The following is a 57,323-nucleotide window of genomic DNA, read 5'->3' on the forward strand; positions in this document are numbered from 1 at the left end:
CATCGAGGGACTGCTCCAGCGAGGCGAGCCGGCGCCCGACCGTGGCCTGATCCACTGCCAGTACGCGAGCCGCACCGCGCAAGGTCTGTTCACGGCACAGGGCAAGAAATACGCGGGCGTCGTCCCAGTTCATCGCAGGCTCTCTCTGATGCATTTTTGCATTGGTGAACGTTAATAACGCTGCGTTATTTCTTCAGTCAAGCCTACTATGATCGTGCCATCTCATTCGATGGCGTCCGCCGGACGCTCAGGGGACGATCATGAACAGCCACACACAGGGCTCGCTGTGGATGCCGATCTGGGCTGGCCTGTGCGCCAGCCTGGTGGGCATCGGCCTGGCCCGCTTCGCCTACACCCCGTTGATCCCATCGCTGATCGAGGCGCAGTGGTTTTCTGCCTCGGCAGTGGTCTACCTGGGCGCCGCCAACCTGGCCGGCTATCTCGTCGGTGCGCTGATCGGCCGGCCGCTGGCCGCGCGTTACTCAAGCGCCGGCGTATTGCGGGCGATGATGCTACTGGTCAGCCTGGCGTTTCTCGCCTGCGCCTGGCCGCTGTCGGTGGCCTGGTTCTTCTCCTGGCGTTTGCTCTCGGGCATCGCCGGTGGCGTGATCATGGTGCTGGCCGCCAGCAGCATCCTGCCGCATGTCGCAGCAGGTCGACGTGGGCTGGCCAGCGGCGCGATCTTCCTCGGTCTGGGCCTGGGCATCGCCGGCTCCGGCACACTGGTGCCGGTATTGCTGGCTCAAGGCCTGGCAATCACCTGGATCGGCCTGGCCGTTGTCGCCCTGCTGCTGACGTTGAGCAGTTGGCGCGGCTGGCCAGACGACCTCGCCCATGCTCCACAACCCGCCGCCCCGCATGCGCCAGCGCAGAGCGCAGGTGGAGTGCGTTTGCTGTTCGCGCAGTACGCGCTGATGGCGACCAGCCTGGTGGCGCCGATGATGTTTCTGGTTGACTACATCAGTCGTGGCCTGGGCGCAGGGAGCCACAGCAGTGCGTTGATCTGGACGCTGTATGGCGTCGGTGCCATCGTCGGCCCGGTGGTATACGGCTACCTGGCCGACCACCTGGGTGCCCGCGCCGCGATACGCCTGGTCCTGCTGATACAGGCCATGGCCCTTGCCGTACTGGTGGAAAGTCGTGACCTGCATGTGCTTGGCGCCGCCGTGCTGGTGATCGGCTCCTTCCCACCCGGCATCGTGCCGCTGGCGTTGGCGCGCGTGCATCAACTGGTGGAGGGCCATGCCCGCCAGAACGCCACCTGGAGCCGCGCTACCATCTCCTTCGCCACCTTCCAGGCGCTGGCCGGCTATGCCTATTCGGCGCTGTTCTCCGCCAGTCAGGAGGACTATCGCCTGCTGTTCACGGTCGCGATTGGCGCAGTGCTGCTGGCCTTGCTGCTAGAACTACCGGCACTGCTGGGCAGCCGCAATGCAACACGTCAGCGGGCCGGGATGAGTGGTTAGCGACTGGCCCTGAGCGATACAGGGCCGAGAGAGCAAACGAGGGGCGCTCAGCGTGAGGCGTTTTTCTTCTGCAGGATCAGCGACGCTTCGTTATAGGCACTCTGGAAGGCGTCGCTGCCGATCCAGGCGATCGCGGCGTCTTCGTCCTCATCGTGGAAGATGCCACGGTAGACGATCAGCAGGCCCATCATGAAATCGGTCGCAGCCTCTTCCGACTCCTCGGCGACCACCAGTTCCAGCACCGGGTATTGCAGGAATATCAGGCACAGAGCGAGCAGGCTGATGCCCTCGCCGGCTTTCATCGCCTGGAACAGGTCATCGAAGTGCGCGGGGTCGAAGCCGTTTTCCTCGATGTCCTTGAAATCGAAGGTACTCAGGTCGAGCTCGACATCATCGAACGGCTCATTGATCAGCGGGTTGGCGAGAATCGGGTGGACGACATTGGCCTGCGCCTTGGGCTTGCCCATGCGGTTCTGCTTGGCCTTGGTCTTGGCCCGTTGGGCGCGCTTCTTCTGTTTGTCTGGGGAGGCCATGGGGCGTTCCTCGTTCGGTACAGCCATGTGCATGGCGCGGAAAGTTCAGGCGCCATTGTATTCAGTCTTGGTCATGGCCTGCGGCTGAATTTGCAGACGCAGAGTCATGCATTGAAGAACGGGCTTGCTTCTTCGACTTCCACCTGTTTTCTTCGGGATGCATGGATGACGAGAGCCTGACCATGACGGACCGCGAACAACTTCATCGGGATGGCTATGCGTTGCTACGCCAGGCGGTTCCTGTAGGGTGGCTGGATCGGTTGTGCAGCGTGTTCGATGCAGGCATCACCCCCTCGGATCAGTGGCCGGTACCGCGCGGCGCCGATTGGCATCACTCACTGCTGGATGACGATGCCATGATTCAGGCCGTGTGCCGCCTGCCGCAACTGCTGGCAGTGGTCGGCGAGTTGATCGGCGAACGTTTCTTCCTCGCTCAGGTGGAGGGCCGCGAGCCACTGGCTGGAGGCGGTCATCAGCGCCTGCATCGCGATCTGTCGGCGCAGCGCCCCGGCGATATCGCCAACGCCATGGTCTACTTCTATGACTATGGCCCGGGCAACGGCGCCACCCGCATCGTCCCGAACAGCCATCGCCCACAACCGGGCGAACCACCAATTGATTTCAACGACGAGTCCCGCTCAGCGCAGCTTGCGGGTGCGGCCGGCGATATCCTGGTGTTCGATGTGGACCTGGTGCACGCCGGCAGCCTGAACCGGCTCGGCATGCGGCGCCGCTCGATCCTGATCAGCTACTTCGCCGAACCACTGTACGTGTCCTATCTGCAGACACGCAGCCTACGGGGGATTCGCATGGACGCGAGCGAGCGCTTCGAACCTGCGGATTTTGCCTTGAGGCAGGTGTGAGCAAAGCGATTACCCGTGTCAGCAGGCAACACTGGCGTCTCTCGCCGGCGGCAAACCGAATAGCCGACGATACTCCCGGCTGAACTGCGACACACTTTCGTAACCCACCGCGAACGCCGCACTGCTGGCGGTGGCGCCCTCCCCTGTCATCAAACGACGCGCCTCGATCAAGCGCAGCTGCTTTTGAAATTGCAGCGGCGTCAGCGACGTCTGCTTGCGAAAGTGCTGATGAAAGGATGAGGTGCTCATGCCCGCCACGGACGCCAGGTGCTCCACCGGCAGCGGCCGGGTGAACTCGGTGCGCAGCACCTTCACTGCCCGCGCGATGCGTTGCGCATGGCCGTCCGGCCAGCCCAGGCGGCTAATTGCCGAGCCGTGACGCCCGGCCAACAACCAATAGTGCAGTTCACGCACCAGCGAGGCATGCAGTACCGCTGCCGAAGCCGGGCGTTCCAGTAGACGCATCAGGCGCAGCGCAGCTTCGGCTACTTCGCTGTCGGTCGGCTCGATCTTTATCGGCGCCTCGTCCGCAATCGGAGTCGCCTTCATCTCCTCCATCAACTCGGTGAGCAGTGCAGGATCGAGGTCGATCACCAGCGAGATGTACGGGACATCGGGACTCGCTTCGATGATCTGACTGACTGTCGGTACATCGGCCGTGATCAACAACGAATCACCCGCGCTGAAGGTGAACGTGCGAGCCCCCATCATGACCTGCTTGCCGCCCTGCAGCACCAGGCAGGCAAGCGGCCGGGTAATCGCGTAATCCAGCCCGCTGGGCTGAAGCGTACGGATGATGGTCAGGCCTGGAATGGGCGTTTGGGCAAGGCCATTGGCATCGGCATGTTGATCCAGATAGCCGCGAACGACCTCCAGCAGCGTTGTGCTCATCAGTGGTTCCTGAGGCGGGTCATGGGCACGTTATTCACCCTTGGAGAAATAGGCAAAAAGCGTCGAGGTTTCGGTAAGGACGGGGTTACCCCACGGCTCACACAATGAAAGCCCCTTCACCAAACAGAGGTTTTTACCATGACCAAGATCGCCATCGTAACTGGCTCCAGCCGTGGCCTCGGCCGTAATACCGCCCTGAATATCGCTCGCCAGGGTAGCGATGTCGTCGTCACCTATCACAGCCAGGCCGATGCCGCGCTGGCCGTGGTCGCCGAAGTCGAAGCACTGGGGCGCAAAGCCGTCGCGCTGCAACTCGATGCCGGCAATGTCACCACCTTCCCTGCCTTCGTGGAGCGACTGCGCCAGGCGCTACGCGACACCTGGCAGCGCGACAGTTTCGATCATCTGGTCAACAACGCCGGGCACGGGGACATGGCTTCGATTGCCGAGACGTCCGAGGCGCAGTTCGACGCACTGGTGAACGTACACTTCAAAGGGGTGTTCTTCCTCACCCAGGCACTGCTGCCGCTGATGGCCGATGGCGCTCGTATCGTCAATATCTCTTCTGGGCTGACACGCATCGCCTACCCGGGCTTTGCGGCCTACTCGGCCGTCAAGGGGGCGGTAGAGGTGCTGAGCGTCTACCTGGCCAAGGAGCTGGGCAGCCGGGGTATCGCAGTCAATACCGTGGCACCCGGCGCGATAGAGACGGACTTTCTCGGCGGCGCCGTACGCGACATGCCGGACCTGAACAAGGTGTTCGCGGACATGACGGCGCTTGGCCGGGTGGGCGTGCCGGACGATATCGGCCCGATGATCGCCAGCCTGCTCGATGAGGAGAATCGCTGGGTCAACGCTCAACGCATCGAGGTATCCGGCGGTCAGACGATCTAAGCGTTGAACGGCACGAAGACGAAACTCATGCAGGCGTGGACAGCCGCGCCTGCATGGCTCCGACCTCTGCGCAGACAGGGCTGCGCCAACAGATGGCGCAGACACATGGCCTGAACTGAAGGTTAAAGTTAGGCTTAACCTGATCACCTGTCGCAGAGAACAGCACGGACATGAAAATCGGCGAACTGGCGCAGCGCACCGGCCTTGCAGCCTCGCGCATCCGCTTCTACGAAAGCATCGGCCTGCTCAAGCTGGTGGAGCGCCAGGCCAACGGCTATCGCAGCTACCCGGAACAAGCCGTGATGGTGCTCAACCTTATCACCACGGCCCAGCAAGCCGGCTTCAGCCTGGACGAGTTGCGCACGCTGCTGCCGCAGGATCTGACGCAATGGCAACACGGCAAGCTGCTCGACACCCTGCAAGCAAAAGTGAAAGACATCGAGGCACTGGAACAGCGCCTGGCCCAGAGCAAGACGCACCTGCTGGCTCTGATCGACGAAATTGAAAGCAAACCGGACGACCTCGACTGCGCCGCCAACGCCAAACGAGTGCTGTCGAAGATGAACCTGGGCGAGCCGAGCGAGACACCCAAGCGCGCCGGCAAGAACAGCAAGCGCGCACAAGGGGTCACTTCGTAGGGCGCGCCACGCGCACCGCCGAAAGGCCGGTACGCTGCGTCAGCCTGCACCAGGTTTATCGCACCCTGACCACCACCTTGCCCTTCGCTCGACCACTGTCGACATAGGCCAACGCCTCGTCGGTGGCCTCGAACGGGAAGACCTTGTCGACCACCGGACGAATCACGCCGCTGTCGATCAACTCAGCCAACCTGGCCAACTGCTCGCCACTGCCGCGCATGAACAGAAAGGCATAGCTGACCCGGCGCTGTGCAGCCCGCTTGCGAATCTTGCGACTGAGCAGCCCCACGATCAGTTGCAGCAGCTTGGGCATGCCGGCGCTCCTGGCGAACGCGGGGTCAGGCGGGCCGGACAGCGTGATCAGCTGGCCACCGGGCCTGAGCACACTCACGGACTGTGCCAGTTCCTCGTCGCCCAGGCTGTGCAGCACCAGGTCGTAGTCACGCAGCGTCTTGGCGAAATCGTCCTTCTTGTAGTCGATGACGAGATCCGCACCGAGGCTTTTCACCAGCGCGACATTGGCGCTGCTGGTGGTAGCCGCGACATATGCGCCCAGGTGCTTGGCCAGCTGGATCGCCAGCGTGCCGACACCGCCAGAGCCAGCATGGATGAAGACTTTCTGCCCTTTGCGCAGTTGGCCCTTCTCCACCAGCGCCTGCCATGCGGTCAGGCCGACCAGGGGGATCGAGGCGGCCTCCTCCATGCTCAAACTGGCCGGTTTCAAGGCGAGGTTGGATTCAGCCACTGCGATGAACTCGGCGAAGGTGCCGATGCGACGGGTATCTGTGCGGGCATAGACCTCATCACCCGGCTTGAAGCCCTGCACCTTGGCGCCAACCTGCGTCACCACCCCGGCCAGATCGTTGCCCAGTACTAATGGCAGGCGCAGCGGCAGGATCCGCTTGAGCGCACCGCTGCGAATTTTCAGGTCCAGCGGATTGATGCTGGCTGCGTGAATCTGCACCAGCACGTCCTGCTCGCCCAGAGTCGGCTCCGGCACGTCGACCAGTCGCACGGGCTCCTGCTTTGAATATCGTTCGATGACAAAGGCTTTCATTGAAATCACCTGGGTTCATTGCGTGAACGGTGGCGCAGAACAACGCCACCGAATGATCGGACGCGGCCGAGCTCAGCGAATCCCCTGAGCCCTGAGCGCAGCCGGCACGAACTCCGACTTGCTCGCCTTGAAACCGAAGGTGATGGGCTGCGCGCTGTTGTAGGTCAGGCCGAACACCAGATAGCGACCGTTGCTGAAGTCGTAGATGGCCTCCCCCGCGTACCAGGGCGTGTCGGCGTAGTCGTACTGCACGTGGAAGCCTTCGGAGAATCGCCACAGCACACCACGGCTGTCGTAGTGCTCGGCCAGGGCGATCTGCCAGGTGTCCTCATCGACATAGAACACGCGCTTGGCGTAGATATGGCGCGTGCCCGGCTTGAGGGTGCCGACCACCTTCCACACGCGGTGCTTCTCGTAGCGCAGGTAGTTCGGATTGAGGTGACCCTTCTCGATCAGTTTGGCCGAGGTCAACTCACGACTGGTCAGACGGTAGTTGTTGTAGGGGATGTAGATTTCCTGCTTGCCTTCGAGCTTCCAGTCGTAGCGATCCGGCGAGCCGGTGTACATGTCGTAGTTGTCGGAGGTACGCAGGCCATCGGCAGCGGTGCCGGGGCCGTCATAGGCGACCTGCGGGGCTCGCCGCACACGACGCTGTCCGGCGTTGTAGAGCCAGGCCAGGCGCGGTTCCTTGACCTGATCAATGGTTTCCTGGACCAGCAGGATATTGCCTGCCAGGCGCGCCGGCGCGGTCACCTTCTGTGTCGAGAAGATCATGATGTTGGCGTCGCTGAGCGGGTCGAAACCGTTGAGGTTTTCCGGCCAGGCCGCGCGGTCTTCGAGCTGGACTTCACTGAAGGAACCGCTCGGCTGAGTGATTACCTGAGTATGGGTGCGCAGCAGGCTTCCGCCACGATAGCGCATGAAGTGATTCCACAGTACCTCCACCCCGCTCTTGGGATGGATGAAGGGGTAATAGCCCTGATAATCGAGCACGCCATTGCCGCCGGGCACCAACCTGGCCGTATCCGCATTCTTTTACGCAGCCGCGTAAACGTGCTCGGGATACTTGGCGGTGCGCCGGGTCTCGTAGACGTCCAGGCGATAGCCCTCCGGATTGCGGCGCAGCTGTTCGATCTGCCCCGGGGTGAGGTTGTCCCGGTAGGTCTCGAGGTTGCTGGCGTCGATGGAGAACTTCACCGGGTCATCGGCGAACGGATCGACGAACTGCTTGCCGATATCGCTCCAGGTCACGCCGCGGTTGAAGCCACCGGTCCAGGCCGGAATGGAACCGTCGGCATTAGCGCCTGCCTCAGCGCCCAGCGGCGTGAACGTGTCTGCTAACGCGAGGTTGGCAGTGACAGCCATGGTGGCCAACAACATCGATGTCACGATGTGCTTAGTCATGAGCCTGCCCTGCCTGCGCCAGTTTGTTCTCGACCAGATCCAACCCCCGGCGAGCCTGGCTGGAACCCAGCGCTTGCGCCTGAAGGAACCAGCTGTGGGCGTATTCCAGCGCTGCCACAGCCTGGCTTTCCTCACTGGCGCGAGCCAAGTAGCAATTGCCTACAGCGACCGCGAGATCCGCCGTGATCAGGCGGTCTTCCAGTTCATTGGTGACGCAGTTGCCGTGGGGTTCGGCCTGCACAGTAGCGACGACGAAAAAAGCCGTCGCAGTCAGAAGCTGCTTGATCATGGGATAGACCTCGGTAGGACACTCGATGACAGGTTCTATTACAGAACCATGCAGTGAGAAATTAGGTGCTATCATGAAACCTGTCAACCGCTTTATTGTCGGCAGCTGCGAACTGCCCCTAACCGGAGACCCCTACGTGGAACGAGTTACCTTCGAGGATCGCAACTGTTCGGTGGCCCGCTCGGTGGATGTCCTGGGCGACTGGTGGAACCTGCTGATCATCCGCGAGCTGCTCTGGGGCGCGACCAAGTTCGATGAATTCCAGCGCAACCTGGAGATTTCCAAGGGCATCCTGTCCAAGCGCCTGAAGCTGCTGCAGGACTACGGCATCGTGGTGAAACACGCCGTTGGCAGCGGCACCGAATACGCCTTGACCGAGAAAGGCCGAGCGCTGCACGTGATCATCATCGCCATGCTGCAGTGGGGAGATACGTGGAACCCGCTGGCCGAGGGCGCGCCGCTGATCCCCGTCAACCGCAAGACCGGAGCGCCGCTGGCCCCGGTACAACTGGCCGATATCAACGGCGAGCCACTCGAACTGAAAGACCTCGGCCTGGTCGTCGGCCCAGGTGCGGATGAGACGACACGTGAGCGCCTGGACAAGCTGCGCCAGGCCGCTCAGCAGAAGGCAGCGGCCAGCCGCTGATCAGCTCAACCCCGGTGCGATCATCTGCACACGAGCGCTCCACTCGGAAAAGCGCAGGCTGACGAAAGCCAGCAACAGAAACAGCAGAGAGGCGATCTGATGCAGCAATAGGGCTCTGCATGAAGCCCCCAGAGATGCACAAAAACGCCCGACCTGGTGATGAGGTCGGGCGCCGGGTCAGGCAACGGGGATGGGGTTGTCGATGATCGACTGGTTGAACTGGTTCACCAGCGCGTGCTCGTTCGGCCCGACATTGGCGCGCAGAGCCGTGATGCCGTCGACGATTACCTCGGTGGTCGCTGTCTCCAGCTTGGCCAGGGTCTCGGCGATGAAGGCATCCAGCGGCATGGCGCGCGGGTCGCCACTCTTGTGGATCAGATCGGTGTCGACCCATGGCGGCGCGATCTCCAGCACCTTGACGCTGGTGTCACGTAGCATGAAGCGCTGCGACAGGCTGTAGGAATGGATGGCCGCCTTGGTCGCCGAGTACAGCGCGGTGACCGCAATCGGGATGAACGCCAGCACCGAGCTGTTGTTGATGACGGTGGCATCCGGCTGGCGCTTGAGGTGCTCGACGAAGGCCGCGCTGACCCGCACCGGGCCGAGCAGGTTGGTGGTCACCAAGCCGACTGCCTTCGCGTCGTCGAGGTCGCCCGAGGCGGCATCGTCGAACGGCATGATGCCGGCGTTGTTGATCACCACGTTGAGATCCGGGTGACGCTCGATCACCTGCTGCGCCACCTGCTTGATCTGCTGCGCATCGTTGATATCCAGCACCACGGTGTCGATGCCTGGGTTGGCGCGGGCGATCTCGTCGAGCAGCGCCTGGCGGCGGCCGGCGATGATCACCTTGTTGCCGCGTTGATGGAAGGCTTCGGCCAGGCCGCGACCGATGCCCGAGGTGCCGCCAGTGATGAAGATGGTATTGCCGCTGAGTTTCATGGTGCTGCTCCTGTCATGAGGGGTCGATCAACACTGGGCGCTGTAGCGCGGCGCAGGCTGGTTGGTGGAAAGCTGGTTGAACATGGCCTTGCGCGCCGCCTCGTAGGTCTGCCATTGGCTGGCGTCGTGCAGCGAGGGAATGGAGATCAGTTCGCCGTTATCGAAGTCGATCAGCGCGGCGTCGACCAGAGCACTGGCCGGCATCACAATGGCCGGGTCGAGGTGTTCCAGCGGCAGGCCGCCGTTGTCCCAGAACTCGGTGGCGGTGGCGCCCGGCAGTACTGCCTGGATGCGCACGCCCTTGTCGGCCAGCTCGTGGTGCAGCGACTGGCTGAAGGCGGTGACGAAGGCCTTGCTGCCGCCGTACACGCCGTTGAGCACTTCTGGGGCGATGCTGACGATGGACGAGATGTTGATGATGGCGCCGTTGCCGCGCTCGACGAAGCCGGGGATAGCCGCGTAGCTCAGGCGCATCAGCGCGGTCACGTTGAGGTCGATCATCCGCGTCATCAGGCCGACATCGCTATCGAGCAGCGGCGTGTGGGTGCCGATGCCGGCGTTGTTGACCAGCAGGGTGATGCTCGCGTCCTGCTTGAGTTTGGCCTCGACGGTGGCCAGGCTGGCGGCGTCGCCCAGGTCGGCCTGCAGCACCTCGACCACGCGCTGGGTGTCGTCGGTGATGCGGCGAGCAAGGTCGTTGAGGCGTTCACGGTTGCGGGCGACCAGTATCAGGTCGTAGCCGCGCTGGGCCAGGCGCTCGGCATACAGGGCGCCGATACCCGAGGATGCGCCAGTGACCAGTGCGGTGCCTTTCGATGCGGTGTTCATGGTGTGTCTCCAAGTACGGTGGGCTTGGGACACATGATGGCGAGGATGGGCAAAGACCTAAATGACGTATACAGTCATGTTTTAGGACACGCCTGATACGAGACCCACCATGCACAGAATCGGCTACCTGCTCTCCGACGACTTCCAGGTGCTGTCGCTGGCCACCCAGACCGTCTTCGAGTACGCCAACGTCGTTGCCGAGACGCCCTTCTATTCCATCGAATTCTTCTCCGTGGCGGGCGGCATCGTGCGCTCGTCCCTGGGCTTGGGTATCGAAACCCGCGCGCTGAACAACCCCAGCCTGGCCGACACCTGGATGATCGCCGGGGTCAACAAGCCGTTGGAAACGCCACCGAGTGAGGCCGCCCTGACTTTCGTGCTCCAGGCCGGACAGCAGGCACGCCGCGTCGCCGGCATCTGCACCGGCGGGTTCGTGCTGGCCCAGGCCGGCCTGCTCGATGGCCGCCGCGCGACCACCCACTGGGCCTACGGCGCCGCCCTGCAAAGGCTGTATCCGCAGATCAGCGTCGAGGACGATCGCATCTTCATCATCGATGGCAACGTATGGACGTCTGCCGGCATGACCGCTGGCCTGGATCTGGCACTCGGCATGGTGGAAAAGGATCTCGGCCCTGAAGTGGCGCGCTCGGTGGCGCACAAACTGGTTATGCACCAGCGCCGCTCGGGCGGACAGTCGCAACACTCGGAGATGCTCACTCTCGCGCCGAAATCCGACCGTATCCAGAACGCGCTGAACTACGCCCGGCAGAACCTGCACAAGTCGCTTAGCGTCGAGGAACTGGCCGAAGCCGTGCACCTCAGCCCACGCCAGTTCACCCGTGTGTTTACCGCTGAGACCGGGCAATCTCCGGCCAAGGCCATCGAGCGCCTGCGTCTGGAAGCGGCGCGGGTAATGATCGAACAGAGCCGCCATTCGCTGGACGTGATCGCCAAGGAAACCGGCTTTCGCGATCGCCGCCATATGCGCGAGGTGTTCATTCGCGGCTTCGGCATCCCGCCCCAGGCGATACGCCGCGATGTGCGTGGCGTGAAGGCCTGAGCGAAGCACACGAACAGCCATTGACATTAAAGTGAACTTTAAAGTTAAGGTCGCTGCACCTTCAGTCGAGAAAGCGCCCATGAACCTGTTCGATCCCCTTGCCCTGCCCAACGGCTCGACCATTCCCAACCGCATCGCCAAGGCGGCCATGGAAGAGAACATGGCGGATGCCGACCACGCACCGTCCGAGCACCTGATTCGCCTCTACCAGGCCTGGGCCGACGGTGGCGCGGGTCTGCTGATCAGCGGCAACGTGATGGTCGACAGCCGCGCCATGACCGGCCCCGGCGGCGTGGTACTGGACGACGACGCGCAACTGGCCCGCTTCGAGCGTTGGGCACGCGTCGGCCGCGCCAAGGGCGCGCAATTCTGGCTGCAGATCAACCATCCCGGCCGGCAGATGCAAGCCAACCTGGGCCAGCCGACCTGGGCGCCTTCGGCCGTAGCACTGGAGCTGGGCAATCTGTCCAAGCGTTTCGCCACGCCGCAGGAAATGACTCCGGCGGTTATTGAAGAAGTGATCGAACGCTTCGCTCGCACCGCGCAGTTGGGCGAGCAGGCCGGCTTTACCGGGGTGGAAATCCACGCTGCGCATGGCTATCTGCTCAGCCAATTCCTCTCGCCACTAAGCAACCAGCGCAACGATGAATGGGGCGGCACATTGGAAAACCGCGCACGCCTGCTGCTGGAGATCGTCAAGGCAGTGCGTGCAGTGGTGTCGCCGAGCTTCGCCGTGGCGGTCAAGCTCAACTCGGCGGACTTCCAGCGCGGCGGCTTCAGCGCCGAGGACGCGCAGCAGGTGGTACGCCTGCTCGACGGCCTGGGGGTGGATCTGGTCGAGTTGTCCGGCGGTAGCTACGAGGCGCCAGCCATGCAGGGCCAGGCTCGCGACGGCCGCACCTTGGCGCGCGAAGCCTACTTTCTGGAATTCGCCCGTGAGATTCGCGCCGTGGCGAGCATGCCGATCATGGTCACCGGTGGCATCCGCCGTGCACCGGTTGCACAGCAGGTGATGGATAGCGGCATCGAGATGGTCGGCATCGGCACGGCTCTGGCAATCGCCCCGAACCTGCCACGCGACTGGCAGCTCGGCCTTGGCAGTGCCCCTCAGTTGCCGCCAATCACCTGGAATAACAAGGTACTGGCCTCGCTGGCGAACATGGCAGTGGTCAAGTACCAGTTGCACCAGCTTAGCCAGGGCCGGGACTCCCAGCCCGGCGTATCCCCACTGTGGGCACTGGTGACGCAGCAGGTGAAAGACATCTTCCGCACTCGCCAATATCGGCGCTGGATGGCGCGGCGACAGGCGAGCTGAAGGACAACCGAGCAGTACGTCTATTCAGGTTTCTGGCAAACGACCTCGACGTTGATACCGTCGGGGTCGAAGACATAAGCGGCGTAGTAATGATCGTGATAGCGGTGCCTGATGCCAGGTACACCGTTATCACGACCACCTGCCCTCAGCGCCTCGCGATGAAAGGCATCGACCAGTGCTCGCTCGTCGACCTTAAAAGCGATGTGGCTGCCTTTGCCTGGCTCTTCCTTATCGTGAAGCCAGAGGCAAGGGTAGCCATCCACACCGAGCCCATGCCTGGTTCCACCGGTGCGAGTGCGTTCGGGGCCTACGGTGATGATTCTCTTCATACCTAAGGGAGCCAGGGCAAGTTCGTAGAATCGACAGGACGCCGCAGCATCCCTCACGGCGAGTTCGACATGGTCAAGAATGCTCATCGATACGTCCTCCTTCATGGATTTTCTAGCGCCGCTCGATCCCAGCGATCATTTGTGCGCCTCTCTCGATCAATGCCCGTGTTGCCAACTCTTGTAGACGAACTCCAGGCTATAGCCATCCAGATCACGGACATTGGCGGCGTAGTAGCGAGGGTCGTAGTGCAGTCGAGCACCAGGCGCGCCGGCGTCCTTGGCGCCTGCGGCCAACGCGGCAGCGTATGCAGCATCGACAGCATCCCGGCTATCAGCAACGAAACCGACATGCACGGCCCGGTTGTCGACCGCGCCCTCGCGCAGCCAGAAAAACATTCGCCCATCTGCACCGAAGCCCTTGAGATCAGGATGCCCAGACGGGCCGCTCTTACCGTCGTAATCGAGCCGGTTACGGATACCGAGCGGAGCCAGTACCTGTGAGTAGAACCACACCGCGGCATCGACGTCCTTCACCGAAAGAAAAATATGATCGAGCATTTCGCCACTCCGTTCAGATGATGTAACCGCCAGCCACTTCGATGGACTGGCCATTGATCCAAGCGCCGTCGGCTGTCAGCAACATGGCGATAACACGTGCGACCTCCTCAGGTTCGCCGATGCGTCCCAGGGCTGTCTGACCCGCGAGCAAGGCCTCGAACTCTGCGTTCATTCCACCGCCCAATTCAGTACGCACAGGCCCCGGGGAAACGGCGTTGACGCGAATGCGGCGTTCACCGAACTCTTTGGCCATATAGCGCGTGAGCACCTCCAGCCCTGCCTTGAAGGCGGCATAAGGCGCGACGCCTACTGTCGCCACGCGGGTGGTTGCACTGGTGACGTTGACGATGCTTGCCCCCTCCTGCAGCAAAGGCAGCAGGGTTTGCGTCAAGAAAAATGGTCCCTTCAGATGCACGTTCAGCAGGCCGTCGAATTGCGCCTGGGTGACGCTCTCGATAGGGTTGAACAGTCCATAGCCGGCGTTGTTGACCAACCCCACCAGTTCACCTGCTTGAAACTTGCGGGCCAGGACACCCACCACCTCATCGCGAAATGCCTGAAAGCTGTCCATCGCACTGACGTCGAGTTTCAACGCCACAGCGCTGCCACCTTCAGCCTGTATCTGCTCAACAACATCGGCAGCACGCTGTGGGTGTCCGTTGTAAGTCAGGATCACACCCAGGCCGCGACGGGCGCATTCGATTGCCGTGCTGGCACCGATGCCTCGACTTCCACCTGTAATGACGACTGTGTTCATCTCGATAGCTCCCTCGTTTGGATGCGCAAACGATAGGGAACTGGCTCGGATAGCACCCAACCATTACTGGCAGATTCCAGCCTATTTCTGCTTTTGTCTTGTGAATACAATCAAGCCAGGCTCAAATGGCGGCATGAATGATCAGCTCGAAGAACTACGCCAACTTACCGCTCACGCCGAGAATCGACGCACTGATACGGGTATTCCGCGCGTAGCCATGGTTCAGGGCGAAATACCCGAGCACCAGTTGGCAGCGGTCTACGACCCCATGGTCAACCTGATACTGCGCGGCAGCAAGTCGATATCCATTGGCGGCAAGACGCTGCACTACGACCCCGCTACCTATTTTGTGATGTCTGTAGACCTACCCGCTGCGGGGCGCGTACATGCCGATGAATCCGGCGCGCCTTATCTGGCAGTCGCCCTGTCACTCGATGCCAAGGTCATTGCCGACCTGCTGTACGATCTGCCTGATCCTCTCAGGCGAGACCAGGAGCACAAGGCCTTCTCCGTTGCCAAGGTAACCCGCGAATTACTGGACGCCTGGGTGCGCATGCTGCGTCTGATGCAACGTCCAGAAGAAATCGCTGCACTCGCCCCAGCCTACGAACGCGAGATTCTCTATCGCGTGCTGCAGGGACCGATGGGCTGGATGTTGCACGACATCGTCTCTCCCGATAGCGCACTGGCTCGGATCAATACGGCGATTCAGCGAATCCGCCAGGACTACGCCCAGCCGCTGCGTATACACGAACTGGCCGCACGCTCCGCCATGAGCGTGTCGGCCTTCCACCGACACTTCAAAAGCGTCACTGCGCTCAGCCCACTGCAATACCAAAAGCAGATCCGCCTGCTGCAAGCACGCACACTCCTGCTTACAGCTGGTCGTAGCGTGACCGCCGCAGCGCATGAGGTGGGCTACGAGAGCCCGACCCAATTTGGCCGGGAATACACCCGCGAGTTCGGCGTATCACCGGGCAGGGATACGGCAAGAATTGTCCAGCAGATGAAAACGGACTAATCACTTGCTGGCCTGGCGACTGCACAAACGCGGCCTGGCGAGTTCAAAACTCCAGCACCTCACCATCCTGCGGTATCAGCAACTCGACCTGCGCACGGGCAGCGGCCTCGGCCAAGCCCACACGGCTGACCGGGCAGTGGCTGATGGCTTCCAGGTGATTGGCAATGACTACCTTGCCACTCAAGCGGGCGAACTCGATCACCTCGTCGACACCCATGATGATGTCGCTACCCAGGTCGAAACGCGCCCCACCTGCCGGTACCACGCTGATGGCTGGACGGTGCTCGCGTACACAGGCGCGCACCTCGTCGGTGAGCAGGGTATCGCCGGCCAGATAAAGGCTTGGCTCGCCCGGTATCTCGATCAGAAAACCCACACCGTGCTCCATCAGGCGCCCCACCAGACCCCGGCCATGGGTGCAGCGGATGGTGCGGATAAGCCCGCCGAGAAACGGACCGGGGAATTCATGTTCCGGCAATAGCGGCCGGACGTTCAGGCCGCGCTGCGCCAGGTAGTCCACATCATGTGGCGTGCAGATCACCGGAATCTTGCGTTCGCGCAGCCATCTCACGCCTGCACGATCCAGATGATCGAAATGGCCTTTCTGGCAATGAGTGATCAGGCAGTGGGTGACCGACTCCAAGTCGGTGCGAGCACTGACTGGCAGCTCGACCAGCGGATTACGCTGACGGGCGCCGAACAACCGCAGCGGTGGCAAGGCGCCTTGGCGAGCCAACATGGGGTCGACCAGAACGCGGTGCTGGCCGAACTCGACGATGATGGTGGCGTTACGCAGCTGCTGAATCTTCATGAAAAGCCCTCGAGTTCTGAGGGGCCCATGCTGCCTATCCGGCTTCAGGGCAATAATGGCAGTATTGGACATCTTCGATTCATTTCAGGCCATCCACTCATGCGCGTTGGTTTGCTGCTGTATCCCGATTGCATGCCGGCCGGGCTGTTCGCCTTCGCCGACCTGCTGCACGCGGCCAATCGCCGAAGTGGACGACAACTGTTCGAGGCTCGCTATATCGCCCAGCGTGCCGGGCCAGTGGCATGCGCCCATGGGATGAGCCTGCAGGCGAGCGCCGCGCTCGATCCGCGTGAATTCGATGCTTTGCTGATTCCGGGCTTCTGGGCCGAGTCGGCGGAGCAGGCAGAGGCAGCACTGGCTGACAATGTCGCGCTGATCAAAGCGCTGTCGTCCGTCGGTAAACGCGTGCAGCTATGGAGTTACTGCACCGGCGTTGGCCTGCTTGCGGCCAGCGGCCGCTTGAACGGCCAGGCGGCAACGGTGACTTGGTGGCTGGCGGATGCGATGCGTGAACGCTTCGCGCGGGTGCGCTGGCAGAGCGAGAGCAGTTGCGTGTTCGCCGTGGGCGTAGCCACTGCATCCGGAGTGAACGGCTACTTGCCCATCGCTCAGGGGGTGATCGAGCGACACCTCAGTGAGCAGTCCTTCAGGGACATCAGTCAGCTTATGGTGCTGCCCCGTCCGGCCGTCCCGCACAGTGCGTTTCAGGGCGCCAGCCTGATGCAGCAGCCCGTGGGCCTATTACGCCGCCTGCATGCACTGATCGAGCAAACGCCTGCCGAGCAACTGACGGTGCAGGCGCTGGCCGACAAACTGGCGATGTCCGAACGCACCCTGGCGCGCAAGGTAAGCGCGCAAACCGGTGAGCCAGTGGCGAGCTATGCGCGGCGCATCAAGCTCTACCAACTCAGCGAACGCCTGGCCATGACCTCGTCGCCGCTAAGTACCTTGAGCGCTGAATTGGGTTTCAGTAGCCCGGCCAATCTGCGGCGTATGTTCAAGGCCCTGACCGGGCTGACACCTGCGCAATATCGCCAGCAGTATGGGCGTCAGTAATTCAGGGTGACCGGAACCAGTGTTTTCGGTGCCAGATCACCGCCAAATATTTCAAGATAATTCAAAACGTCCCAGAGAGGAAACGACCAAACGAAAATTACGCCGTTCGTTGCATTAAAGGAACAGTCCTTTGCAAAATTCCCGGTTTAATAAGCTTGCTAACGAGGCGTATAAACGAACTGCGACATTTAGCCGCATTCGTATTACGAGGAGACAAGCATGAACGTGATCGTGCACGAACGTGACAGCGAACATCTTTCCCGTGAAGCCCGTGCCATGGGGTTGGTGGCCTGGGATGTGATTCAGAATGGAGAGCTGGTCGGTATCTTCCCGTCCCAGGACGAAGCCGATGCCTACCGCAAAGTACTTGAAGACGCACAACCGCAAGGATAAGCACAGGCTGCTGCCGTTTCCTGCGAAACGGCAGCAGCTTGCGACGAGGTCGTTCCGCTCCCCGAGCGACTCCTGGCGACAGTGGCGCCGGCGACATCTTTCGATGATCTGACATAAAGGTAATCGAGACGACCGCCACTCTGGCGCAGCTGGGCTAATCTCACCTCCGGGAAAGGGGATTTCCGGGGTGCAGTGATGTATGAAAATCGATTCGATCCCACGCCCGTGGTTCTGATCGTCGACGATCAACCCACCGACGTCAGGATTTTGCAGGAGGCCGTTGGCGAGCTGGCACAGGTGCATATTGCCAACGATGGTCGCATGGCGCTGGAAGTGGCGCGGTTCTGCAGGCCCGACGTGGTACTGCTAGATATCGAGATGCCTGGCATGAGCGGCTTCGAGCTATGCCGCCTGATCAAGGCCGACGCCAAGCTGTGCGATGCAGCGATTCTTTTCGTGAGCGCCCATACGCAGACGGAGAACGAAATCCAGGCGCTGGATCAAGGCGGCATCGATTTCATCCAGAAGCCGCTGAGCATCCCAGTAGCCCGAGCCCACGTCCGCGCCCACCTCAATCTGCGCACCGAGGCCAAGCGTCTGGCCTACTTCGATGCACTGACCGGCCTGCCCAATCGCATGCTGTTGCGTGATCGGGCCGAGCAGATGCTGCAGAAGGCCCGGCGCAACGGTGCCAGTCTCGCCCTGCTGTTGCTCGACCTGGACAATTTCAAGGGCATCAACGACTCATTGGGACACTCCGTGGGCGACCTTATCCTCAAGGAAGTCGGCCGACGGCTGAATGACACGTCACGCCAGGTGGACACCGTCAGCCGCCAGGGTGGGGATGAATTCGTGATTCTGGTGAACGATGTACAGCGCTCCGAGACCATCAGTGACTATGTCGAGCGTCTGCTGCAGATCATCGCCTTGCCCATGAGCATCGCCGGCAATCGCTACGATGTCACCGCCTGTGTCGGCATCAGCGTATTCCCTGTCGATGGCACGGACCTCGAAGCCCTCTATCGTCAGGCCGATGCCGCGATGTACCAGGCCAAGCAGGAAGGCCGAAATCGCTACCGCTTCTTTTCCCACAGCATCGAAAGCCAGGCTCGAGCCCGCCACCTGCTGGAGAGCCATATGCGCAGCGCCCTTGAGTCGGGCGTCTTCGAGGTGTTCTACCAACTGCGCTTCGACGTCCGTGACGAGCGCAGCTGCGGCATGGAGGCGCTGATTCGCTGGCGCCGAGACGAGGGTGAGTTGATCTCGCCAGCGGCGTTCATCCCGTTGGCCGAAGAGACCGGGCTGATCGTGCCGATCGGCAAGCAGGTGCTGCACAAGGCCTGCAGCGACGCCAAGCAGTTGCTCGACATGGGCCAGCGTCTCTGCGTCGGCGTCAATATCTCGATGGTGCAATTTCGCGAAGAATCCTTCCTCGACATGATCAAGAAGGTGCTCCATGACACGGGGCTGCCGCCCGAACTGCTCGAACTGGAAATCACCGAGGGCGTGCTCGCACGCGACGTCGAGCAAGCACGCCGGCTACTTGAGGCCTTGAAAGAAATGGGCGTACGCATCGCCATCGACGATTTCGGTACCGGCTATTCGAGCCTTTCCTACTTGAAGAAGTTACCCATCGACGTGCTTAAGATCGATCAGAGCTTCGTTCGGGACATGCTCACTGACCACAGTGACGCGGCCATCATCGAAGCCATCGTGCGCATGGGCCAGGCTCTGGGTCTGGAGTTGGTGGCCGAAGGAGTGGAAAGCGAAAAGCAGTCAAGACAGTTGCTCGCCTTGGGCTGCGAGTTGATGCAGGGCTTTCATTACTGTCGACCCATGCCTTTCGAGCAGTTGTGTACCTTCATGGGTCTGACAACTGTCTGCGAGCACCAATGAGCCAAAGGAAACCAACGTTGTGCGGCTGATCGTCCTGTTAACGTTCGCGGCCAGCATGACCGCCACCTTACTGACTACCGTCGTGTTGCAGCAAAGCAACCAGCAAAAGGTGGACCAAGCGCTGGTCGAGGCTACCGAACGAGCCGCGGACACAGTGCTCCAGCGCATCGAGCTGTACCAGTACGGCCTACGCGGTGCACGCGGTGCCGTGCTGGCGAGTGGCGAGCACGGCATCACCCGCGAGGGCTTTCGCATCTACAGCCTGACGCGTGATGTCGACCTCGAATTCCCGGGCGCGCGTGGCTTCGGCTTCATTCGCCGGGTGCCCGAGCAGCAGCAGGACAGCTTCCTCGCCCTAGCTCGCGCCGACGGAATGCCAGACTTCCAGATCCGCCAGTTCATCCCTCACGATGGCGAGCGATTCGTCATCCAGTACATCGAACCAGTGGAGAGAAACCGGCAGGCCGTAGGGCTCGACATCGCCTCGGAATACAACCGCAGTAGCGCCGCGATGGCCGCCATGGCCAGTGGCGAAGTGCGGATATCTGGGCCTATCACCCTGGTTCAGGCCACCGGTAGCCCGTTGCAGTCCTTCCTGATCCTGTTGCCCATCTATCGCGGTGCGGTCACGCCCAGCACGGTAGAGGAGCGCATGGCTCAGGGTATTGGTTGGAGTTACGCGCCCCTGCTCACAGAGGAGGTTATGCAGGGCCTGCACCTCGACCGGGACGGTCTGCACCTGCAGTTGAGCGATATCACCGATGCTACGCAACCGCAGGATTTCTTCGGCTACCACGCGCAATCAGAATTCACGGATGAAATCGCCAGTCACGCGCTCACGCGGGAGGTGTTCGGACGACGCTGGCAGATTGAGTTGCATGCGCAGGATGAGTTCATCAATCAACTCAACCTGCTTTCCCCACAAATGGCAGCACTGACCGGAACCCTGCTCAGCCTGCTGTTGGCAGTGCTGATGAGCGTGATTCAGGTGAGCCGTCAGCGCCACCGACAAATCCTCACGGAGCAAGCACGCTCGGCGGCTATCGTGGAAAGCTCGAGCGACGGCATCATCGGCCAGGATCTCGACGGAAGAGTGCTGAGCTGGAACCGTGGCGCCGAGCGTATCTTTGGCTACAGCGCAGCGGAAATCCTGGGTAAAAACCTGCTCGGGCTGACTATTCCAGAGAATCTGCGCCACGAAGAGCAGAGGTCGTTGCAGTACATCGCCGCGCAGCGGGAAGTGGAAAACTTCGACACTCAGCGTAGTCGCAAAGATGGTCAACTGGTCGACGTGTCCATCTCGATATCCCCGTTGTTCGACGGTACCGGCAACCTGATCGGTCTGTCGAAGACCGTGCGCGACATTTCTGCACAGAAGGCCGCCGAAGCCCGCATTCTTGAACTCAACGCCAACCTTGAAGAGCAGGTCAGCGAACGAACCCAGGAACTGCGCAAGCTCAATCTTCTGCTCAACAACGTGCTGCAGTCAGCGTCGGAGGTGTCCATCATCGCCACCGATCTCGAGGGGGTCATCCGCGTGTTCAATCGTGGCGCCGAGCGCCTGCTGGGCTATGACGCCAAGGAAGTCGTAGGCCTGCAGACCCCCGCCATGTTCCACCTGCCCGAAGAGATTCAGGCATACAGCGAGGAGCTCAGCCAGGAGTACGCTGAGCCGATCACCGGCTTCCGCGTGTTTGTGCACAAGTCGGAACTGGAACAAGCGGATAGCCGTGAATGGACCTACGTACGTAAGGATGGCTCACTGCGTTCGGTGACCCTGCTGGTTAACGCCATGCGCGATGAGAATGGGAATGTCGCCGGCTACCTTGGGATCGCCCTGGATCTCTCCAAGGAAGTTCGCCTGCGCCGCGAGGCCCTGGCCGCCCATGACCAGGTTTCGATGGCGGCGCGGGTGGCAGAGCTGGGGATCTGGTCCTGGACCCCCGTCGACAACCTACTGCATTGGAACGAGCGGATGTTCGAGCTTTACGACTATCCGCTCGAATGGCGTGAACAAGGGCTGGAGTACCGCCTTTGGCACGACCGCATTCACCCTGAAGACCAAACGGCCACCGAGGCGAATCTGCGCGACCTGATCGCCGGCAGGGGCACGTTCGACCGCGTCTTCCGCATCGTCAGGCCCAATGGCCAGGTGCTGTACATCCAGCCCGGGGCACACGTCGAGCGCGACCAGCAGGGCAATCCGGTGAAAATCACCGGGATCAACCGCGATATCACCGCGCAACTGCAGCTCGAAGCCGACCTGCGCCATGCCAAGGAACAAGCCGACGCCGCCAGCGCGGCCAAGAGTGCCTTCCTGGCCAACATGAGCCACGAAATTCGCACACCGATGAATGCCGTGCTGGGCATGCTGCAGCTGGTACAGGCCACCGAACTCAATGCGCGCCAGCTCGACTATGTACTCAAGGCGCAAAGCGCCGCGCACGCCCTGCTAGGCCTGCTCAACGACATTCTCGATTACTCGAAGATCGAGGCCGGCAAACTACAGCTGGACCTGCACGACCTCGAACTGGAGCCCATGCTGCGTAATCTGGCCGTGGTACTGGCGGGCAACCAGGGCGACAAGGATATCGAGGTCATGTTCGACGTCGATACCGCCCTGCCCTCGGTGCTACTGGGCGACAGCCTGCGTCTGCAGCAGGTGCTGATCAACCTGGCCGGCAACGCCCTGAAATTCAGCCACAGCGGCCAGGTGATAGTTAGCCTGCACCAGCTGCAGCGTATAGCCGATCAGGTCAAGCTGCGCGTCGCCGTGAGTGACACCGGTATCGGTATCAGCGAGGACCAGTTGCAACGTATTTTCGACGGTTTCACCCAAGCGGAAGCCTCTACCACCCGCCGTTACGGCGGCACCGGGCTGGGCCTGGTGATATGCAAACGACTGGTGGAACTGATGGGCGGCACCCTGCACGTGGAAAGCGAGCTCGGCGTCGGCAGTCGCTTCTGGTTCGACCTCGAGCTGGGCGTGCGCGACGGCACCGACGCGCTGAGGTACGCGCGTGACGAGCAACAGCAACTACGCCTGCTGATCGTCGACGACAATATGATCGCGCGGAAATTGCTGCAGCAGACAATCTTCGACCTGGGCTGGCATGCCGAAACCGCGGACAGCGGCGACGACGCTCTGCTGCGTGTGCAGCAGGCACAGCAACCCTACGACATCGTCCTGCTGGACTGGCGGATGCCGGGGATGGACGGCCTGGAAGTCGCACAGCGGATACGCGAGAGCGCCACGCCGCATCGCCCGCCGCCGACGGTGATCATGATCACCGCCCACGGCCGCGAGGTGTTGGCCGATCGCTACGGCGAGGCCGACGCCCCGTTTGCCGGTTTCCTCACCAAGCCGGTCACGCCGCGCCAGTTGGTGGCCTGCATCCTCCAGGCGCGCCATGGCCTTAGCGACGAAACGCAGGTGCCGGGCTACAAACTGGGACAGCGTCTGCTGGGTTTGCGCTTGCTGGTGGTCGAGGACAACGCGCTCAACCGCCAGGTCGCGAGCGAACTGCTGGCAGGCGAAGGCGCTGACGTCAGCCTCGCTGAAGGCGGACTGGAAGGTGTGCAACTGGCGCAAACCGCACAGCCGCCCTTCGACGCCATCCTGATGGACATCCAGATGCCGGATATCGACGGTCTGGAGGCTACTCGGCGTATTCGTCTGCAGCCAACGCACCAGACGCAACCCATCATCGCCATGACCGCCAACGCCTCCAACACCGACCGTGATCAGTGCCTGGCGGCCGGCATGAATGATCATGTCGGTAAACCGATCGACATCGAAAAGCTGGTGGCGGTGATTCGCCAATGGTGCGGCCTGGAAACTACACAACCCAGCACCATCGCGGTGGACGAGCCAATCGAGGATCAAACCGCCATTCTCAGGCGGTTCGGCGGAAACCTGACGCTGTTGCGCTCAATGCTGGAGATCTTTCCTGCCGATCTGCATCAGCAACTGGATCAGTTGCGGGGGCATCAGCAGCACGGTGATACCAACGCCATGCTCAGGAGCCTACATAGCCTCAAGGGCAGTTCCGGGACCATCGGCGCCAAGCAGCTCTCGATGCACTTCGCCGACTTGGAAAAGCAGATCGCCGAGGATGCCAGGCCATTTCATGAGGACGGCGCCTGGCTGGATGAAGCACGTCAGCAACTGCGCGACAGTTGCGAGCGTCTGCAGACGATGTTCGCCGTCGCCACGTCCACCGCCATGACGCAGCAGACCGTTACTGTTGCAGCCGCTGACTTGCAGTGGACGACGGCCCTGCAAGCGCTTAACGTGCAACTGCAGGAGGGCAACCTGAATGCCCTCGAATCAGTGCAAAACCTGGCTACGCAGATACCGGACACGCTACGCAGTGACTTCGAGGCTATCCGTCAGGCGATCGACGCACTGGACTTCCAGCGCGCGCAGTACTTGCTTCATGTATTACACCAATCGCTAGAGGGGGATTGATTTGGAGCGACTGAAACCCTACCTGCACAAACGTCCTAAACTGCTGATCGTCGACGATCAGCCGTTGAACATCCGATTGCTGCACGAGTTGTTTCGCAACGATTGTGACGTGTACATGGCCACCAGCGGGGAACAGGCACTGGCGATGAGCAGTGACCTCCTCCCGGACCTGATCCTGCTCGATGTGATCATGGCCGACATGGACGGCCATGAAGTCTGTAGACGCCTGAAAGCGACGGCAGAGACCAGCGAGATTCCTATAATCTTCGTCACCGGCAAGGATCATGAGGACGACGAAACCATTGGTTTCGAGCTGGGCGCAGTGGACTACATCCGCAAGCCCTTCCATTCGGTGGTGGTGCGCGCCCGCGTGATGAATCACCTTAAACTGAAATTGCAGAGTGACTTGCTGCGCGAGATGGCCATGCTCGATGGCCTGACCGGTATCCCAAACCGGCGCAGTTTCGACGAACGCTTCGAGTCGATCCGTGCACACGCCTTGCGCGCGCAGCGCCCACTGTCACTGCTGATGATCGACGTCGACTACTTCAAGAAGTACAACGACCTCTACGGTCATATGCGTGGCGACCAGTGTCTGCGCGACGTCGCTCAGGCCCTGAATGGCAACTTACGCCGCCCTCACGACCTGGTCGGACGCTTCGGCGGCGAGGAGTTCGCCGTACTGCTGCCCGATACCGATGAAGCCGGTGCTCTGACCGTAGCCGAGCAGTTGCACTCAGCCATTGCACGTCTCGATATCGAACACCGTGCCTCAGACGTAGCCGACAGAGTCAGCCTGTCCATCGGCGCCGCGACCCGTCTGCCGACCTCGACGGCCAGCCTGGAGCAGCATCTGCAATGGGCCGACGAACAGCTCTATCGCGCCAAGAGCGAAGGTCGCAATCGCACCTGCATCCAGAGCTACGGGGCCTAACAAGCCTAGAGATCCAGCTGCAATGGCTCGCCCTGCGCCGGCACCGCGCAGCAGATCAGCACACCATCGCCTTCCGGCAACTCGGCTGGCGGGTTCGGATAATGCACCTGGCCGCTGATCAGTCGCGTCTTGCAGGTGCCGCAAGAACCACCACGGCAGCTGAACTCTGGCGTCAGGCCCCGGCTTTCTGCCAGTTCCAGCAGGCTGCCACCCTCCGGCATCCAGCGTGCTTCCTTGGCCGAAGTGGTGAAGTACACCGGCACCGGCTCGGTTGCCGCTGGCGGCTGCACGAAAGCAGTCACCTGCCCGTCCGTACGACGCGTCAGGGTCGAGGGGCCGAACGCCTCGGCATGGATGCGCGCATCGGCGACGTTCAGATCGCGCAAGCCATCGTAGATCGCCTGGGTAAAGGCGGCCGGGCCGCACAGGTAGAAATCGTAATCGTCGAACGACAGCGCCGCCTTGATCTGCTCCATCTCGATGCGTCCATGCTGCTCATAGTCGCGTCCGAGCACTGCGTTCTGCTCCGGTGCACTGAGGGCACGATGCACGCGCAGCAGGCCATCAGCACGTTGCACCAACTCGCGCAGCTCGACCTGGAACGGCAGGTCGCTCAGCGTCCGTGCCCCCTGGAAGAAATGGATGCGCTTGCCCTGCCCCAGCGCCACCTGCTCGCGCAGCATCGACAGCAGCGGCGTGATACCGACACCGGCACCGATCAGCACCAGCGGCCGATGAGTGTCACTGTTGAGAGTGAAGCTGCCCAGTGGCGGACGCACTTCCAGCACATCACCAACCTGAAGCTGTTCGTGCAGGTGCCGCGAGACCACCCCCTGCGCCTTGACGCTGATGCGCAACTGACCGTCCGATGGAGCACTCGACAGGCTGTAGGTACGCAGCAGGGTTTCACCCGTAACAGTGGTGATGCGAATGGGCAGGTGCTGACCGGCGGCGAAGCGCGGTGCAACGCCCTGCTCCGGCGCCAGCACGAACGAGCGGATATCGGCGCTCTCCTGCTGCTGATGCTGCACGCGCCAGCGCTGCCACTGGTTGCGCTGCTCACGCTCGCGCAGGCGCGCATCGGTTTCTGCCCAGGTGCCGGTCATCAGGCTGGTCGGTGCATATTCCTCGAAGGCCCAACGCAATGAGGTCGAGGACGGACGCAGCACCACCTGCTCGACGTCGAGGGTCCATAGCCGTTCGGCCCCCTCGAAGAGGTTGATCAGCGGGCTGTCGAGAAGGATTTCGGCGCGTCCGCCCAGTTGCAGCACGTCACCCGTGGCGAAGTCGACGAACAGCAGGCCGGCGCGCGGATTGACGGTGAGATTGCCCAGCGTGTTGAAGAACAGGTTGCCGGCGTAGTCGGGAATGGTCAGGCGATTGCCCTCTACCCGCACGAAGCCAGCGCGACCGCCCCGGTGCGAGACGTCCACCGAGCGGCGGCCATCGTCATGCTCGACATAACTGGCGACGAAGAAGGTGTCAGCGCTACGGATCATCTCGGCAGTACGCGCATCCAGTTCGGTCGCCTCCAGACGTTCGACGCCCCGCTCGGGTACGCGGCGGTAATGGCGCAGCTGGATGTACTGCGGGCAATTGCCGAAGGAATGCTCCACGGTGATGTCCAGACGCTGTGCCGATGCCTGATGAATATGCCCGTTGATGCGATTGCGCCGCCGCGAATGCAGCTCGATGCCAAGCAGGCCAATGGCTTCTCCGCTGACCAGGCCGGCGGTGGCCGGATCGAGCGGATCGAGCGCCATGGCGGCCAAGTCGAACGACAGCTGACGTGGATCGGACGAGGTGACGAAACCCTCCTCGCCCTCGATCAACGTGGCCCAGGGCTGGCCTGCGCCATCCACAGCACCCGCGATCATGAACGGCAACTGATGGTAGAACTCGCGATGCTGATCCGGCATGTAGTCACGGATCACCTTCTGCCCGAGCACTTCCATGCGTTCGCCGACGCCGACCTTTTCCTGCAGTTGCTTTTCACCGGCATGCCAGGGCGAGTGCCGATGGCTGGGGAGCTGTTGCATGTTCTGTCCTCCACGCAAGAAGCTGCCGAGTGATCCCGGCAGCTATCGGCGACTCAGGCTTGCAAGCCGGCGGCGGTACGCGGCATCGGTACGAAACCCGGCAGTGCCTCGATGCGTGCCAGCCAGGCGCGGATGTTCGGATAGGGTTCCAGCGAGACGTTGCCCTCCGGCGCGTGGGCAATGTAGGAGTAGTTGGCGACATCGGCGATGCTCGGCTTGTCGCCGGTGAGGAATGGGGTTTCGCCCAGCTCGCCTTCCATCACGGTGAACAGCGCATGGGCGCGATTGATCACTTCTTCGGTGTTGAACGAGGCGCCGAATACGGTGACGAGGCGCGCAGCTGCGGGGCCGAACGCTACCAAACCGGCGGCCACCGACAACCAGCGCTGCACGCGGGCGGCAGCAGCCGGCTCCTGCGGCAGCCAGTCGTCGTTGCCGTAACGTTTGGCCAGGTAGACGAGGATGGCGTTGGAATCGCTGACGATGGTGCCGCCGTCATCGATGGCCGGTACCTGGCCGAAGGGGTTGAGGGCAAGGAACTCGGGGGTCTTGTGCTCGCCCTTGGCCAGGTCGACGAAGATCAGCTCGGTGGGCAATTGCAGCAGCGAGAGCATCAGCTCGGCACGGTGGGCATGGCCGGAGCGCGGGAAGTTGTACAGCTTGATGGCGGGACGGGACATGGCGATGACTCCTTCGAGCATGATTGGATAAGGTCACCGCGAGACGACTGGCCTTCGCGACGATGGGACCATGTTGGCCTCATCCAATCTCGATAAGAATCACCACAAAGAACAATCCACTATTTCACTTTCTGCAATTTTCTCACGTCAGGCCTGAAACGCCGGATGAGCACGCAGGCGCGGCACGGCAAAGTCGAGGAAGCTACGTACCCGTCCCGCCGCCCGGCGTCCTTCGCGGTAATACAGCTGCACCGGCAAAGGCGCTGCGGCGAAGCTTTCCAGCACCGCCTGCAACTGCCCACTCTGCAACTCCTGATAGGCCTCATAGCTCAGGCAGCGGGTCAGGCCAAAACCGGCGAGCGCTGCGCGGATCGCAGCCTGCGGCGTGCTGCAGGTCAATCGCGGCGCGAGCTTCACCGCACCGTCCGCAAAACGCCATTCCCCCGCATGACCGGTCGAAGAGCGGCCAATGGTGCGGTGCACATGCAGGGCTTGCGGACTTGCGGGCCAGCCCCAGCGCTGCAGATAGTCAGGTGTCGCACAGACCAGCGGTCGCGCCCATCCCAGCGGCACGGCAAAGCCGGACGAACTGGGCAAATGGCCGACCACCACGGCCAGGTCGATGCCCTCCTCCAGCAACCTGGGCGGCTCCTCGCGCGCCAAGGTAGCCAGGCTCACCTCGGGAAATGCCTCCAGGTAGTCGACTGCGATGGGGGTCAGCACCTGATGCGTCATCAATAGCGGCAGGGCCAGGTTCAGTTGTCCGACGGGGCTGGCATGCAGGCCGGCCACCGAGCGCTCGGCCTCCTCAACCCGCTGCAGGATGCGCTGACAGCTATCGGCGAAAGTCGCACCCGCCGCGCTCAGGCTCACACCGCGTGGCCCGCGCAGTAGCAAGGTGCTGTCCAGACGACTTTCCAGCGCAGCTACGGTACGCATCACCGTGGCCTGCGACAGCTGCAACTGGCGAGCAGCAGCGGCCAGGCTGCCCGCCTGGGCCACGACGAGGAAGACCTGCATCTCGCGGTGATGACTCATGACACAGGCGCGGCTCCGGCCGCGCGCAGCGCTGGATCGGCGCGAAAACTGGCGGCGCAGTGGTCGACGAACGTACGCACCTTGGCCGACACCTGGCGGCCGCCCTGGTGAATGATGTGTACCGGCAAGGCGGGTGGCTCGAACGCTTCGAGTACCAGTTCGATCTCGCCGCGCGCCACCGCAGCGGCCACCTGGTAGGACAGCACGCGGGTATAACCCCAGCCCAACCGCGCTACACTGATCGCCGCCTGGTTGGAGCTGACAGTGAAGCGCGGCTGCGGCATGAAGCCGAACGGACCGTCGGCGCCGACGAACTGCCAGTGCGACAGCAGGGTGCTGGCGCTGGACATGACGATGGGCGAATCGCGCAGCTCATCCGGGTGGCGCGGACGCCCGACGCGGTCGAGAAAATCTGGTGAGGCGCACACCACCGGGCGAATCTGCCCGACCTGCAATGCAGGGTGATCGCCCTCGGGCAGCGAGCCGATGCGCACGGCCACGTCGATGCCCTCCTCCATCATGTTCACCACGCGGTCGACCAGCAGCGCATTGACCTCCACATCCGGGTGGGTGTCGAGGTACTGGGCGATGCGTGGAATCAGGAACAGCTCACCGAACATCACCGGCGCCGTCACGGTGAGTCGTCCACGCGGGCGCACACTGCCACCAGCGGCCAGTTCCTCGGCTTCTTCCAGCTCCAGCAGGATGCGTCGACAGTCCTCGACATAACGCTGGCCGGCCTCGGTCAAACGCAGGCTGCGCGTGCTGCGCGCCAGCAACAGCGTGCCGAGGCGCGCTTCCAGCGCCGCGACGGCGCGGGTCACGCTAGGCGGCGAAATGCCCAGCAGCTTGGCGCCACCGGCGAAGCTTTCGGCCTCGGTCACTGCCAGCAGCACCCTCATTTCCTGAAACCGATCCATCGTCACCGCCTGGTTTTCTGTTACACCGACGCAGCGTACCTCATGACGAGGCCACGTCCGGACTCAGCGCCGGCTCAAGGCCAGACGCGCGGCGAAGAGGACGAAGATAAGCCCCGTGCTGCGATCCATCCATTTGATCACCGCCGTACGCCGCAGCCAGTGGCCGAGCGGCTGGGTAGCGCCGATCAGCAAAAGCGCCCAGACCAGGCTGAGCGCCACATGGATGCCCACCAGACCGAATGTCCAGGCGATCAGCGGCTGCCCCTGCGGAATGAACTGCGGCAGAAAAGACACGTAGAAAATCCCTACCTTGGGGTTGAGCACATTACCCAGCAGGCCGCGCAGGAACCAGTTGGCACCGGACTGGCCGCCGGCCTGCGCCGGAGCCAATGAGGTGCGCGGGCGCAGCAGCATGTTCAGCCCGAGCCAGGCCAGATACGCCGCACCGCAATACTTGAGGAGGTTGTAGCCGAATTCGGACACCGCCAGCAGCGCGCCTAAGCCGAAGGCCACCGCGGCGCCCCAGAGCAGGCAACCGGCATTGATGCCCAGCGCCGCACGAAACGCCTGCTGCCGGCCCTCGACCGCAGCGGTGCGCAACACCAGCGCCGTGTCGATCCCCGGCGTCAGGGTCAGCAGCGTGGCCGCCAGGGTGAAGGCGATCAGGTTTTCGGCATAGGGCATCGGCAGGCGCTCCGTCCACTGGGCAGAGCGCGAGTATAAACAGCGCATCGTTCAAACCGTAGGGTGCGCCGTGCGCACCGCCAACAACCGGGAAACAACCCGGTGCGCACAGCGCACCCTACGTTTATCCGCGATACGCCTCGAACAGCCCCGTAGCACCCATGCCGCCACCGACGCACATGGTGACGATGCCGTAGCGCAGTTCGCGGCGCTGCAGCTCACGCACCAGGTGGCCGACCTGGCGCGAGCCGGTCATGCCGAACGGGTGGCCGATGGAGATGGAACCGCCGTTGACGTTGTACTTCTCGTTGTCGATCCCGAGCGTATCGCGGCAGTACAGACACTGCGAAGCGAACGCCTCGTTGAGCTCCCACAGGTCGATGTCGGCCACACTCAGGCCCTTGGCCTTGAGCAGCTTGGGCACCGAGAACACCGGGCCGATGCCCATCTCGTCCGGCTCGCAACCGGCCACGGTAAAGCCGCGGAAATAGGCCCTGGGCTTGAGGCCCAGCTCCAGCGCCTTTTCCAGACTCATCATCAGGGTCATGGAGGCACCGTCGGACAGTTGCGAGGCGTTGCCGGCTGTCACGCTGCCAGCCGGGTCGAACGCCGGTTGCAGCTTGGCCAGGGATTCGATGGTGGTGTCCGGGCGGTTGCAGTCATCCGCCTCGACCACGCCGTCGACGATCTTCTTCTCGCCGGTGGCCTTGTCTTCGACCTGATACTTCACCGTCATCGGCACGATTTCGTCGGCGAACAGGCCTTCGGCCTGAGCCCGCGCGGTGCGCTGCTGGCTCTGCAGGGCATAGGCATCCTGGGCTTCGCGGGTGATGCCGTAGCGGTTGGCGACGATCTCGGCAGTCTTGCCCATGGGGTAATAAATGCCCGGATTGTCCTTTTGCAGCAGCGGGTTGAACAGGTTGTCCATGTTCATGCTTTTCAGGGTCATGGTGATGGACTCGACACCGCCGGCAACGATGATGTCGCTGCAGCCGGATGCCACCTGGTTGGCGGCGATGGCGATGGCCTGCAGGCCCGAGGAGCAGAAGCGGTTGAGGGTCATGCCAGCCACCGGATTGCCGAGGCGCGAGAGCACGGCGACGTTGCGGCCGATGTTCATGCCCTGCGCGCCCTCGTTGGAGCCAGCGCCGACGATGCAGTCATCGACCAGCTTCGGGTCGATGCCGTTGCGCACCAGCAACGCATCGACGCAGTGAGCGGCCATGTCGTCCGGCCGGGTCATATTGAACTTGCCGCGGAAGGACTTGGCCAGGCCAGTCCGGACGCTATCGACGATCACCACTTCACGCATGACGCACCTCGTTGTTATTGGATGGCGAATGGCGTGAAGATAAATCCAGCCGATCCCCGGGCGCGACCATCATTGATCTGGCGTATACGGGGCGATGTCGGGGCGGTGCCCGGATGCAATCCGGGGGCCATCGGGAACGAAACAAAAGCATCGCGGCTAAAGCCCCTCCCACGGCTCCCCTGTAACCTGTGGGAGCGGCTGGGCGGCATTCCGCTTTAGCCGCGACAAGACATCAATCCCTGGCAAACGCCGCCTCGATGGCCTCGTTGATGGTACGCAGCACCTTGACCCGGGCGAAGCGCTTGTCATTGGCCTCGATCAGCGTCCAGGGGGCGATCTCGGTGCTGGTGCGGTCGACCATGTCGCCCACCGCATCGGCGTAGTCGTCCCACTTGTCACGGTTGCGCCAATCTTCTTCGGTGATCTTGAAGCGCTTGAACGGGATCTCCTCGCGCTCATTGAAGCGCTCCAACTGCGTCTGCTGGTCGATGGCCAGCCAGAACTTCACCAGGATCACTCCAGCATTGGCCAGTTGCTCCTCGAAATCGTTGATCTCGCCGTAGGCGCGCAGCCAGTCGGCCTGGCTGCAGAAGCCTTCGACCCGCTCCACCAGCACACGGCCATACCAGCTGCGGTCGAAGATGGTGAACTTGCCGCGCGCCGGAATGTGCCGCCAGAAGCGCCATAGATAGGGCTGAGCGCGCTCTTCCTCGGTCGGCGCCGCCACGGGCACGATGCGGTACTGACGCGGGTCGAGGGCACCTGTCACACGACGGATGGCGCCGCCCTTGCCGGCGGCATCGTTACCTTCGAATGCCGCGATCAGCGCGTGCTTGCGCATGCGTTTGTCGCGCATCAGCCCGGACAGACGCGCCTGCTCGGTGGCCAGTTGTTCCTTGTAGTCGTCCTTGCTCAGGGCCTGGGTCATATCCAGGCTGGCCAGCAAGCCACGATTGTCCAGGCTGGAAACCAGCGGCGCGGCATGCGGCTGCAGCTGGGCGCGTTGCGGATTGGCCAATGCCGCCTGCAAGCCTTCGAGCAGAATGCGCCCGACGGTGAGGCTGCGGTAATAGTGATCGACGCCCTCGACCACGTACCAGGGCGCGTAATCGCGGCTGGTGCGGCGCAGCACGCGCTCGCCATAGCGCACGAACTTGTCGTAGGTCTTCGACTGCTGCCAGTCCAGCGGGCTGATGCGCCAGCTGTGCAGCGGGTCGTCCTTGAGTGCTTCCAGTCGCGCCTTCATGTGCTGCTTGGACAGGTGAAACCAGAATTTGAAGATCAGCGCGCCCTCGTCGCAGAGCATGCGCTCCAGGCGCTCGGCGCCATCGATGGCCTGGTCCAGCACCGCGTCCTTGAACTTGCCGTGCACCCTGCCCTGCAGCATCTGGCTGTACCAGTTGCCGAAGAACACGCCCATGCGTCCCTTGGGCGGCAGTTGGCGCCAGTAACGCCAGGCCGGCGGACGCGCCAGCTCTTCGTCGGTCTGAATGTCGAAGGTGCTGACCTGGATCAGTCGCGGGTCCATCCACTCGTTGAGCAGTTTCACCGTCTCGCCCTTGCCGGCGCCCTCGACGCCGTTGATCAGCACGATCACCGGGAAACGCGCCTGCTGCTTGAGCTCGTACTGCGCCTCAAGCAGCGCCTCGCGCAGCGCCGGCTCTTCGGCCTCGAACGTGGCCTTGTCGATACTGCGGCCGATTTCGGCGGACTCGAACATAAAGCAACCTCCCTGGAATGATCCTCACAGCCTAACGGAACATCCAATGCTTTGCCCGCTGACACCAGCGCCACCGCACCTGTGCACGGTAGAATCACCGCACGATCCAGCGGAACCCAGCCATGTCAGACACCCATCACGCCCAGCTCGACTGGGACGAGCGCGGCCAACCTCTGTCGCGCAGCTACGGCGACATCTATTTCTCCCAGGAAAATGGCCTGGAAGAGACACGTTACGTCTTCCTCGCCAACAACGATCTGGCAGCACGTTTCGCCGCTCTCGCCGACGGCGAATGCCTGAACATCGGCGAGACGGGTTTCGGCACCGGGCTGAATTTTCTCTGCGCCTGGCAGTTGTTCGAGCAACAGGCTCCCGCTGGCGCGCGCCTGCACTTCGTCAGTGTCGAAAAATATCCGCTGCATCACGACGACCTGCAGCGCGCAATGGCCCTGTGGCCAGAGCTGGCACCGTTCAGCGCAGAACTGCTGACTCAATACCGCGCCATTCACCCCGGGTTCCAGCGCCTGCTGTTGGCCGGTGGTCGGGTGGTGCTGACGCTGTTGATCGGCGACGTGATGGAGCAATTGCCGCAACTGGATGCGCGCATCGACGCCTGGTTTCTCGACGGTTTCAACCCGGCGAAGAACCCTGAGATGTGGACGCCCGAGCTGTTCGCCGAACTGGCGCGACTGTCTACTGCGGGAACAACGCTGGGCACCTTTACCAGCGCTGGCGTGGTGCGCCGGGCGCTGAACGCTGCCGGCTTCCAGATGCGCCGTGTGCCCGGCCTGGGCAAGAAATGGGAGGTGCTCAAGGGCCACTTCATCGGCAACCCGCAAGGCGAGGGCAAACCCTGGTTCGCCCGCCCCGCCCGCCCCGCGCCGGAAAAACACGCGGTGGTGATCGGTGCAGGTCTGGCCGGCTGCGCCACTGCCGCCAGCCTGGCTGCGCGCGGCTGGCGAGTGAGCATGCTGGAGCGCCACGCGGCGGTTGCCTGCGAGGCCTCGGGCAACCCGCAGGGCGTGCTCTACCTCAAGCTCTCGGCCCATGGCACCACGCTGTCACGGTTGATCGTCGCTGGCTTCGGCCATACCCGCCGGCTGCTCGAACGCCTGCAGCGCGGTGCCGACTGGGACGCTTGCGGCGTGCTGCAGCTGGCCTTCGATGACAAGGAAGCCGCGCGCCAGGGCAAGCTGGCCGCCGCCTTCCCTGCCGATCTCCTGCATTCCGTGGGGCGCGAGCAGGCCGAAGCGCTGGCCGGCATTGGTCTGCCGGCTGGCGGTCTGTTCTACCCCGACGCCGGCTGGGTACACCCACCGGCGCTGTGCCGGCAACTGGTGCAACACCCATTGATCGAACTGCGCCCCTACCAGGAGGCGCTGAGTCTGAGCCGGCAGGATGACCGCTGGCGCGTCGACGGGCCGAGCGGCACGCTGGTCGAAGCACCGGTGCTGGTATTGGCCTGCGCCGCCGAGATTGGCCGCCTGCTGCCAGAGGCGAATCTGCCACTCAAGCGCATCCGTGGGCAGATCAGCCGCCTGCCGGCCAACTCGCTCAGCAGTCAATTGCGCACCGTGGTCTGCGCCGAAGGCTACGTCGCCCCACCGCGCGAAGGCGAGCACACCCTGGGCGCCAGCTTCGACTTCCACAGCGACGACCTCACGCCCAGCATCGCCGAGCACGCTGGCAACCTGGAACTGCTGCGCGAGATTTCCGCGGATCTCGCCGAGCGCCTGGATGCACAGGCACTCGATCCGGCGACGCTGGAAGGCCGCGCCGCGTTCCGCTGCACCAGCCCAGACTACCTGCCGATAGTCGGGCCGCTGGCTGATGCCGAAGCCTTTACCGAAACCTATGCGGTACTGGCCAAGGACGCCCGCCAGGTGCCGGATGCGCCCTGTCCCTGGCTGCACGGCCTGTACATCAACAGCGGCCACGGCTCACGCGGGCTGATCACCGCGCCACTGTCGGGCGAGCTGATCGCTGCCTGGCTGGAAGGCGAACCGCTACCAGTGCCGCGCGAGGTGGCTGAGGCCAGCCACCCCAATCGCTTTATGCTGCGCAAGCTGATTCGCGGGAGCTGATCGACGGTGTGCACGGTGCACACTACCGGGTTGGCCGCGCTTATGCTCTGGCCTCAGCAAGCACCGGTTTGGGTTTGCGAAACACCAGCACGTTGCCCAGCATCACCAGGCCCAGGCCGAGCAGCGCCGGGGTCGTCCATTGGTAGCCCTCAAGGAACACCGAGATGTTCAGCGCCACTACCGGGAACAGCACCGTGCAATAGGCCGCGCGCTCCGGGCCCATGCGTCCGACCAGGGTCAGGTAGGCAGTGAAGCCGATCACCGAGCCGGGAATCGCCAGGTACAGCAGCGAGCCGACGTAGCGCGCGTTCCACTCGAAGGCGAACGGCGTACCGCTGACCAGGCAGATGCCCACCAGCATCAGCGCGCCATAGAGCATGCCCCAGGCGTTGGTGGTCAGCGGTTTGAGGCCGGCCTTCTGCTGCAAGCTGGAGAGCATGTTGCCAGCCGAGAAGAACAAGGTGCCGAGCACTGCCAGACCGATACCAATCAGGCTCTCGCGGCTGGCTTCGTGCCCGGCCAGCTCCGGCCAGAACAGCAAGCCAAGGCCGACCAGCCCCAGCGCGCCACCGAGCAACACGTTGGCGGCGATGCGCTGCTTGAAGAACAACCGTGCATTGATCGCGTTCCACAGCGTGGCAGTGGAGAAGATCACCGCGATCAGGCCACTGGGTATCCACTGGCTGGCGGTGTAGAAGCACAGAAAGTTGAGGCAGAACAGGCACAGCCCCTGCACCAGGCAAATGCCCTGGCCACGGCGATCCAGCGGCTGCAGGCGGCCGCTGAACCAGAGCATGGCGAACAGCACTGCTGAGGCCAGGGCGAAGCGATAGGCGATGGAGGCGGCGACGGCCACCTCGCCCATCTGCAATTTGATGGCGATCCAGGTCGTGCCCCAGATCAGTACGGTCAGCAGGTAAAGCGACAGGTTCATCGAGAATCTCCCAAGACTGAGCACAGTCTGGAAGCGATACGCGCCAGGCGCTTGCACAAAGTTGCGCATTTATCGCTGCGCCATCACTGCCTGCCATCGCGCTGCAGGCTTTATCATGCGGACTTTATCTGTCAGGTAATTCTCACCGCATGCTTTCCGCCGTCGCGCGCTACAAACAACTGCTGTCCAGCGCCCTAGCCCGCTACTTCCCCCGCACCACCGCCTATCTGCGTGCCGAGCGCGAAGCCGCGCAACCGCGCAAGCCCATACGCAAGCAGAGCAAGAAGAAGTCCGCCGGCAACAAGAAAGCCGGCACTCGCAAGGCCGCCAGCGGCAAGCCTGGCCCCGCCGGCATCTACCCCGCCACTCGGCTGAAGATCGAAGACCCCCAGGTGCAGGCCATGCGCGAGCGCGTGGCCCAGGCGGTGAGTGCCGGGCTGATCGGCACACCGTCGGACGAACAATGGGCGATGATCCTCTGCCGCGCCCCGCTGGCGCGCATCTTCGCTGGCGCCGGCTCGGGTAAGTCGAGCACGCTGGTACTGCGTGTGGTGTTCCTGCTCTGCCACCTGGAGGTCGAGCCGAAACGCCTAACGGTGATCTCCTTCACCAACGCCTCCTGCCACGAGCTGCGCGAGCGACTGCAACGCCTGCTCGACTTCTGGCACTACCCGCACGATGCGCGCCAGTGCGTGCGCACCTTCCACGCTGCCATGGCCACGCTGGCCAAGGAAAGCCTGGGCAACCCGCGTTGGTTCGAGCAAATGGACGAGCCCAGCGACGAACCGGACAACCCGCTCACCGGCGCTCGTCTGCGCCACGCGCAACAACGCCTACTCAAGCAGGCTTACCAGAATGCCTACACCGAAGACGCGCGCTTTCGCGCCCTGACTCATCGCCTGCTCAAACTGCCGGCACCCGAAGAGCCGCCACAGGGCAAGCCCAAGGCGCCACTAGACGCCTGCAAACTGCCGGGTGAGTTCACCGCCCTGCCGCTGTTCGAGCTGCTGCACGGGCAGATCGACTTCGCCGAGAGCCTGGGTATTCGTCTCGAGCGCCTGGACGTGAAAGCTCTGGGCTGCGCACCGCGCGAGCGTGATTTCATCGAGGCCATGCAGCGCTTTCACCAGCACTTCAGCGCGCTGCTACAGAGCCAGGGTTTGATCAGTTTCAACGGCGCCTTCGCGCAACTGAGCGAGCAACTGAGCAGCGACGGCGGCAAATCCGGCCCCGCCCTGCTCGCCCTGAGCCACTTGCTGATCGACGAATTCCAGGACATCTCGCCGCAGATCGTGCTGTGGCTGCAGGCCGTGCATCGCCGCCTGCACGCGGCGGGCGAACGCATCAGCCTGATGGCCATCGGCGACGACTGGCAATCGATCTACGGCTGGCGCGGCAGCTCGCCAGAGCTGTTCATCGACTTCGACCGCCACTTCCCCAGCCGTGGACGCGGCAAAAGCACCACCCTGCTGCTAGGCACCAACTACCGCAGCATCGAGCCGGTGATCCGAGACGGCGAGAGGGTGCTGGCCGAGGTGCACAGCAAGCAGGCCAAGACCTGCGTCGCGGCCAAGGCCATGCAACCGGGCGACCATGGCGTCAGGCTGATCCAGCGCTTCGACCTGGCCAGCGGCCTGCCGGCGCTGCTCAAGGAAATCACCGCGCAGTGCCAGCACGTCAGCCAGCGCCCCAACGCGGATCGCACCGCTGTGCTGCTGCTCAGCCGGCGCAACGAGCCGCTGCAACAGGTGCGCGCACAGTTGGACAAATCGCTGCCGGTCAGGGCCATGACCATCCATCGCGCCAAGGGTCTGCAGGCTGAAGTGGCGATCATCCTCGACGACTGCCTGCCGACGGATAAGCACCCACTGCGCAACGCGCTCTACGCCCAATGCGGTTTCTTCGCCGGCAGCTACGACCAGGCCATGCAGGACGAAGCCCGGCGCCTGGCCTACGTGGCCATCACCCGTGGCGTAAGCCGGGTGCTGTGGTACACGCGCAAGGCCCAGGGCGCCACGCAGTGCTTGGCAGCAAGCCGACCTATCGCGCAAGCTTCAGGCTGATCTGCACTTCAGGCGTTCCCATGGACAAACTGCTGGCTCTGCGCACCTTCGTCGCCACCGTTCGCTGCGGTGGTTTTTCCGCTGCGGCGCGGCTGTTGGGCCTGGCCACCTCGTCGGTGACCCGTGCGGTCAACGCCCTGGAGCAAGAGCTGGGCTGCGTGCTGCTAAACCGCAATACGCGGCAGATCAGCGTCAGTGAGGCCGGACGCGAGTATTTCGAACGCGCCCTGGCCATCCTCGACGCACTCGACGAGGCCGATGCCGCCGTGATCGACAACGGCGAAGAGGTGCGTGGTCGTCTGGCGGTAAGCGTGCCGGTGGAGTTCGCTCGGCGCATCATCGCCCCACGCCTGGGCGAACTGCTGGAGCGCCACCCGCAACTGGAGCTGACCCTGCGCGTGACCGACGAAGTGGTCGACCTGCTTAGCGAACGGGTCGACCTGGCGCTGCGCCTGGGTTCTTCCATCGTCAGCGACGAAGTCGTCAGCCAGCGTGTCGGCAGCTTTCGCCGCTGGCTGGTAGCGAGTCCACATTATCTGGCACGCACCTCGCCCATCGAACATCCGGACGCACTGCAGGCGCACGCCTGCCTGCAGTACGACTACGGCAGCCCGGCGAACTACTGGCGCTTCGAGCAGGAGGGAACGACCGTGCAGGTGCCGGTCAGCGGGCGCCTGCGCAGCAACAACGCCGATATATTGCGTCAGGCCGCGCTGGATGGTCAGGGCATCGCGCTGCTGTCGGACTGGCTGGTACGCGACGATGTGGACAGTGGCAAGCTGCAACGCCTGCTGCCCGACTACGAAGTCGCACCCGGCCCGCACGAAGGCACTATTCACCTGCTTTACCTGCCGAACCATCGGGGTTCGAAGCGCATCGCCGCGTTCAGCGAGTTTCTCCAGGGATTGCTGCAAGGCTGAGAGCTTTTGCATGGCGCGCAACGCAGCGTTGCCGGCTCGACGGATTCTCCGCCAGGCCTTACCTGCCTAACCTTGCGCCTGTCGTTTCCTCTCATCGAGATTCATCATGACTAGCCAGACCTCCTCGCTCACCAGCGAGTCGCCAGCCCTGCCGCAGGCACTGGTGCTGCTGTTCGCCCTGTGCTGCGGCGCCATCGTCGCCAACCTCTATTACGCCCAGCCGATCATCGAGCTGATCGCCCCGGATGTCGGCCTTAGCGCAGAGCGCGCCAGCTTGATCGTCTCGCTGACGCAAATCGGTTACGCGCTCGGCCTGTTATTCCTGGTACCGCTGGCCGACCTGCTGGAAAGCCGTCGGCTGATGCTGATCACCACCGCGGCCGCGCTTCTCTGCCTGTTGGCGGCGGCCTTCGCGAGTCAGCCGGATGTGTTTCTTGGCCTGGCGCTATTGATCGGGCTCAGTTCGGTTTCGGTACAGATGCTGATTCCCCTGGCGGCCAACCTGGCGCCGGAGGCCAGCCGTGGCCGTGTGGTGGGTAACATCATGAGCGGCCTGCTGCTGGGCATCCTGCTGGCTAGGCCGCTGGCCAGCCTGGTAGCCGGTGAATTCGGTTGGCGCGCGGTCTACCTGATGGCAGCCGGCCTGATGCTGGTGATTACCCTGGTGATCGCTACCACCATCCCGCGTCACGCCCCCAGCCACCGCGCCAGCTACGGGCAACTGCTGGCCTCGCTCGTCCACCTGCTGCGCCGCTACCCGACACTGCGCCGCCGCGCGCTTTATCAGGGCCTGATGTTCGCCAGCTTCAGCCTGTTCTGGACAGTGGCGCCGTTGGAGCTGTCGCGCCACCTCGGTTTGAGCCAGCAGGACATCGCCCTGTTCGCCCTTGCCGGCGCCATCGGCGCAGTGGCTGCCCCCATCGCCGGGCGCCTGGCCGATGCCGGCCATACCTGGCGCGCCAGCCTGATGGCACTGATCCTCGCGCCATTGGCCTTTGCTCCCAATTTGCTGAGCGCCGGGGTGGGCTGGATCGGCCTGGTCGTCACCGCCATCGTGCTGGATTTCGCGGTGCAGATGAGCATGGTGCTCGGCCAACGCAGCATCTACGCCCTGGAGCCGCAGAGCCGCGCGCGGCTCAATGCGCTGTACATGACCAGCATCTTCGTCGGTGGCGCCATCGGCTCGGCACTGGCCAGCCCGGTCTACGAGCGCTTCGGTTGGTCAGGCACGGCGTTGCTGGCGGCAGGCCTGCCGCTGCTCGCGCTGCTGGCATTCATCGGCAAGGAGAAGTGAAGACGCCGGCACAGTATAAAAATCGTAGGCAACAAAAAACCCGCCGAAGCGGGTTTCCTCCCAACCATCCGACATCCTGTCGGTAGCCAATCCTGGCCTGGTCATCTTCCTTGATCCTCAGCGCTCCATCGCTGCAGGGGATGTGTGTAGATTACTGCTCGGACCGACGGGGCAAAAGCGACGCTTACCGCCACGGCGTGTAAGACATTCGCTATATGTAGCCAGATCAACGACCGATCATACGGGCCAACACGTCTTCACCGCCCTGCCGGCGATGGACGAAGGCCATCGCCGCATGACCAATCACCATGAACAACAACAGCCAGCCCAGGTTGCCGTGCAGCAAGCTGGCGGGCGCGATCATCCACTCGATCTTGCCGTCACTGAAGCCCGGCATGATGGTCATACCGAAGGCGACGAACTCCCGGCCCGAGCCGTACTGGCGCAACAGCGCGATAAAGGGGATCACGAACAGCAGACCGTACAATGCCAGATGGCCGAAACGTGCCAGCGTGCTGACTGGCGCAGGCCGACGACTGCTGCTGTACAGCGCCCAGAGCAGGCGCAGCACCACCAGCACCATGAGCAGCAGTCCCGTCGCCTTGTGCGTGCCCCAGAGGAATTTATCCAGGGCGCTGTCTTCTATCAGGGTGTGCGCCAGCACGGTCAGGAATTGCCAGCCCAGCACTACCGCCATCCCCCAGTGCAGCCAGCGTGTAACAGCGCCGTAGCGCTGCGCGGAATCATGCAGATTCGACATGGTGCTTCCTCTCCAATGTCATGATGAAATCTATGCGGCCTCATGCCGCCACCCGAGCCAAAGACCCGTTCCAGAGCCAATGGTGCCGCGCCAGCAGGCGTCTTGATCAGAAGAGATGTTAGCAGGGATGTCAGAAAGGCATCACCGCAGGCTCCAGACGAGACTGGAGCCTGCGGTGATGATCAGGCGTCGCGCAACGCCTCGCGCCAGGCGTGATATTGCGGTTCCTGCCAGATGCGCGCATGCAGGCGCGCCATGCCGTCAGGATCGTTGAGCAGACGCCAGCGGGTTGCCTCGACCTTGCCCTCAGGCCCGGCGCTGAGAATTTCCTCGATACGCGCTTCGCGCAGCGCTTCGGCGGCAGGCACCACCTTGGCATGGCGGGCGCGGGCCATGGCGCAGACCAGGGCGTTGTACAGCGGATCGACCACGGCACGCAGGAAGCCCTTGCGCAGCGCACGCGAACTGTTCAGTTGCTCGTACTCGGAGGTGTTGCTCAGCTCCACTGGCACCTTGTGCTCCTCCGGTATCAGAAACAGCTTGCTGCGCCGCGCTGCCAGTCCTGGCGCAGTACGACTGGTCAGCACCGACACCACAGGCGACAGCACCAGCGACACCACGATAGGCGCCAGCCACCAGAGGAAGTCCGGGTTGAGCCAGGCCACCAGTGCCGTCCAGCTGATACCGATCAGCACCTGGGTACCGTGACGACGGAACGCTTCGCTCCAGGGGGTCGAGTCGTCCACACGCTGCGGCGAGTTCCACTGCACCGACCAACCGAGAAAAGCAGCGGTGACGAACAGGCTGTGGAACAGCATGCGCACAGGTGCGAGCAGCACCGAGCAGGAGGCCTCCAGGAGCATCGACAGCAGCACCCGCGTACGACCACCGTAGGCTTCCGCGCCCTTGATCCAGATCAGCAGCACACTGAGCAGCTTGGGCAGGAAAAGCAGCGTCATGGTCGCCGAGAACAGCGCCACGGCCTCTTCGGGTTGCCAGCGCGGCCACAACGGGTAGAGCTGGTTGGGCTGCAGGAAGTACTCCGGCACCATCAGCGTATGGATCGCCAGCAGACAGGTCGACAGCACCAGGAACAACAGCCACAGCGGCGCCGACAAGTAGGACATGACGCCGGTGAGGAACACCACGCGATGCACGGCGTGCATGCCACGCACCAGGAACAGCCGGAAGTTCATCAGGTTGCCGTGGCACCAGCGGCGATCGCGCTTGAGCTCGTCGAGCAGGTTCGGTGGCAGCTCTTCATAACTGCCCGGCAGGTCGTAGGCGATCCATACCCCCCAACCGGCACGGCGCATCAACGCGGCTTCGACGAAGTCGTGAGAGAGAATCGCGCCAGCGAAAGAACCAGTGCCCGGCAAGGGCGCCAAAGCGCAGTGCTCGATGAAGGGTTTGACCCGAATGATCGCGTTGTGGCCCCAGTAGTGCGATTCACCCAGCTGCCAGAAGTTGAGCCCTGCGGTGAACAGCGGCCCGTAGACGCTGGTGGCGAACTGCTGCAGGCGCGCATACAGGGTGTCCATGCCCGATGCCTTGGGTGCGGTCTGGATGATGCCCGCTCCGGGGTTGGCCTCCATCAGGCGCACCAGGCGGGTCAGGCAATCGCCGCTCATCACGCTGTCGGCATCGAGCACTACCATGTAGCGGTAGTTGCTGCCCCAGCGCCGGCAGAAGTCGTCGATGTTGCCGCTCTTGCGCTTCACCCGACGCCGACGGCGGCGGTAGAAGATATGGCCGAAGCCTTCCACTTCACGGCACAACTCCATCCAGGCCTGTTGTTCGGCCACGCAGATATCCGGGTCGTTGCTGTCGCTGAGAACGAAGAAGTCGAAATGATCGAGTTGCCCGGTAGCCTTGAGCGATTCGAACGTCGCGCGCAGGCCGGCGAACACGCGCGGCACGTGTTCGTTGGCAATCGGCATCACCAGCGCGGTACGCGCCCGTGGCGAGATCGGCTCATCACCGCAGCTGCTCGCGGAGATGCTATAGCGATCACGCCCCTTGAGCAGTTGGAGGAAGCCCATCAGCGCGGTCCAGAACCCCATCGACACCCAGCAGAACAGCAGGGCGAACAGTGCCAGGATACTGGTCTGCACCACATAGGGCAGGATCTGCCGCGCTGACTCGCGCAGCGGCTGGTCGAACACCAGGCCAAGATCGACCAGCGACCAGCCCTGATAAGGCAGCACCGACTTCATGTACCAGGTGGCGACCACCGTCTGCGTGATCATCAGCACCAGCAGCGCGGTTCGGCGCACCGCCGCAACATGCCGCCAACGTTCTTCGGCGAAGTCTTCGCTCTCACGCGTACGCGGCCGCGGCGCAGGTTTCTCGCCTCTAAGACGGCGCCAGCCACGATCCAGGATATTGGTCTGCCACGGCTCCGGCACCATACGCGTGCGCGTGATCGGTGGCGTCGAGTCGATGGTCGGACGCCCCTGGTGATCCTGCACGATGCGGCAGCCACGCTCGAGCGCATCCGGCCAGCCCAATGCCAGGCGGGCTGGCACCGAGTCGAGCATCTCGCGGGTTTCCTCCTGGGGCTCGGTCGCTAGCTGATCGTCCTCGTGCAGGGCGCGATGCAGTGTCGCAAGATCGCCGCCCTCCTCTTCGACGCGATCAGCCAAGGCCTGCTGCCGCTCATGATCGAGCGGCAGTTCTCCCAGATACTCCTGGATTTGCGTAGGGTCTAGAGTGTTATTCATGGGAAGGCAGCTGATAGCTCCAGGTTTCCGACAAGGGCTTGCCGTCCTCGACCAGGGCAGCGCGCATCTCCACCGGCTGCGCCGGGTTCTTGACCTTGATCCGCAGGGTCAAACGCCAGCCCTTGCTGACCGGGTTGTAACGCAGGCTGTCTTCCAGCAGTTCGGCGTTGCCATCGACACTGACCTGCACACTCGGCGCCGCATCAGGCGAACGCTTGGCCAATTCCTCACCAACGAAATCAACCACCAGCGCGGTACTGCCATCGGCCTGACGAATCAGGTTGGCCTGCTTGATATCACCCTCCGACAGCCGGGTCTGGCTGACCATGGCCAGTTGTGGATCGTGCAGTTTGGCGTCGTCACGGCTGAAGTGTAGGCGATAGGCCACATCCAGCGACTCGCCCGGTGCCGGCAGCTTCTCGGGGCGCCAAAGGGCGACGATGTTGTCGTTGGTTTCATCCGGCGTGGGGATCTCCACCAGCTCGACATGACCCGTGCCCCAGTCACCGACGGTTTCCACCCAGCCGCTCGGGCGCAGCTCGTAGCGGTCGTCGAGATCCTGATACTGGTTGAAGTCGCGACCACGCTGCATCAGGCCGAAGCCACGTGGGTTGTCGATACGATAGCTGCTGACGTTGAGACGCTGCGGGTTGTTCAGCGGACGCCAGATCCACTCGCCATTGCCGGCATGGATGGCCAGACCATCGGAGTCATGCAGTTGCGGGCGGTAATTCGGGCGCGGCCAGGGCTGGTTGGCACCGAACAGGTACATGCTGGTCAGCGGCGCGATGCCGAGCTTTTCGACGTTCTCACGCAGGTAGACCTTCGATTGCACCTCGAGCACGCTCTCGCGCCCCGGTTTGATTTCCATGCGGTAAGCGCCGGTGGCGCGCGGCGAGTCGAGCAGTGCGTAGATCACCAGGCTGCGGCGATCGTGCTGCGGCTTCTCAATCCAGAACTCGCTGAAACGCGGGAACTCTTCGCCCGATGGCAGCGCGGTGTCGATAGCCAGACCGCGCGCGGAAAGACCGAACACCTGCCCTTTGCCGACGATGCGGAAGTAGCTGGCGCCCAGCACGCTCATCACCTCATCGTGCCGACCGTTGGTGTTGATCTCGTTGATCACCTTGAAGCCGGCAAAACCGAGATCCTTGAGGTCATCCGGGTTCAGATTGAGATCGCCGAAGTCGAACATCGACGGGTCGTACTTGATTTCCTGGGTGCCTTCGGCGGTCACTTCGTTGATCTTCACCGGCACATCGAAGTGCATGCCCTGGTGGAAGAAGTACAGCCGGAACGGCGTCTTGCCATCAGCCCAATGTGCTTTTTCCTCAAGGAAGCGCACCTTCTGATAGCCAGCGAACGGCAATTCGCGCAGCGCAGCCGGCAGATTGCTTTGCGGCGCATTGTAGCGTTCGGCAGCAAGCGCCTTGGCCTTTACCGCCACATCATCCAGATCGAAGGCCCAGCCCTGGGCAGCGAACAGCAGGGGGAGCACACAAAGGGCCAGCTTGCCGGCCTTGCCCATACGGGCTCCAGAACAACGACTCATCGACACACAGCCTCCAGGGCAACACGTACTGACAAGCAGCGGCAAGCCCGGGGGCGGCCGCTGCAGAGAGTTAAAAACGGGCGAATGGTACAAATACAGCGCGAGCACAATGCAGACAGCCAACCGAACGGTGACGTCTCCGCATGCGCGGATTCTTTCTGCGCATTATTACCAGATCGTGAAGTCCGGCACAGGTGCTCGAGCGAGTATATTTTCGCCTCCTAGGGCCACACCCTCATTGGCGTGGCAACAATTCGAAACGCGCCTCCTGCACGCTCTCCGAATCCAGCCCTAGCTGGACACGGAAGGCACCTGGCTCGCTGACATGCTGCAGGCTGGCGTTGTAGAAACGCAGCATGGCTTCGTCGATCTCGAAACTCAGCTCGCGTGCCTCGCCTGCCCCAAGCTTGACCCTGCGAAAATCCTTGAGTTCCTTCACCGGACGGATCACCGAAGCGGCCTCGTCGTGCAGATACAGCTGCACGACAGTGGAGCCAGCCCTTGGCCCGGCGTTCTTAAGCGTGACGCTGACGCGAATCTTCTCGCCCGGCGCCATGCGCTCGGCAGACAGCTTCGGCGCCGACAGCTGGAAATCGCTGTAGCTCAAACCATAGCCGAACGGATACAGCGGACCGTTGGGCTCTTCGAAATACTGCGAGGTGTAGTTGCCAGGCGTGCCGGGCGTGTATGGGCGGCCCAGGCGAAGATGATTGTAGTAGGTAGGAATCTGCCCGACCGAACGCGGAAAGGTGATCGGTAGTTTGCCGGCGGGGTTGTGCTCACCGAACAGCACGTCGGCGATGGCGTTGCCACCCTCTATACCGCTGTACCAGGTCTCCAGCATCGCATCGGCGTTTTCCTTCTCCCAACCCAGCGCCAGCGGTCGACCGTTCATCAGCACCAGCACCAGCGGTTTGCCGGTGGCCTTGAGCGCGCGCAACAGCGCCTGCTGGCTGTCCGGCAGGTCCAACCGGGTGCGACTGGACGACTCGTGGGACATACCGCGCGCTTCGCCCACTGCAGCAACGATGACGTCGGCCTGGGCTGCCACACGCACCGCCTCCTCCAGCATCGCCTGCGGGGTGCGCTTGTCCAGCACGACTTCCGGGCGATCCCAGTTGAGCTGATTGAGGTAATTGATCACATGGGTATCGTCGGTGACGTTGGCGCCAACGGCGTAGAGCAGCTTGCCCTGCCCGTTGAGCGCCGCTTCCATGCCCTTGCGCAGGGTCACCGCCTGCTCGGCCACGCCCACCGCTGACCAGCTGCCGAGCATGTCCACCGGCGAATCGGCCAGCGGGCCGATCAACGCGACGGTGGTCTTCTTGCTCAGGGGCAGCGTGTCGCCATGGTTTTCCAGCAGCACCAGAGAATCGCGCGCCATGGCCCGCGCTTCGGCGCGGTGCAGGCGGCTTTCGGCATTGACATCTGCCGGGTCGTCCTCGGCGCGGCCGATACGGCGGAACGGATCGTGGAACAGGCCGAGGTCGTATTTGGTGTTCAGCACATGGGTGACGGCCTCATCCAGCACGCCCTGTGGTACCGCGCCGCTGCGCACCAGCGCCGGCAGCTCCTGATCGTAGAGCGTGTCGGCCATGCTCATGCCGACACCTGCCGTTACGGCCAGTCGTGCAGCCTCGCGGCCATCGGCTGCCACACCATGGCGCAGCAGTTCGGTGATCGCGCCATGATCGCTAAGCGCCACACCCTTGAAGCCCCAGTCGCGGCGCAGCAAATCACGCAGCAGCCAGGTATTGGCCGAAGCAGGGACACCATTGATGGCGTTCAGCGCCACCATCACCCCACCAGCGCCGGCATCGATGGCGGCGCGATAAGGCGGCAGGTAGTCCTGGTACATGCGCATCGGGCTCATGTCGACCACGTTGTAGTCGCGCCCGCCCTCCACCGCGCCATACAGGGCGAAGTGCTTGACGCTGGCCATGATCCGCTGCGGATCGCTGGGGTCCTTGCCCTGAAAGCCATGCACCATGGCCGTGGCGATACGAGAAACCAGGTAGGGGTCTTCGCCGAAACCCTCGGAAGTGCGTCCCCAGCGTGGATCGCGGGAGATGTCGACGGTCGGCGCAAAGGTCATGTCCAGGCCATCGGCACTGGCTTCGAAAGCCGCGATCCGGGCGCTGTTCTCGATGGCTGGAATGTCCCAGCTGGACGCCAGGCCCAGGCCGATGGGAAAGGTAGTGCGATGACCATGGATGATGTCGTAAGCGAAGAACACCGGGATGCCCAGCCGGCTACGCAGGGCAGCTTCCTGCATCGGGCGATTCTCCGGTCGCACCACCGAGTTGAAGGTGGCGCCGATGCGACCCGCCGCCATCTCCTCGCGGATGCGTTCACGCGGCATGTCACCGCCGATGCTGATCAGGCGCAGTTGGCCGACCTTTTCCTCAAGGGTCATGCGACCTACCAGGTCGGCGATGAAGGCCGATTTGTCATCGATCGAAGGCGCAGCAACCAGCAGGCTGGGGGTAATCAAGGCAGAGGCAAGAGCGAACTGACGCAGGTATTTCATCGGGAACGGCACCGGGATGCGAATCATTGTTTGAATGGCCACCACGATACTCCGAGTCCTCGTGCCGCGCCGCGAGTTGGCGCAAAAAAACTTAAGCACCATTGAAAGGCGCTCCAGAAATTACGACCCCAGAATTTCACAAACTTGCGCATTTTTTTCTTCGCCTCTGGTTTTGCCTGCCGGCAGGCGTAGCATGGCTGCATTCGGGAGAAGGTGATGGCGCAATTCGAACATCTGCAGGTATTCCAGAGCATGAGCCGCTCGCCCAACGCTCGGCTACACGCGATGGCCGAGCTGGGCAACGGTATGGCCGTGGCCCGCTGGAGCAACGCTCATGATGCGCGTGACTACCTTGCCCCCAGTCATCACACGCTGTCGTGCTACCTCAGCGGCGGCACTGGCACCTTTCGCCGCGAGCAGCCCGGCAACAAGGGTGCGCCAGACAAACTGTGCATTCTGCCGGCCGAACACCAGTCGGCCTGGATCATCAATGGCGAGATTCAGCTTGCCCACCTCTATATAGAGCAGGAGCAGTTCGCCCTTGGCGCGGTCGCCCTGCTCGATCGCGAGCCGCGCAGCCTGCAACTTGAAGAAGCGACCTTCCTCGAAGACGCCGAACAGTCCGCGCGCTTTCGCCAGCTGTGCACCCTCGACTGGCAGGAGCCGGGCGAACGCCTGCTGGCCAGCAGCCTGGCGCACCAACTACTCGACCACGCCCTGCTCAACCAGGTTGGCCTGCGCCAGGGCCTGCGCCTAAAGGGTGGCCTGGCACCGCTGCAACGCCGACGTGTGCGCGAGTTCATCGAGCAGCACCTGGATACGCCGCTGCCGCTGAGCCAACTGGCCGCACTCTGCGTGCTGTCGGAATACCACTTCGCGCGCATGTTCCAAAGCAGCTTCGGCCTGCCACCTCATCGTTACGTGCTGGCTCGGCGTCTGGCGCGCGCCTGCCAGATGCTACGTCAGCCAGCCCCTGCTCTGAGCGAGGTGGCATTGGCCTGCGGCTTCGCCAGCGCCAGCCACTTCAGCAACCGTTTTCGCCAGGCATTGGGTGCAACGCCCAGACAGTACCGCGCTGCGTTCGTGTAGGGCGGAAGAAAGCCGCCACCCGCCCTGCCGTCGGCAATCTCTGCACCACGCCTGCTAATCGTCACGCGGCTATGCGAAAATCTGCGGCTTTGCATTGCCACGGCCCAGTCATGCGCCCATTCCCTTTAGCCACGAGGCTTCGCTGATGCCTCTGGATATCCACCTGTTACGCCAGGAAGACTGGCGTTCCGAATTCGGCGCGGGCGACCTGCGCCGTGGCATCGGCTACGCCGAAGAAAAACGCAGCAAACTGCTCAGTCTCAAGGACCACAGCCTGCTCGCCAATTGCCGAGGCTCAGGTGGGCAGACCTACCAGCAGCGCATCACGCTGCATCCTTATGGGCGCAAATGGAGCGTGACCGGCCACTGCAACTGCCCGGTCGGCTTCAACTGCAAGCACGTGGTTGCCGCCCTTCTCACCCTTGAAGCTCAGCAGCGCGCCGGCAGCGACCTGTCGGACATCATCGTGCTGGACAAGGAGCTGGCCGAAACGCGCCTCGAAGGTATCGCCCCCACCGCCGTCCTCAGCCTCGGCAGCCAGGTGCGCGTGCATTTCGACGCACGCAAGGGACGCATGCAGGAACAAACCCAGCACCGCGCCGCGCTGGCCTTCGACTATGCCGGGCACAAGGTCTTCGGCAAGCCGGCCAAGGACCTGGTCAAGCGCCTGGATGAGCAAACCAACCTGCGCCTGATCCGTGACGGCGCAGCCGAAGCCACGCTGCGCAAACGCCTGGAAAGCCTCGGTCTGCAGGTAGCCCTGCGCCAGAGCGAAGCGCTACCGGCCGAAGCTGGCGAGCCGTTCGAGCTGGAACGCGAGCGCGACTGGCTGGATTTCGTCCAGCAGCAACTGCCGCAATTGCGCGCAGAAGGCTGGCAGATCCACATGCGCCCCGACTTCCAGTACAACCTCACCGAGGTCGATGACTGGTATGCCGAGGTCGAGGAAGACCCGCAGCAGAACTGGTTCGATCTGGAGCTGGGCATCGAAGTCGAAGGCCAGCGCCTGAGCCTGCTGCCGATCCTGCTCCAGGCCATTCGCCGCACGCCCTGGCTGCTGGCGCCCGATGCACTGGCCCAGCGCGCCGACGAAGATCGCCTGCTGGTCAACCTGCCGCAGAGCGGCAAACGCATCGCTCTGCCCTTCGCCCGCCTCAAGCCATTGTTGGCCACGCTCGGCGAGCTGTATTTCCGCGACCCCGGCGAAGACCACTTGCCGTTGCGCCTGGGTCGCGCCGACGCCGCGCGCCTGGCCGCACTGGCGCAGGGCCCAGAACTCAGTTGGCAAGGCGGCGATGAACTGCGCGGTTTCGCCCAACGCCTGCAAAGTCTGGCAGTGCGTGAAGTCTCACCACCCGCGGGCTTGCAGGCCGAACTGCGCAGCTATCAGCTGCAGGGCCTGAACTGGATGCAGACCCTGGCCGAGCTGCGCGTCGGTGGCGTGCTGGCCGACGACATGGGCCTGGGCAAGACCCTGCAGACCCTGGCGCATGTCCTGTGTGAAAAACAGGCCGGTCGCCTGCAGCATCCCGCGCTGATCGTCATGCCTACCAGCCTGATCCCCAACTGGCAGGACGAAGCGGCGCGCTTCACCCCGCAGTTACGTGTGCTGGCACTGCATGGCAGCAAGCGCAAGGCGCTGTTTGAAGAGATCACCGAGCACGACCTGATCCTCACCACCTACGCCCTGCTGCCACGCGACCTCAAGGCGCTGAATCAACACCGCTACCGCCTGCTGATCCTCGACGAAGCGCAGAACATCAAGAACCCGCGCAGCAAGGCGGCCACCGCAGCGGCTCAGATACAGGCCGAGCTGCGCCTGTGCCTGACCGGCACGCCACTGGAAAACCACCTGGGCGAGCTGTGGTCACTGTTCCACTTCCTGATGCCCGGTTGGCTTGGCGACGCCAAGGCCTTCACCCGCGACTACCGCACGCCCATCGAGAAACGCGGCGACGGCCATCGCCTCGCACATCTGAACGGGCGCATCCGCCCCTTCCTGCTGCGCCGCAACAAGGAACAGGTAGCCAGCGAACTGCCGCCGAAGACTGAGATCACCCAATGGGTCGAGCTGACCCAGCTGCAGCGCGACCGCTACGAAACCCTGCGCCTGGCGATGGACCAGAAGGTGCGCGAAGAAATCACCCGTCAGGGCCTGGCACGCAGCCATATCGTCATCCTCGAGGCGCTGCTGCGCCTGCGCCAAAGCTGCTGCGATCTGCGCCTGCTCGGAGAGGATAACGGCGAGTTGGGCGCAAACGATTCCGGCAAGCTCAGCGCCCTTCTGGATATGCTTCAGGAACTGGTGGACGAAGGCCGCCGCGTGCTGCTGTTCTCTCAGTTCACCTCGATGCTGGCGCTGATCGAGGCAGAGCTGCAGGCCCGCAAGATCGCCTACGCCAAGCTGACCGGCAGCACCCAGGACCGACGCACACCGGTACAACGCTTCCAGGCGGGAGAGTTTCCGGTGTTCCTGATCAGCCTCAAGGCCGGCGGCAGCGGCCTCAACCTGACCGCCGCCGATACCGTGATCCACTTCGACCCCTGGTGGAATCCGGCCGCCGAAGCCCAAGCCAGCGATCGCGCCTACCGTATCGGCCAGGACAAACCGGTGTTCGTCTACAAGCTGATCGCCCGTGGCAGCGTCGAAGAAAAGATCCAACAATTGCAGCAGGCCAAGGCCAGCCTGGCCAAAGGCGTGCTGGACGGCGGCAGCCAGGGCCAGTGGAAGCTGGATGAGGAAGACTTGGCGGCGCTGTTTGCACCGCTCGATTGACACCTCGCCTCAACGATCCGCCATCACGCCAGTAATGGCGGATGAAACGAGTGTCATCCACCTCAAATCAATCAGACGTATCGTCGCGCTCGGACTCGGCATCCGCACGGTTACGCGCCTTGTTGCGGGGGTGCGGGCCGGCCACGGCCGGAAAGCGTGACGAGGCGTAACGCACCACCAGGATCGCCAGCGCCAGCAGCAGGATCGCCCCCGACACCATCACCACACCCCAGCTCGGCTTGTGGGTGTGGGAAATGTCGGAAATCAGCAAACGGGTCAATGCGGTGATCGCCACATAGATCATGAAGCGAATCGGCATGTGGTTGGTCTTGAAATAGATCCCCACCATCGCTGCCAATTCCAGGTAGATGAACAGCAGCAGGATGTCATCGACCGTGATGTGTCCCTTCTCCAGCATGCCGATAAAGGTCATCACCCCCGCCCAGGCCGTGATCGCACCAATGGCGAACAGCGCCAGGTAATGGAAGGCCTCCATCAGCAGATTACCCAAGGATTCCGCCAGGCCATGCATGCCCGTTCGCAGACGTTCCGCCCAATTCATCGTGTCACTTCTCCCCAAACCAACATCACCCCGTGCATCCGACATGGATGCACACCGACGAGCATGCAGGAAAAACACCAACTTGAGGATGATGCGGGGATGTGACGGAAAGACACAGGCCGCTCAGACTACCGCCAGCACCGGCTGACGCGATTCAGGCCAGGCGAAGCAGTGCTTGCCCGCTTCCTTGGCGCGATACATGGCCGTATCGGCCGCCGCGATAAGCCGGCGGCGATCTTCGCCATGTTCGGCATAACGCGCCAGACCAACGCTGACGCCCACCCGCACCTCGGGAAAGTGCTCCAGCAAAGGCGTATCAAGCGCCTCGATCAGACGCCGTGCCAGGCGTTCGACAGCATCTGCATCACCTGCCGCAATGATTGCGAACTCGTCCCCGCCCAGCCGTGCCAACACTTCACCTTCACGCATCAAACCCTGCCACCGTGCAACCACTGCCTTGAGTGTCGCGTCTCCAGCAGCATGGCCATACTGATCGTTAATCGGCTTGAAGCCATCGAGATCGAGATAGAGCAACGCCACCTGGCGCTCTCCGCGCCTTGCGAGCGCCAAAGCCTGATCCAGCGTCTCGTTGAAGGCTCGTCGATTGGGTATCTGGGTGAGACTGTCGTGCTGCGACTCGAAGGCCAGTCGCTCAAGCAACTCGGCGCGCTCACTAAGGTCACGACGTAAGTCGACAAACAGCAGCGTGAGCAGGCCGAGCATCAACAATGCACCGCCACCGCCACCCCATAGCGCCAGATACGAACGCCACTCCAGATCCGCTTTCTGTTCGGCAAGGGAAGCCTTTACGCCACGTTCGATATTGCCGATGCGTAAACGCATTTCATCCATGTAGAGCTTACCGACGTCCTCATCCAGCGTCCGCTGTACAGCGCTCTGTCCCTGCTCTCTGCGCACGGCTATGGTCTGTGCCAGTTCGCTGCGCTTGAGCTGGCTGAGTCTGGTGATAGCGTCAATATCAGGCTTGTAAGCCCTTAGGATATGGCTTTCAACAAGCAATGACAGGTGCTCGTCCAGTTGTTCGGTGGCCCGCTCATAAGGTTCGAGGTACTGAGGGTCGCTCGTGAGTAAATAGCCGCGCTGACCAATCTCGGCATCTTGGAGCATCGAAAGCAGTGAGGAGAGCCGGTACAGAGATCGATACAGATCTTGTACATCCCGACCGCTGGAGAGGCTGGCCTGACTCCCCCAGATTGCTCCAATGAGCAGCATCAGGCTCAAGTAAAACAGTGCCACCAGCGCGAGCAACTTGCGCTCTACACGACCGACTGAGTTCACGGTGAACACCTCATGATTGGGCACTGCAAAGGCCGATACCATGCGCCTACAGTGACTATAGATGTCCACCAAACAGCTGCACAAGCGCCGCCCCGCAAAACGTTTGATAAAGAATCCGAAGCAGACTCAACATATACAATAATTGTACAAACGTACCTGATTCTGCCGTTGGCCATAGCAGAAAACCAAACGCCGCCAGCCGCTGAATGCAGCTGCAAATCGAGTCATCTAAGCTGCCCATCAAGCCCAATGCTGGCAAAAGAGAAGCGAGTCATTTATTCTCGCAAACACTGTACAAAAAACCAGTTAATTACTGATCGACACGTATGAAGGCAGACGAGGTGATGAATGGCCGTCGAAGTGGTGTACCGCAGCAGTCGCGATCCGGAGCGTTTGTTTATGGATAAGGCCGAAGCCGATCGTTACGACAAGATGCTGGAGCTGGCCGAGCGCCTGAGTGAGGTCCTACACAAGGCGGTGCCGTCCTTGAGCGAGGAACAGGGCGAGGAGCTGGGTATTTTCATGGCCAAGAATCGCGACGTCTTCGCCAAGGCGTTCAAGAGCCAGCCAGACGCACTTGACGAACTCGAGGCCGACGCAGCCAGCGAATGACCGAGCTCACAGGCCCCGCGCGCCCTGCGCAGGGCCTGGCGCGTCAGGCATCGCTGACTGGATAGTGCATCGCAGCTTGCTCCAGCCAGGCTGGCAAATCTCGTCGCTTGATGCCCTCACGTCGCGCACGGAGCAGTTGCTCGAGCATGTACCGGCGTTTGCGCTCATCGCCATCGGCAAGAGAAAGCGCCAGATCGCGATCACTCCACTGACGAATGCGGCGAAACAACCACCAGTGAAAGTACAGGCCAGCGGTGGTGGTGACGACGATAATGAAATAGTCCATGGTGAACCTCCTTCCAGCACGCTAATCGAGCTCGCATATAGCGCCAAGTGCAGCGTTGCCGCAGGTCGCTGCACCGTGCACCCATCAGTTCGACCAGGCGCCGCCTACCGATCACCTTCGCGCCCCCGAAGTTTGAACGGGCTCGGCAACCGCTAGGTGCGATAAAGCAGGCCCTCTGCCAGGTAGTCAGCGACTCGCGCCGGAGATCGTTTTTCAGCCTGGGCATGGGCGTAGATTTCGGTCAGGCGTCGGCTGATCTGCGCCAGGTGCGCGGTGATCGCCGCTAGTTCCTCGCCGCGATGACGCAGCGCCACGTAGATCAGCCCTCCGGCATTGAGCACGTAATCCGGCGCGTAGAGAATCCCGCGAGCTTCCAGCTGATCGGCCACCTCAGGGCTTGCCAGCTGATTGTTGGCCGCTCCAGCCACCGCAGCGCAACGCAGATGGGCAACCGTCTGCGCATTCAGCACACCACCCAGGCCGCAGGGCGCGAGAATGTCGCAAGGCGTGGTAAGCAGCGCATCGCTGGTTATCGGGTGCGCCCCCAGTTGCTCGACAGCCAGTTGCACACGCCCGGCATCGAGGTCGCTCACCAACAGTTCCACGCCCGCGGCATGCAGCGCTTCGGCCAGGGCGAAGCCGACATTGCCCAGGCCCTGAATGGCGACTCGCAGCCCTTCCAGATCATCGCTGCCAAGGCGCGCCTGGGCGGTGGCGCGAATGCCCGCGAATACACCCAAGGCGGTGTGCGGTGACGGATCACCTTCACTGGTCGTACTGGTAGCGTGATGGGTGTACTGGGCGATGCAATCCATGTCGGCGCTGGAGGTGCCACTGTCGATGGCGGTGATGTAACGGCCATTGAGGGTTTCGATAAAACGGCCGAAGGCTTCGAATAGCGCGGCGCGGCTCTGCAGATGAGCCGGGCGGATGATCACCGCCTTGCCGCCACCGTGATCGATCCCAGCCAACGCCGCCTTGTAGCTCATACCATGGGCAAGGCGGATGGCATCGCCAATGGCGCTTTGTTCATCGGCATAGGGTAGGTAGCGACAACCGCCGAGTGCTGGCCCGAAACGGGTGTTGTGAATGGCGATAACGGCCTTGAGACCGCTGGCCGGATCCTCGGCCAGATGCAGGGCCTCGAGGCGGGCGGCTTCCATCATGCTGAACATGGGCGAGCTCCCGGTTGGACTTCAGGCCTCAGTATAGGAGAGCCACACTGGACGACGACCTTGCCAGGAGCTAAAAGAGCAGAAGTCAGCGGAGAATGCGATGAGCCCACGCCAAGCCTGCCTGCAGTGCCTGCAACGCGACCCTCCCGCCCTGTTCGAGGCGGCTCTGTGGATCGCTGCCGAACACGATGATCAGCTTCAGCCCGCGCAGATACTGAGCGACCTGCACAGTTTGTTATTGCAGGTCAGCGCCGGGTTACCCGCCCTGCCCGCTCGCGAATTGGCACAGCCGCTGCTGCGCCGACTGGCAGAACTCGACTATCAGGAAGACGACGAAGGCGTGACACGACCGCGCCATGCCCTGCTGCATGAAGTGTTACGCCGCCGACGCGGCCAACCGCTGCCCCTGGCGTTGATTGCACTGGAGTTGGCGCGCCGCCTGGATATTCCACTCCAGGGCGTGAATTTCCCTGGTCACTTCATGCTCCGTGTACCTGGCGCCGATCACCTGCTCGACCCTTGCGGCGGACGCCGCCTGTACACCCGCGACTGCCGTGATCAGCTCTATCGCCAGCTGGGCCCGGATGTCGAACTCAGCGCGGTGCACCTGCAGACAGCCAATGCCGCTGACATGCTGCGACGCCTGTCGCGCAACCTGCGCCTGTTGCACATGCAGCACGATGCTCCGGAAGCAGCGCTCAAGGATGCCGAGCGCGTCCTGCAGCTCGGCCCGCCCAACCTGGTCGATCATCTGGCTCGGGCGGACGTCTATCGGCAACTGGATTGCCCACAGGGTGAGCGCTATGACATTGAGCACGCGCTGCTGTTCTGCGAGGAGGAAGGTTTGCGCCTGCAGTTGAGCCAGCGCTTGCGCAGCCTGGCACGTGCGCCAGCGATGCATTGACGCCGCCGCGTACGACAACCTCGAACCAGCGAAATATCAGGCAGACGCCGCCAGGCTGTGAAAGCTGAAGTAGTAACGCAGCGCGTCGATCATCTCGACGTAGTCGGCAGGTGGCGCCACCAGAGCGAAGCCGGAATCGTAGACACCGGGATTGACGTCTTCACGGCACCACTGACAGTTGGCGGAGAAGTCGATGAAATGTATGCCATGCTGGCCTGGAATCTTCAGGCGCATGTCGAAGCGTGCGCCCACCAGCATCGGCAACTGACTGATCAGCATCAGACCGTCGAGGGAGACATTGCCGATGGAGCCCAT

The 57,323-nt window shown here is 62.8% G+C and carries 49 protein-coding genes and 1 pseudogene (2 of these 50 only partly in view); 21 read left to right on the forward strand and 29 right to left on the reverse strand.

The features are described from left to right. Window positions 1-133, reverse strand: partial view of a LysR family transcriptional regulator gene (locus CDO35_RS15635; protein WP_099525615.1) — the 5' portion only. It extends 734 nt beyond the left edge of the window; only the first 133 of its 867 coding nucleotides appear in the window; its start codon is at window positions 131-133; its stop codon lies beyond the left edge, outside the window. Between the two features lie 127 nt (window positions 134-260). Here CDO35_RS15635 and CDO35_RS15640 point away from each other — a divergent pair, with 127 nt between their 5' ends. Continuing rightward, on the forward strand, window positions 261-1,466 hold the full coding sequence (locus CDO35_RS15640; protein WP_099525616.1) for a YbfB/YjiJ family MFS transporter: 1,206 nt from the start codon (window positions 261-263) through the stop codon (window positions 1,464-1,466). A 47-nt stretch (window positions 1,467-1,513) separates the two neighbouring features. On the opposite strand, the gene CDO35_RS15645 is transcribed toward CDO35_RS15640, so the two are convergent. Then, the gene (locus CDO35_RS15645) at window positions 1,514-1,999 is read right to left on the reverse strand and encodes a hypothetical protein (protein WP_099525617.1); all 486 of its coding nucleotides are present in this window, start codon (window positions 1,997-1,999) and stop codon (window positions 1,514-1,516) included. Window positions 2,000-2,181: 182 nt separating this feature from the next. Between CDO35_RS15645 and CDO35_RS15650 the strand changes: the two genes are divergently transcribed. After that, a complete protein-coding gene (locus tag CDO35_RS15650) occupies window positions 2,182-2,862 on the forward strand; it encodes a phytanoyl-CoA dioxygenase family protein (RefSeq protein WP_208019968.1) in 681 nt (226 codons plus the stop codon). Window positions 2,863-2,880: 18 nt separating this feature from the next. On the opposite strand, the gene CDO35_RS15655 is transcribed toward CDO35_RS15650, so the two are convergent. Beyond that, the gene (locus CDO35_RS15655; RefSeq protein ID WP_099525619.1) at window positions 2,881-3,753 is read right to left on the reverse strand and encodes an AraC family transcriptional regulator; all 873 of its coding nucleotides are present in this window, start codon (window positions 3,751-3,753) and stop codon (window positions 2,881-2,883) included. A 138-nt stretch (window positions 3,754-3,891) separates the two neighbouring features. Between CDO35_RS15655 and CDO35_RS15660 the strand changes: the two genes are divergently transcribed. Continuing rightward, window positions 3,892-4,647, forward strand: a complete 756-nt coding sequence (locus CDO35_RS15660) for an SDR family NAD(P)-dependent oxidoreductase (protein ID WP_099525620.1) — start codon at window positions 3,892-3,894, stop codon at window positions 4,645-4,647. A 170-nt stretch (window positions 4,648-4,817) separates the two neighbouring features. Beyond that, the gene (locus CDO35_RS15665; RefSeq protein ID WP_099525621.1) at window positions 4,818-5,285 is read left to right on the forward strand and encodes a MerR family transcriptional regulator; all 468 of its coding nucleotides are present in this window, start codon (window positions 4,818-4,820) and stop codon (window positions 5,283-5,285) included. Between the two features lie 55 nt (window positions 5,286-5,340). Here the strand turns inward: CDO35_RS15665 and CDO35_RS15670 are convergent, their stop codons facing one another. The 3 genes and pseudogenes from CDO35_RS15670 to CDO35_RS15680 all read right to left on the reverse strand — a co-directional run bounded on the left by CDO35_RS15670 (window position 5,341) and on the right by CDO35_RS15680 (window position 8,035). Next, complete coding sequence (locus CDO35_RS15670) at window positions 5,341-6,342, reverse strand: NADP-dependent oxidoreductase (RefSeq protein WP_166432417.1); 1,002 nt, start codon at window positions 6,340-6,342, stop codon at window positions 5,341-5,343. A 72-nt stretch (window positions 6,343-6,414) separates the two neighbouring features. Further along, window positions 6,415-7,722 (reverse strand): annotated as a pseudogene (locus tag CDO35_RS15675) (DUF1329 domain-containing protein). Window positions 7,723-7,738: 16 nt separating this feature from the next. Further along, window positions 7,739-8,035, reverse strand: a complete 297-nt coding sequence (locus CDO35_RS15680) for a hypothetical protein (protein ID WP_099525623.1) — start codon at window positions 8,033-8,035, stop codon at window positions 7,739-7,741. 136 nt (window positions 8,036-8,171) lie between these two features. Between CDO35_RS15680 and CDO35_RS15685 the strand changes: the two genes are divergently transcribed. After that, window positions 8,172-8,681, forward strand: coding sequence for a winged helix-turn-helix transcriptional regulator (locus CDO35_RS15685; protein ID WP_099525624.1), 510 nt, complete (start codon window positions 8,172-8,174; stop codon window positions 8,679-8,681). A 177-nt stretch (window positions 8,682-8,858) separates the two neighbouring features. On the opposite strand, the gene CDO35_RS15690 is transcribed toward CDO35_RS15685, so the two are convergent. Beyond that, on the reverse strand, window positions 8,859-9,623 hold the full coding sequence (locus tag CDO35_RS15690; RefSeq protein ID WP_099525625.1) for an SDR family oxidoreductase: 765 nt from the start codon (window positions 9,621-9,623) through the stop codon (window positions 8,859-8,861). Between the two features lie 27 nt (window positions 9,624-9,650). Further along, on the reverse strand, window positions 9,651-10,451 hold the full coding sequence (locus tag CDO35_RS15695; protein ID WP_099525626.1) for an SDR family NAD(P)-dependent oxidoreductase: 801 nt from the start codon (window positions 10,449-10,451) through the stop codon (window positions 9,651-9,653). Between the two features lie 109 nt (window positions 10,452-10,560). Here CDO35_RS15695 and CDO35_RS15700 point away from each other — a divergent pair, with 109 nt between their 5' ends. Together CDO35_RS15700 and CDO35_RS15705 are read left to right on the forward strand one after the other, a co-directional pair. Next, entirely contained in the window at window positions 10,561-11,511 is a 951-nt protein-coding gene (locus CDO35_RS15700) for a GlxA family transcriptional regulator (protein WP_099525627.1), read from the forward strand. Between the two features lie 79 nt (window positions 11,512-11,590). Then, window positions 11,591-12,826, forward strand: coding sequence for an NADH:flavin oxidoreductase/NADH oxidase family protein (locus tag CDO35_RS15705; protein ID WP_099525628.1), 1,236 nt, complete (start codon window positions 11,591-11,593; stop codon window positions 12,824-12,826). Between the two features lie 20 nt (window positions 12,827-12,846). Here CDO35_RS15705 and CDO35_RS15710 read toward each other — a convergent pair whose 3' ends face one another. From CDO35_RS15710 to CDO35_RS15720, 3 genes are all read right to left on the reverse strand, one after another. Next, window positions 12,847-13,242 (reverse strand): VOC family protein, encoded by a 396-nt coding sequence (locus tag CDO35_RS15710; protein WP_099525629.1) that lies wholly within the window; start codon window positions 13,240-13,242, stop codon window positions 12,847-12,849. 69 nt (window positions 13,243-13,311) lie between these two features. Next, window positions 13,312-13,713 (reverse strand): VOC family protein, encoded by a 402-nt coding sequence (locus CDO35_RS15715; protein WP_099525630.1) that lies wholly within the window; start codon window positions 13,711-13,713, stop codon window positions 13,312-13,314. 13 nt (window positions 13,714-13,726) lie between these two features. Next, entirely contained in the window at window positions 13,727-14,470 is a 744-nt protein-coding gene (locus CDO35_RS15720; protein ID WP_099525631.1) for an SDR family NAD(P)-dependent oxidoreductase, read from the reverse strand. 133 nt (window positions 14,471-14,603) lie between these two features. Here CDO35_RS15720 and CDO35_RS15725 point away from each other — a divergent pair, with 133 nt between their 5' ends. Continuing rightward, window positions 14,604-15,491 carry an AraC family transcriptional regulator gene (locus CDO35_RS15725; RefSeq protein ID WP_099525632.1) on the forward strand — a complete coding sequence of 296 codons (888 nt, stop codon included), beginning with the start codon at window positions 14,604-14,606 and terminating at the stop codon, window positions 15,489-15,491. Between the two features lie 43 nt (window positions 15,492-15,534). Here CDO35_RS15725 and CDO35_RS15730 read toward each other — a convergent pair whose 3' ends face one another. Next, on the reverse strand, window positions 15,535-16,302 hold the full coding sequence (locus tag CDO35_RS15730; protein WP_099525633.1) for an MBL fold metallo-hydrolase: 768 nt from the start codon (window positions 16,300-16,302) through the stop codon (window positions 15,535-15,537). A gap of 99 nt (window positions 16,303-16,401) precedes the next feature. Between CDO35_RS15730 and CDO35_RS15735 the strand changes: the two genes are divergently transcribed. The 5 genes from CDO35_RS15735 to CDO35_RS15750 all read left to right on the forward strand — a co-directional run bounded on the left by CDO35_RS15735 (window position 16,402) and on the right by CDO35_RS15750 (window position 25,052). Next, a complete protein-coding gene (locus tag CDO35_RS15735; RefSeq protein ID WP_243699098.1) occupies window positions 16,402-17,358 on the forward strand; it encodes a GlxA family transcriptional regulator in 957 nt (318 codons plus the stop codon). A gap of 219 nt (window positions 17,359-17,577) precedes the next feature. Beyond that, window positions 17,578-17,751, forward strand: a complete 174-nt coding sequence (locus CDO35_RS22940; protein WP_166432418.1) for a hypothetical protein — start codon at window positions 17,578-17,580, stop codon at window positions 17,749-17,751. Window positions 17,752-17,946: 195 nt separating this feature from the next. Beyond that, window positions 17,947-19,647, forward strand: coding sequence for a putative bifunctional diguanylate cyclase/phosphodiesterase (locus CDO35_RS15740; RefSeq protein ID WP_099525635.1), 1,701 nt, complete (start codon window positions 17,947-17,949; stop codon window positions 19,645-19,647). A gap of 55 nt (window positions 19,648-19,702) precedes the next feature. Continuing rightward, window positions 19,703-24,118: a hybrid sensor histidine kinase/response regulator gene (locus tag CDO35_RS15745; protein ID WP_099525796.1), complete on the forward strand. Its 4,416-nt coding sequence runs from the start codon at window positions 19,703-19,705 to the stop codon at window positions 24,116-24,118. A gap of 1 nt (window position 24,119) precedes the next feature. Further along, window positions 24,120-25,052, forward strand: a complete 933-nt coding sequence (locus CDO35_RS15750; RefSeq protein WP_243699099.1) for a GGDEF domain-containing response regulator — start codon at window positions 24,120-24,122, stop codon at window positions 25,050-25,052. A 5-nt stretch (window positions 25,053-25,057) separates the two neighbouring features. On the opposite strand, the gene CDO35_RS15755 is transcribed toward CDO35_RS15750, so the two are convergent. The 7 genes from CDO35_RS15755 to pap all read right to left on the reverse strand — a co-directional run bounded on the left by CDO35_RS15755 (window position 25,058) and on the right by pap (window position 33,445). After that, window positions 25,058-27,091 (reverse strand): pyridoxamine 5'-phosphate oxidase family protein, encoded by a 2,034-nt coding sequence (locus CDO35_RS15755; RefSeq protein WP_099525637.1) that lies wholly within the window; start codon window positions 27,089-27,091, stop codon window positions 25,058-25,060. Between the two features lie 53 nt (window positions 27,092-27,144). After that, window positions 27,145-27,771: a glutathione S-transferase family protein gene (locus tag CDO35_RS15760; RefSeq protein ID WP_099525638.1), complete on the reverse strand. Its 627-nt coding sequence runs from the start codon at window positions 27,769-27,771 to the stop codon at window positions 27,145-27,147. A 147-nt stretch (window positions 27,772-27,918) separates the two neighbouring features. Further along, a complete protein-coding gene (locus CDO35_RS15765; protein ID WP_099525639.1) occupies window positions 27,919-28,809 on the reverse strand; it encodes a LysR family transcriptional regulator in 891 nt (296 codons plus the stop codon). Next, window positions 28,806-29,729 carry a LysR family transcriptional regulator gene (locus CDO35_RS15770; protein WP_099525640.1) on the reverse strand — a complete coding sequence of 308 codons (924 nt, stop codon included), beginning with the start codon at window positions 29,727-29,729 and terminating at the stop codon, window positions 28,806-28,808. The genes CDO35_RS15765 and CDO35_RS15770 overlap by 4 nt, the downstream gene beginning before the upstream one ends. 63 nt (window positions 29,730-29,792) lie before the next feature. Then, on the reverse strand, window positions 29,793-30,413 hold the full coding sequence (locus CDO35_RS15775; protein WP_099525641.1) for a LysE family translocator: 621 nt from the start codon (window positions 30,411-30,413) through the stop codon (window positions 29,793-29,795). A gap of 124 nt (window positions 30,414-30,537) precedes the next feature. Further along, window positions 30,538-31,725 (reverse strand): thiolase family protein, encoded by a 1,188-nt coding sequence (locus CDO35_RS15780; protein WP_099525642.1) that lies wholly within the window; start codon window positions 31,723-31,725, stop codon window positions 30,538-30,540. Window positions 31,726-31,957: 232 nt separating this feature from the next. Further along, on the reverse strand, window positions 31,958-33,445 hold the full coding sequence (gene pap / locus CDO35_RS15785) for a polyphosphate:AMP phosphotransferase (protein ID WP_099525643.1): 1,488 nt from the start codon (window positions 33,443-33,445) through the stop codon (window positions 31,958-31,960). A gap of 122 nt (window positions 33,446-33,567) precedes the next feature. Here pap and mnmC point away from each other — a divergent pair, with 122 nt between their 5' ends. Then, window positions 33,568-35,529 (forward strand): bifunctional tRNA (5-methylaminomethyl-2-thiouridine)(34)-methyltransferase MnmC2/FAD-dependent 5-carboxymethylaminomethyl-2-thiouridine(34) oxidoreductase MnmC1, encoded by a 1,962-nt coding sequence (gene mnmC, locus CDO35_RS15790; RefSeq protein ID WP_099525644.1) that lies wholly within the window; start codon window positions 33,568-33,570, stop codon window positions 35,527-35,529. A 40-nt stretch (window positions 35,530-35,569) separates the two neighbouring features. Here mnmC and CDO35_RS15795 read toward each other — a convergent pair whose 3' ends face one another. Further along, window positions 35,570-36,463, reverse strand: a complete 894-nt coding sequence (locus CDO35_RS15795; protein WP_099525645.1) for a DMT family transporter — start codon at window positions 36,461-36,463, stop codon at window positions 35,570-35,572. A 149-nt stretch (window positions 36,464-36,612) separates the two neighbouring features. On the opposite strand from CDO35_RS15795, the gene CDO35_RS15800 reads away from it, so the two are divergent. From CDO35_RS15800 to CDO35_RS15810, 3 genes are all read left to right on the forward strand, one after another. Next, a complete protein-coding gene (locus CDO35_RS15800; protein WP_099525646.1) occupies window positions 36,613-38,526 on the forward strand; it encodes a DEAD/DEAH box helicase in 1,914 nt (637 codons plus the stop codon). Window positions 38,527-38,546: 20 nt separating this feature from the next. Further along, complete coding sequence (locus tag CDO35_RS15805; RefSeq protein WP_099525647.1) at window positions 38,547-39,446, forward strand: LysR family transcriptional regulator; 900 nt, start codon at window positions 38,547-38,549, stop codon at window positions 39,444-39,446. Window positions 39,447-39,552: 106 nt separating this feature from the next. Further along, window positions 39,553-40,740 carry an MFS transporter gene (locus CDO35_RS15810; protein ID WP_099525648.1) on the forward strand — a complete coding sequence of 396 codons (1,188 nt, stop codon included), beginning with the start codon at window positions 39,553-39,555 and terminating at the stop codon, window positions 40,738-40,740. A 226-nt stretch (window positions 40,741-40,966) separates the two neighbouring features. Here the strand turns inward: CDO35_RS15810 and CDO35_RS15815 are convergent, their stop codons facing one another. The 4 genes from CDO35_RS15815 to bglX form a co-directional block, all read right to left on the reverse strand. Further along, window positions 40,967-41,500, reverse strand: coding sequence for a cytochrome b (locus CDO35_RS15815; RefSeq protein WP_099525649.1), 534 nt, complete (start codon window positions 41,498-41,500; stop codon window positions 40,967-40,969). Window positions 41,501-41,682: 182 nt separating this feature from the next. Then, window positions 41,683-44,223, reverse strand: coding sequence for a glucans biosynthesis glucosyltransferase MdoH (mdoH, locus tag CDO35_RS15820; RefSeq protein ID WP_099525650.1), 2,541 nt, complete (start codon window positions 44,221-44,223; stop codon window positions 41,683-41,685). After that, complete coding sequence (locus tag CDO35_RS15825) at window positions 44,216-45,751, reverse strand: glucan biosynthesis protein G (protein WP_099525651.1); 1,536 nt, start codon at window positions 45,749-45,751, stop codon at window positions 44,216-44,218. The genes mdoH and CDO35_RS15825 overlap by 8 nt, the downstream gene beginning before the upstream one ends. Window positions 45,752-46,010: 259 nt before the next feature. Then, complete coding sequence (bglX, locus tag CDO35_RS15830; RefSeq protein WP_166432420.1) at window positions 46,011-48,305, reverse strand: beta-glucosidase BglX; 2,295 nt, start codon at window positions 48,303-48,305, stop codon at window positions 46,011-46,013. 216 nt (window positions 48,306-48,521) lie between these two features. On the opposite strand from bglX, the gene CDO35_RS15835 reads away from it, so the two are divergent. Both CDO35_RS15835 and CDO35_RS15840 read left to right on the forward strand, forming a co-directional pair. Next, window positions 48,522-49,394 (forward strand): helix-turn-helix domain-containing protein, encoded by an 873-nt coding sequence (locus CDO35_RS15835; RefSeq protein ID WP_099525652.1) that lies wholly within the window; start codon window positions 48,522-48,524, stop codon window positions 49,392-49,394. A 145-nt stretch (window positions 49,395-49,539) separates the two neighbouring features. Beyond that, window positions 49,540-52,170, forward strand: coding sequence for a DEAD/DEAH box helicase (locus tag CDO35_RS15840; protein WP_099525653.1), 2,631 nt, complete (start codon window positions 49,540-49,542; stop codon window positions 52,168-52,170). Window positions 52,171-52,237: 67 nt separating this feature from the next. Here the strand turns inward: CDO35_RS15840 and CDO35_RS15845 are convergent, their stop codons facing one another. Together CDO35_RS15845 and CDO35_RS15850 are read right to left on the reverse strand one after the other, a co-directional pair. Then, window positions 52,238-52,732 carry a phosphate-starvation-inducible protein PsiE gene (locus tag CDO35_RS15845; RefSeq protein WP_099525654.1) on the reverse strand — a complete coding sequence of 165 codons (495 nt, stop codon included), beginning with the start codon at window positions 52,730-52,732 and terminating at the stop codon, window positions 52,238-52,240. Window positions 52,733-52,855: 123 nt separating this feature from the next. Next, complete coding sequence (locus CDO35_RS15850) at window positions 52,856-54,031, reverse strand: diguanylate cyclase domain-containing protein (protein WP_158233726.1); 1,176 nt, start codon at window positions 54,029-54,031, stop codon at window positions 52,856-52,858. 348 nt (window positions 54,032-54,379) lie between these two features. Here CDO35_RS15850 and CDO35_RS15855 point away from each other — a divergent pair, with 348 nt between their 5' ends. After that, the gene (locus tag CDO35_RS15855) at window positions 54,380-54,643 is read left to right on the forward strand and encodes a YebG family protein (RefSeq protein WP_099525656.1); all 264 of its coding nucleotides are present in this window, start codon (window positions 54,380-54,382) and stop codon (window positions 54,641-54,643) included. A 43-nt stretch (window positions 54,644-54,686) separates the two neighbouring features. On the opposite strand, the gene CDO35_RS15860 is transcribed toward CDO35_RS15855, so the two are convergent. Then, window positions 54,687-54,929 (reverse strand): hypothetical protein, encoded by a 243-nt coding sequence (locus CDO35_RS15860; protein ID WP_099525657.1) that lies wholly within the window; start codon window positions 54,927-54,929, stop codon window positions 54,687-54,689. A gap of 152 nt (window positions 54,930-55,081) precedes the next feature. After that, a complete protein-coding gene (locus tag CDO35_RS15865) occupies window positions 55,082-56,104 on the reverse strand; it encodes a Leu/Phe/Val dehydrogenase (protein ID WP_099525658.1) in 1,023 nt (340 codons plus the stop codon). A gap of 100 nt (window positions 56,105-56,204) precedes the next feature. Here CDO35_RS15865 and CDO35_RS15870 point away from each other — a divergent pair, with 100 nt between their 5' ends. Further along, complete coding sequence (locus CDO35_RS15870; protein WP_099525659.1) at window positions 56,205-57,008, forward strand: SirB1 family protein; 804 nt, start codon at window positions 56,205-56,207, stop codon at window positions 57,006-57,008. 36 nt (window positions 57,009-57,044) lie between these two features. Here the strand turns inward: CDO35_RS15870 and CDO35_RS15875 are convergent, their stop codons facing one another. Then, window positions 57,045-57,323 carry the 3' portion of a PilZ domain-containing protein gene (locus CDO35_RS15875; protein WP_017362687.1) on the reverse strand. 78 nt of this gene lie beyond the right edge of the window, so the window shows 279 of its 357 coding nt (coding positions 79-357); its start codon lies beyond the right edge, outside the window; the stop codon is at window positions 57,045-57,047.

Origin of the sequence: Pseudomonas sediminis, assembly GCF_002741105.1 — a bacterium.
GTDB lineage: Bacteria > Pseudomonadota > Gammaproteobacteria > Pseudomonadales > Pseudomonadaceae > Aquipseudomonas > Aquipseudomonas sediminis.

Bases quoted from the DNA above. Each gene is read 5' to 3' on its own strand.
- CDO35_RS15655 (WP_099525619.1), bottom strand. From the start codon at position 3,753: ATGAGCACAACGCTGCTGGAGGTCGTTCGCGGCTATCTGGATCAACAT.
- CDO35_RS15640 (WP_099525616.1), top strand. From the start codon at position 261: ATGAACAGCCACACACAGGGCTCGCTGTGGATGCCGATCTGGGCTGGC.
- CDO35_RS15860 (WP_099525657.1), bottom strand. From the start codon at position 54,929: ATGGACTATTTCATTATCGTCGTCACCACCACCGCTGGCCTGTACTTT.
- CDO35_RS15835 (WP_099525652.1), top strand. From the start codon at position 48,522: ATGGCGCAATTCGAACATCTGCAGGTATTCCAGAGCATGAGCCGCTCG.
- CDO35_RS15665 (WP_099525621.1), top strand. From the start codon at position 4,818: ATGAAAATCGGCGAACTGGCGCAGCGCACCGGCCTTGCAGCCTCGCGC.
- CDO35_RS15645 (WP_099525617.1), bottom strand. From the start codon at position 1,999: ATGGCCTCCCCAGACAAACAGAAGAAGCGCGCCCAACGGGCCAAGACC.
- mdoH (WP_099525650.1), bottom strand. From the start codon at position 44,223: ATGAATAACACTCTAGACCCTACGCAAATCCAGGAGTATCTGGGAGAA.
- CDO35_RS15740 (WP_099525635.1), top strand. From the start codon at position 17,947: ATGTATGAAAATCGATTCGATCCCACGCCCGTGGTTCTGATCGTCGAC.
- CDO35_RS15755 (WP_099525637.1), bottom strand. From the start codon at position 27,091: ATGCAACAGCTCCCCAGCCATCGGCACTCGCCCTGGCATGCCGGTGAA.
- CDO35_RS15735 (WP_243699098.1), top strand. From the start codon at position 16,402: ATGCGCGTTGGTTTGCTGCTGTATCCCGATTGCATGCCGGCCGGGCTG.
- CDO35_RS15660 (WP_099525620.1), top strand. From the start codon at position 3,892: ATGACCAAGATCGCCATCGTAACTGGCTCCAGCCGTGGCCTCGGCCGT.
- bglX (WP_166432420.1), bottom strand. From the start codon at position 48,305: ATGAAATACCTGCGTCAGTTCGCTCTTGCCTCTGCCTTGATTACCCCC.
- CDO35_RS15800 (WP_099525646.1), top strand. From the start codon at position 36,613: ATGCTTTCCGCCGTCGCGCGCTACAAACAACTGCTGTCCAGCGCCCTA.
- CDO35_RS15805 (WP_099525647.1), top strand. From the start codon at position 38,547: ATGGACAAACTGCTGGCTCTGCGCACCTTCGTCGCCACCGTTCGCTGC.
- CDO35_RS15795 (WP_099525645.1), bottom strand. From the start codon at position 36,463: ATGAACCTGTCGCTTTACCTGCTGACCGTACTGATCTGGGGCACGACC.
- CDO35_RS15700 (WP_099525627.1), top strand. From the start codon at position 10,561: ATGCACAGAATCGGCTACCTGCTCTCCGACGACTTCCAGGTGCTGTCG.
- CDO35_RS15775 (WP_099525641.1), bottom strand. From the start codon at position 30,413: ATGCCCTATGCCGAAAACCTGATCGCCTTCACCCTGGCGGCCACGCTG.
- CDO35_RS15725 (WP_099525632.1), top strand. From the start codon at position 14,604: ATGAATGATCAGCTCGAAGAACTACGCCAACTTACCGCTCACGCCGAG.
- CDO35_RS15770 (WP_099525640.1), bottom strand. From the start codon at position 29,729: ATGGATCGGTTTCAGGAAATGAGGGTGCTGCTGGCAGTGACCGAGGCC.
- CDO35_RS15855 (WP_099525656.1), top strand. From the start codon at position 54,380: ATGGCCGTCGAAGTGGTGTACCGCAGCAGTCGCGATCCGGAGCGTTTG.
- CDO35_RS15765 (WP_099525639.1), bottom strand. From the start codon at position 28,809: ATGAGTCATCACCGCGAGATGCAGGTCTTCCTCGTCGTGGCCCAGGCG.
- CDO35_RS15705 (WP_099525628.1), top strand. From the start codon at position 11,591: ATGAACCTGTTCGATCCCCTTGCCCTGCCCAACGGCTCGACCATTCCC.
- CDO35_RS15670 (WP_166432417.1), bottom strand. From the start codon at position 6,342: ATGAAAGCCTTTGTCATCGAACGATATTCAAAGCAGGAGCCCGTGCGA.
- CDO35_RS15695 (WP_099525626.1), bottom strand. From the start codon at position 10,451: ATGAACACCGCATCGAAAGGCACCGCACTGGTCACTGGCGCATCCTCG.
- CDO35_RS15840 (WP_099525653.1), top strand. From the start codon at position 49,540: ATGCCTCTGGATATCCACCTGTTACGCCAGGAAGACTGGCGTTCCGAA.
- CDO35_RS15865 (WP_099525658.1), bottom strand. From the start codon at position 56,104: ATGTTCAGCATGATGGAAGCCGCCCGCCTCGAGGCCCTGCATCTGGCC.
- CDO35_RS15845 (WP_099525654.1), bottom strand. From the start codon at position 52,732: ATGAATTGGGCGGAACGTCTGCGAACGGGCATGCATGGCCTGGCGGAA.
- CDO35_RS15760 (WP_099525638.1), bottom strand. From the start codon at position 27,771: ATGTCCCGTCCCGCCATCAAGCTGTACAACTTCCCGCGCTCCGGCCAT.
- CDO35_RS15730 (WP_099525633.1), bottom strand. From the start codon at position 16,302: ATGAAGATTCAGCAGCTGCGTAACGCCACCATCATCGTCGAGTTCGGC.
- CDO35_RS15650 (WP_208019968.1), top strand. From the start codon at position 2,182: ATGACGGACCGCGAACAACTTCATCGGGATGGCTATGCGTTGCTACGC.
- CDO35_RS15825 (WP_099525651.1), bottom strand. From the start codon at position 45,751: ATGGGCAAGGCCGGCAAGCTGGCCCTTTGTGTGCTCCCCCTGCTGTTC.
- CDO35_RS15870 (WP_099525659.1), top strand. From the start codon at position 56,205: ATGAGCCCACGCCAAGCCTGCCTGCAGTGCCTGCAACGCGACCCTCCC.
- CDO35_RS15690 (WP_099525625.1), bottom strand. From the start codon at position 9,623: ATGAAACTCAGCGGCAATACCATCTTCATCACTGGCGGCACCTCGGGC.
- CDO35_RS15715 (WP_099525630.1), bottom strand. From the start codon at position 13,713: ATGCTCGATCATATTTTTCTTTCGGTGAAGGACGTCGATGCCGCGGTG.
- CDO35_RS15815 (WP_099525649.1), bottom strand. From the start codon at position 41,500: ATGTCGAATCTGCATGATTCCGCGCAGCGCTACGGCGCTGTTACACGC.
- CDO35_RS15810 (WP_099525648.1), top strand. From the start codon at position 39,553: ATGACTAGCCAGACCTCCTCGCTCACCAGCGAGTCGCCAGCCCTGCCG.
- CDO35_RS22940 (WP_166432418.1), top strand. From the start codon at position 17,578: ATGAACGTGATCGTGCACGAACGTGACAGCGAACATCTTTCCCGTGAA.
- CDO35_RS15745 (WP_099525796.1), top strand. From the start codon at position 19,703: ATGACCGCCACCTTACTGACTACCGTCGTGTTGCAGCAAAGCAACCAG.
- pap (WP_099525643.1), bottom strand. From the start codon at position 33,445: ATGTTCGAGTCCGCCGAAATCGGCCGCAGTATCGACAAGGCCACGTTC.
- CDO35_RS15710 (WP_099525629.1), bottom strand. From the start codon at position 13,242: ATGAGCATTCTTGACCATGTCGAACTCGCCGTGAGGGATGCTGCGGCG.
- mnmC (WP_099525644.1), top strand. From the start codon at position 33,568: ATGTCAGACACCCATCACGCCCAGCTCGACTGGGACGAGCGCGGCCAA.
- CDO35_RS15680 (WP_099525623.1), bottom strand. From the start codon at position 8,035: ATGATCAAGCAGCTTCTGACTGCGACGGCTTTTTTCGTCGTCGCTACT.
- CDO35_RS15780 (WP_099525642.1), bottom strand. From the start codon at position 31,725: ATGCGTGAAGTGGTGATCGTCGATAGCGTCCGGACTGGCCTGGCCAAG.
- CDO35_RS15720 (WP_099525631.1), bottom strand. From the start codon at position 14,470: ATGAACACAGTCGTCATTACAGGTGGAAGTCGAGGCATCGGTGCCAGC.